This window comes from Bacillus sp. HNG (assembly GCF_003400205.1).
Lineage (GTDB): Bacteria > Bacillota > Bacilli > Bacillales > Bacillaceae_L > Ferdinandcohnia.
This window is the reverse complement of sequence record NZ_QUQV01000004.1, coordinates 115,343-173,013: the sequence shown is the minus strand read 5'-3', so window position 1 is coordinate 173,013 and position 57,671 is coordinate 115,343. Positions and strand designations below refer to the sequence as shown.

The following is a 57,671-nucleotide window of genomic DNA, read 5'->3' as shown; positions in this document are numbered from 1 at the left end:
GAAATATGAGGAAAAACCCTGATATAAAGCACTTTTATGACCACGCCTTTGGGACCTTCTGGAAAATACTATTATATAAATCTCCTTTTTGTACTGTCATTTGGAAATATCAAGAAAAGGCAGTAGCATAATAGCCTTTTCCGAAGCACTTTCAGGTTAAGCTGGTCTCCTTTTTAAAACCATCTATAACAATACCGCCCCATATACAAGCGACCCGACAATCACATACGCGGGGTGAACCTTCCATTTTTCAAGCAACAAAAAACTGAGCACCACTAAAATAATACTATGGACCAACCCGGCATCCTCATATGATTCCTGAAAAAAGCGATACGCCATTGCTCCCAAAAGAACAGCAATTGTTGGCCGGATATAGTTCGTCATCCGCTTTACTTTCGGAGAGTGCTTAAACTTTTTCAAAATGCTTAGCAAGCCGATCATTAAAATGAGTGATGGAGCAACTGTAGCAAATATGGCAACTGTCGCGCCCAACACACCTGCCTGTTGAAACCCGATATACCCGGCCATTTTCGTTGCAATCGGACCCGGTAACGCGTTCCCAATCGCAATCACTTCACTAAACTCATGAACTGACATCCAGTGATAACGATGGACTACTTCATTTTCAACAAGAGGAATGGAGGCAGGACCGCCTCCATAGCCGAGGATCCCAGGAATAAAAAAAGCAATAAAAAGCTGCACGTATATCATGTTTGTTTCTCCTCCTGCTTATCCTTTTTCACCAAAGCAAGTACAAGTAAGGCACCAACTAAAATACCGGGATGCACGCCGAACACATCCAACACCAGCACACTTACCACCCCTAATAGGATGACCATTGTCCAACCCAGTCCCTTTTTAGCATTGATGAAGAATTCCCAGGTTAATTGGGCTAGCATAACCCCAACTACAGCCAACACAGCCTTTGTCATCCCCTGTACCCAGGCAAGATTTTTAAAGGAGGTCAATGAAGTAAGTAAAATAATCATTAATACGATTGTCGGGACTGAGGTTGCCAAAACGGCATTGATCATCCCAAGCCAGCCGCCAACACGATAGCCAATATAGCCTGCCATTTTCGTTGCAATTGGGCCGGGCAACGTATTCCCAAGGGCAAGGATATCGCCAAAATCATCATCATTTAGCCATTTGTAACGCTCTACTGCTTCCTTATGGACAAGTGGAATGGAGGACGGACCGCCTCCATAGCCAAGTAAACCAACTTTAAAAAACGCAATAAAAATATGAAATTGCTTCATGTTATAAGTCCTTTCGTAAATAAAAAAGAGCAAGCCTCGAATTAGGCTCCCTCTTAGTGTTTTCAAATATTGGTCTTGTATTCAAACAGCTATTTGTGTAACAGCCGTTAATACAATTTTACTCCCCTAGCACCTCAATCATCGCACGAATCGAAGCAGTTAGATCCGCTAATGACCAGCTTGGGATGCCATTTTTCTTAAGTGCAAGTTCATGTGAAGCTGGAATATGAATAAAGCCCGCACGCATCTCAAGATTCTCCTGCTCGATTTTATGCAACACCGAGTACATCACATTGTTGCAAAGATAGGTCCCTGCTGTGTTTGAGATTGTGGCAGGGTATCCTTTTTCAACCGACGCATTGACAAACTCTCGAATTGGCAATGTCGAAAAATAACCCGCAGGGCCCTCCTCTTCAATCGGTGCATCCTGCAATTTCACGCCGCTGTTATCCGCAGCCCCATCACGACAGTTGATTGCAATTCGCTCAGGCGTGACTTTATTTCTTCCTGCAGCAAGCCCTAATGAAATCACAACATCCGGTTTTACCTCATTGATATGTTCGATACATTGTTTAGCTGATTCTGCAAAATCCACTGGTAAAATTCTTCCTATAATTTCATATCCACCGATGGTTTGCCCTTCCAAAGCTCTTACGATTTCCTCTGTTGGATTGATGGGATTATCTAAAAAAGGAACAAATCCTGTTAATAAAAGTTTCATTATTTACACCTCTTTATGCTAGAAAAAACGCGCCATATCCGAGTGCCCCAATGATGACATAGGCGGGGTGAACCTTCAGTTTTTCCATTAATACAAAACTTACCACTATGATGATAATGGTTTGTAGCCAGCCCGCATCCGCATACGATGTTGTAAAAAAGCTGATGGTTAAAGTACCTAGTAAAACTGCAATCGCTGGGCGAACATAGCTGGACATGCGTTTTACCTTTGGCGAATCTTTATGTTTGTATAAAAAGCCCAGTAAAACAATCATCAAAATGAGAGAAGGAGCTACAGTCGCAAAGACTGCAATAATTGAACCTGGTATTCCCGCTACTTCATACCCAATATAGCCTGCCATTTTTGTTGCGATTGGGCCGGGCAAGGAATTTCCGAGAGCGAGCACTTCACTGAATTCGGAAACGGTTAACCAACCATAACGTCCAACAACCTCATTTTCAACAAGAGGAATGGATGATGGTCCCCCACCATATCCAACAATGCCAGGTATAAAAAAGGCTAAGAAAATTTGCCAATAAATCACATGCCAACACCCTTTTCTATTGTTTGCTCGACTTCTTTTGCTTTGTCTCTCTTAACGATTGCAGCAACAAGAAGTACCCCAATGATGATGCCCGGGTGAATTCCCACAAACTCAATTAATATAAAGCTTACGACAACGATTCCTACAGCAACCTTCCAGCCTAAAGAATCCTTTGACTTTTTTAAAAAGTCCCAAGTTAATGTTGCCATCATGACACAGACGACAGGGATTACCGCCTTTACCATCCCGTGCACCCAAGGCTGATCCTTGATTGACGATAAAAAGGTTAATAGAAGAATCATGAGTATAATCGTCGGAACCATCGTTGCAAATAATGCTGTCAAGAGACCTAGGATTCCTGCTACACGATAGCCAATATAGCCTGCCATTTTCGTATTAATCGGTCCCGGTAATGTATTTGCAAGTGCGAGTACATCTGAAAATTCATCATCATTCATCCATTTGAAGGTTCCAACGACCTCTTTATGAACGAGAGGAATGGAAGACGGGCCGCCTCCATATCCCAATATCCCCGAACGAAAAAAGGCGATAAATAGATTAAGGTATTTCATACAATCATCTCATTTCTGTTTTGGTTACCAAGATGCAATACTACCATCTGTTCTCGCTTCCGTACCTCCTGCAAGGACGCCCGTTCTCGGGTCCCTCCAGATAATTTGACCGCGACCAAAGCTGCCGCCATCAAGAGCTACCTGAATTTGGTGACCTCGTCTCGCCAGTGCTTGCGCAACATGCGTTGGGAAGTTCGGTTCCACCACTATTTTTTTACCTTCAATCCATTGCCATCTTGGCGAGTCAAGTGCTGCCTGCGGATTCAAATGGAAATCAATCGTATTCATAATCACCTGCGCATGACCTTGTGGCTGCATGTATCCACCCATAACTCCAAATGGACCGACCGCTTCCCCATCCTTTGTTAAAAATCCAGGGATGATCGTGTGGTACGTCTTTTTGCCTGGTTCCAATGCATTTTCATGTGCAGGGTCTAATGAAAAATCATGGCCACGGTTTTGCAAGGCAATTCCTGTTCCCGGAATCACGATTCCAGAGCCAAAGCCCATGTAGTTACTTTGAATATAGGAAATCATGTTTCCTTCCGAGTCAGCAGCCGCTAAATAGACAGTGCCTCCACGTGGTGGTGTTCCTGGTTCTGGTGTTAGTGCCTCTTCACCAATCAGGCTTCGTCTTTGTGCAGCGAATTCTTCAGATAACAACTGCGCTGCCGTCACTGACATTTTTTCAGGGTCTGTCACATATTTTTTGCCGTCTGAAAATGCGAGTTTCATAGCTTCAATTTGTTTATGGTAGGTTTCAACCGATTCTTTTTCCTTTATGTCAAAACCGTTCAGGATATTAAGCGCCATTAACGCAACAATTCCTTGACCGTTTGGTGGAATCTCCCATACATCATAGCCACGGTAGTTTACCGAAATTGGCTGCACCCACTCAGGCTTATAGTCTGCTAGATCCTCTTTTGAAAGGAAGCCCCCATGTTCCTTGAAGAAAGCATCGATTTTATCTGCTAGCTCGCCTGTATAAAAGCTCTCCGCATTGGTTTCTGCAATGGAACGAAGAGTATTTGCATGGCCCTCCGATCTCCACACCTCTCCAATTTCAGGTGCACGACCTTCAGGTGCAAATGTATCAAACCAGCTTTTATATTCTGGTGTTGTAAATATTTCTTTGTATTTTTTATAGGCACCCTTCCAGTATTTCGCTAGAACAGGTGATAATGGATAGCCTTCCTCCGCATATTGAATTGCAGGCTTTAAAACTTCGGTTAAAGGAAGCTTTCCGAAACGTCGAGACAACTCTGCCCATGCGGAAGGAACACCAGGCACTGTTACTGGTAATAAGCCAAATGTTGGCACTTCTTCGTGACCTTTTGCTTTCACCGCATCAATTGAAATGCTTTTTGGCGCTGGTCCGCTTGCGTTTAGACCATGCAACTCACCCTTCACCCATACAAGTGCAAAGGCGTCCCCACCTATTCCATTCGAGGTCGGCTCAACAACAGTTAAGGTTGCAGCTGTTGCGATGGCTGCATCAATTGCATTTCCGCCCTTTTTTAGAATATCTAACCCTGCTTGGGCCGCTAATGGCTGGGACGTTGCCACCATCCCATTTTTCGCGAAAGTCGCCATTCGTTGTGAAGCATACGGGTAATTCAAATAATCTAAGTTCATTTTTAAAATCCCCCTTCTATGTACCCCATTTTGACAATTGTTAGTTATTTTTCGAAAATTGATTAACAAACGGAATTTTTTGTTTATAATTATGATTATAATTGAAATTTAAAATATATTCTATAATTTTAACGAAATAAGTAAAACTGCGAAGAAGTGGATTATCGACATACACCAAAACGTAAGCATGTCCAATTTGTTGCTGTGTGTTGTTTCAACCGATGGTAAAATAAATGTAAGCAAGTAAACCGTTGAAAAGTGGGGATTCAATGAAAATCGATGAAACGGATAAAAAAATTCTTGAGTTGTTAACCATAAATGGGAGAATGTCCTATGTGGATATTGGAAAAGAACTAGGTCTTTCAAGGGTGTCGATTCGCGAACGCGTCAATCAATTGATTGAAAAAGGCATCATTGAAAAATTTTCAGTCGTGATTAATTCTGAAAAAGTGGGTAAAGGAGTGTCTGCCTTTTTCGAAGTGGAGTGTGAACCCGCTTCACTTGTAAGGGTCGCGGAGACACTCGCGAACAACCCAAGTGTCGCAAGCTGTTATCAAATGACAGGACCAAGCACCCTGCATATGCACGTCCTTGTTGAGGATTTTGCCAAGCTTGAAAAATTTATTAATGAAGAGCTCTATAGTTTGGACGGAATCACAAGAGTGGAGAGTCATATTTTATTAAGAAGATTTAAGAGTCGAACAGGGTTGAAGCTATAAACAAAAATGGTGTCAAGGCAAATGAGCCTGACACCATTTTTCATCCTTATTTGTATAGGAAGTTTGTTCCCGCAAGGTCACTTTGACCCTTGTATGTTGCATAAGCATAGACGTTGTAATAGTTGCCTTTTGGTAATTTGAGTTTTTGACCATTTGCTGCAAGAGTGATTGTTCCATCCCAATCAAAATATTGATATCCTGCCGGAACGTTTTCATAAACAGCAATGTCACCCAAATAACCAAGTGCCTGACCAGCTGAATTTGATAAATACACAAAGAATTCTACTTCCTCTGCCCCACTAGGGAAAAAGCCTCCAACCTGAGTTAGGTTGCCGTTATCATCAATTGTAACAAATGCCGCTTCAGCACGAGGATAATCTGGCTCCTTTACAAATAGGATTGTCGGCACATCGAATGTTTGCTCTCCATCGCTAATTGTAATCGTTCCTTCATAGTATCCTTGGTCAAGCTTTCCAGCATCCACCTGAACATTTAGATTTACCTTTTGTGATTGACCTGCATTTACTTTTAGGTTGTTGCTTGTCGTCACCTTAATGCCTGTAGGGTTTCCAGCGAATGAAACGTCAAAGCTATATGATTTTCGTTCATTCGAAAGATTCTTCAGAGTAAAATGTTGCTTTTCAACTTGTTTTCCTTTGTCCTTATCGAACACACCAAATGAATAGCTACCTGGGGCTGCAAGTGTGTTTGTGTTGATTGCATCTAACGGACGGATACTTCCAGCACCTTGCGTGTTGTGTGGGTATACTTTTCCACTCGCATCTTTTAATTCAACTGCAGTATTCATTAACGCTGCTTTTACATCTTCTACATTCCAATCAGGATGTGCTTGTAAAATCAGTGCAGCTGCACCTGCAACATGCGGAGATGCCATACTTGTTCCTTGCTTCGCACCATAACCACCTGGGATGGTACTTGTAATGTTTACCCCAGGTGCTGATACATCAGGCTTTATCATCCATGTTTGGTTTACTGGACCACGTGAGGAGAAGTCAGCCATCGTTTCACCTACACCGTGTGAGAATTCGATATTAAAGCTTACTTTGTTATTTCCTTTTGCAAGCTCGTCTAATAGCTTGTTCCCGTCCTCTAACGTTGTTTTAATCGTCGGAACAGCCATGCCAGCAACATCAGGAGTTTCCCCGGCAACATTGTTATAAATAATCGCACCCACTGCACCCGCTTCCTTAGCAGCAGTTGCTTTGTCAACGAATGCAATTCCTGCTCCACGGCTAATTAACGCGATTTTACCATTTAAATCTTTTCCAGCAAACTCCTCTGGTGAACCAAATCCTACATGTACAAACTCAAATTCTTTTCCACTCAAAGCGAGTAACTCATCATCACTCGGGAATCCTTGCACCTTCGCAGACGGATATTCAACACCCGCCGTTGTTGAAATAGACGCATTATACACATTAAACGGAAGCTGTGTAGCCCCTACAGAAATGGCATCACGCGATGTACCTGGTGATCCAACTGTCCAATTTGCAGGTCCAGCGTTCCCATTTGAAGTAACCGCGACAACACCTTCTGCCATCGCCCAATCTAAGGCAATGCTTGTTGCATAATCAGGGTCGTTTAATGAGTTACCTAATGAAAGATTCATTACGTCTGCCCCATCTTGAACGGCTTTCTCGATTCCAGCGATAACATTCGCAGATGTCCCGCTACCACCAGGGCCTAATACACGGTAAGCTAAAAGTGCGGCTTCTGGAGCTACACCCTTAATACCACCATTTGCGGCTACTGTGCCAGATACGTGAGTACCATGATCTGTTTTTGCTCCACGTGGGTCGCCAGCTGGTGTTTCCTGTGGATCATCATCATTGTCTACGAAATCCCAGCCTTTGTAGTCTCCAAATGCGTGTTTTAAGTCAGGATGAGTATAATCAGCACCTGTATCAATTACTGCTACTGTAATGCCTTTCCCTGTAAAACCCGCATCCCAAGCGTCATTAGCGCCTATAAATGGAGCACTCGCAGCCATTTGAGGACTGAACGCCTCTTGCGAAATGGTTTCACCAGTATCCTCTGTAATCGTATATTCCACATCAGGATATACCGCTTTTACCCCAGGCACTGCAAGTAATGCCGGAACTTCATTTGCTTTTAATTCGACAGAGAACCCAGAGAATACATAATCGTACTCGCGGTTCACTTTACTAGATTTTGCCGCTTGTTTCACTGCGTCTTTTACCTTCTGACGCTCTTTTGCTAGATTTGCTTTTGTTTGAGATTTTCCAGTCTGTTTTGCTTCGACAATCGATGCTTCGGTAAGTTCCACTATTACGGTTGTAGAATTTGAGGATTTCAGATCTATGTTGCCATATAGTTCTGCTAGTTGTTTCGGAGCAGAGGATTTTTCGTTGTTTATTTGTGCGAATGCTCCCATTCCAAATGAAGAAAATGTTAATAAAAAGACTAATAGAATAAATAAAAATGTAAGTGTTCGTTTTTTACCCATGACCTAAGCTTCATCTCCCTAAACATACTATGGGCAAGTCCTTTCTCTTATAAAACCAATCCCTCCTCCTTTATTTTTTGCAGGACTTTTACCAATACTAAGAGATTCTACGGATTCCCTCCTTTGTCCTTGGGTAATTGTCCTCATTATTCTGACAATAAATCCGATACGATCAGACTTAATTCGAAAATAACTTCGTATTTACTCGAGGTTTGTAGATATGAGTCAATACTTGAAAATACATGACTATGGAAATACGTAAGATTGCATATGAATGGGTTAGATTGGAGCATTGTAGCGTTGTTTTTTCATATTAAGGATAACTTGTAGTGATAATATTTTATGACTTAGAAGAAGCTAATAGGAGAAAGGAGGGATGCAAATGTCTGCGATTAAGAGGTTAACAAGCTTGAGTGTTATACTTGCGTTGTTTTTAGTTGGCGCGATGGGTGTATTTGCCGAAACACAACCATTGGAGCCGATGGCAAAATTTGAGGTCGAAATAAACGATGATTACTTTAACCCGAAAGCCATCACATTACCTCAAGGAAAACCGTTCGTGTTGGTCTTGAAAAACAACGGAGTTAAGGAACACACCTTCACAGTAGAAAAGCTCGGAATTGACTATGAATTGAAACCAAAACAAATTAAAATTGTTACTGTGGGACCAAAAACGCCCGGTACATATGAACTGATATGTCGGTACCATTCCAAGGAAGGAATGACGGGACAAGTCATTGTAAAATAACAGGCATGGCCAATTGGCCATGCCCCGTTTCATTATGCTGCCCGTTCTTTTTTTGCGAAAAGATAGATTGAACTGATTAGCAGAATTACAATAAAAAGAATAGATATCGTTAATGACAGAGCAAAATGTTTGTCTGGGCTACCTGTTAATAGAAGCTTGCTTGCGTGTGTTGAAAGTCTTGCCGGGCTCCATGTCATCCATTTCGATAATAAGGATGTAACGGCTGACAGCCCAATCGCTACTAATAACGAGACAAAAGCTACAATTAAATTGCTTTTAAACAGTGAGCTTAATAGAAGTGTGACCGTCACAAGGAACACAAGCCAAGTTCCATAGACTAGTGAGCCCTTCATTAATTCCCCGAATCCAATATCGCCAATCAAAACTCCGGTATAATACCAAGACACTAAGATTCCTAATAAAAATGAACCTACTGTCATTAAAACGATACTGACCCATTTTGCTGTAATGTAATTGGCAAACGAAACGGGTTTTACGAGAATGATATCGGACACGCCGCTATTCTTTTCAGCCGCTACAATTCCCATGAACGCAAGCACTAACACAAGTATTCCGATTTGAGTGTACTGCCCAAAGGTTTGCACGATGACCTCTTGAGGCGATGGGATTGGAATTTCAAAAACCGACCCCTCTGGCAGTTCACCCGCTGCTTTTATAATTTCCGGCAAATAATACGAGGTGACCGGTTGCATGATTCCTAATAAAATAAACACGAGTGGAATCCACAGAATTTTAAAATTCCGCGTCATCTCAATCCATTCTTTTTTAAACAACACTACCCATTGCCTCATGACTTCACCACCTTCATAAATACATCCTCGAGCGACGATTGCCCAATTTTAAACGTGGAAACTGGTATATTTTTAATCAAGATATCTTGTAAAATAGCATTTCGCGCTGTATCAAGCTGTGTTACCACAATTGTGGCCGTCGTCCGCTCTACGCTCACTTCATGAACCGACTCAATCGCTGTTAAGCCGTTCGCCCAGTCCGAGATATCTATTTCGGCTTCGATAACGATCACATCATGCTGGTGCTTTTTTCGTAGACCTGCCAACGAATCGCTTAATGCCAATTCACCTTTACGAATAATGACAATATCATCACAAACCTCTTCTGCGTCATGCAATACGTGTGTAGAGAAGAGAATCGTTGTTTTCTTTTTCAATTCTCGCATCATTTCAATGACCTCACGGCGACCGACAGGGTCTAGCGCGGACACAGGTTCATCAAGCATGACAAGCTTTGGTTCATGAATCATCGCTTGTGCAATTCCTAAGCGCTGTTTCATTCCGCCCGAAAATCCACCAATTTTCTTTTTCTTTGCGTCAGAGAGTCCTACCAATTCTAGTAATTCTTCCGCTTTTTGCTGGGATTCTTTTTTTGATAAATGTGCAAGCTGTCCGACATATACTAAAAATTCACTTGCTGACATCCAGTTGTAAAAAACCGGGTGTTGTGGCAGATAGCCAATGTATTTTCGATTGTCGCCATTTTCCATACCATCAAATGAAACTTTTCCCGAGGTCGGGTGAAGGAGTCCTGCTAGCATCCTGAGTGTTGTTGTTTTTCCCGCTCCATTTGGCCCAAGCAATGCGGTGCAACTCCCTTTTTTAATCTCAAAAGAAAGATTATTCACCGCTGTCTCCTTCCCAAACCGCTTTACTATATTTTCGATTGAAACTAGAGTCTCCGTCATCCTATCTCTTCCTTCCAATTACAAAATAGAGAATAGGACCAATCATGCTGACTAAAATGATGACAAACACCCATAAAATCTTTGGCCCATTCGTTCCTTCACTTCTTGCAAGGTCAATTAAAGCTGTCACCATTAAAATTAATTGAATCACAATAATCGGTGCGATAAGCGCCCAGTTAATATCTTCAAACCCTGTCATGCTGGATCACGTTCCTTTCAAATGTTTTTCCGAAGATAATACGATTGAGGGTAAGAAAAAGTTCAGTGGAAAATAAAAAAATATTAGATTAATATCTTGGGTCACAGGGACAGGTACACCGTTCCACAAAAAAACAGCGCCTTCTCCTGGTCGCTGTTTTCAAATTTATTAGATGAAATTCTTATGATTTTTTACAAAATAAGATTCTAGTAGTTGCTGGAACTTGTCTTCTAGGTTGTAATATTCCTGGTCGGCTTTTTCAATCACCTGATAAAAAGGCTCCTCATTGCTCTCGCCATTTTCTAAAGTTATGAATGTCTGCCACATTTCTTCACCATATTTTTGTAAAATCACAGCGTAGTCCTGTGCGCCGATTTTTTCTAAAATATGGGTTAGGTCTTTTATGTACGTCACAATGCTGACTTTCTCAATATACGAATGCCACCAGTTTAGTAAAGCCTCATGTCCACCACTTTCTAGCTCTGAATAGTACTGAAAAACAAGATAGGCTTCATTAAGTGTTTGATTGTCGGATGGAAAATCGATTTTGCAAATCACTTGAATCACTTCATTCCAAATTTCATCATTATTTTTCATTTTGGATTGTCCTCTTTTTTACCTCATTATACCAAAAAAACCGACTACTCGGTTTGAGTAATCGGTTTGAATTTTAGCTAAAGTTGCCACCACAGCTAGACTACTGTTTCTCCTAGCTTAAGCTTTCGCCATTCCGATTGAAGCATCAGTTGAGTTTGCATTTTCCTCTTCATCTGAGTCTTCATCGTCAGCAGGAGTGCCTTCTTCATCTGCTGGCTTCTTACTGTCTTCTGGTTTCTCTTCTTCTTTAGGTTGCTTATCTTCTGCAGGTTGCTTGTCTTCTGCAGGTTGCTTGTCTTCTTCGTTACTTGCAGCCTCTTTGTCTTCTGTACCATGCTCACTCTTTTCAAGCTTCGTTACAGATTGTCCAAAGTACTCAAGTGGATTAACAGCTACTCCGTTGTTACGAATTTCAAAGTGTACGTGAATTGCTGCCTCTTTGTCAAATTGATTTTCGCCAGCCATTCCAAGGACTTCACCTTGTTCAACAACGTCACCTTTTGCCACTTTTAAGTCTGCAAGCGATTGATACATTGTGACCACACCGTCAGTGTGCTCGATTTCCACAACATTTCCGTGTAGTGGATCCTTTTCTGCACGTGTTACAGTTCCAGCTAATGATGCAACTACTTCAAATGTCTTACCGTCTTTAGCGACGATGTCAATTCCTTTATTAGGGGAATAAATATTGTTATAGACTACAAGAGCTGCTTCTTGCTTTTCTGCTGAAGCCTCTGCATCATAGAATTCCCTAAACACTTGAATGGCATCTTCGTCAATGACAGGCATCTTAAAGTTTTCTGCCGCTTGGTTTACTGGTAAGCTTGGCTCATCACCTGTAGCTGTTCCCGGTTGATTTTCACCATATTTCAAATCATCCTTCGCTACATCGTTTTGTCCTGTAAACCATAAAACCGCGGTTAGAATGAGTGCTGCACTTACCAAGTAGATTGCTGGAAACACCCAACGCTTTCTAAATAAGCGTTGTAAACTTGATTTTTGAGAAGTACGTTTCTTTTCTTCCTCTCTCATGTTTATCACCTCAGCAACCATTCTGAACACATTCGCGGAATTATATACATATTCAAAAAATTTTTTTCAATTATTTTTCGACAAACCTAAAAATATTATTCATAGAATCGAAAATTTTGTTAAAAAAGGGGGCCAAGGGGACGGTTCTGTTGGTCCCCAATGTTGTTGGCGCAAGGAGCCGCAGGGACGGTTCTTGTGGCTCCGGAGTTGATGAAGGACTTTTCACAACATCTGGGCACGCGTTCGGGACTTCATCAACTCGATGAAGACCATTCCCAAACTGTCTGACGCGCATTCAGGTTTTCATCACCCCGATGAAGACCATTTCCAAACTATCTGACGCGCATTCAGGTTTTCATCACCCCGATGAAGACCATTCCCTAACTGTCTGACGCGCATTCAGGTTTTCATCACCCCGATGAAGACCATTTCCAAACTATCTGACGCGCATTCAGGTCTTCATCATCCCGATGAAGACCTTTTCCAAACTGTCTGACGTGCATTTAGGTGTTCATAACTCTAATGATAACCTTTCCGCGCTAACCCTTAGCTCATTTGAGTCTTCATCACCCTGAATAAAAAGGAGTACCGTCGTTCTATTCCTTCCACGTTCCCCTTTCGCCTACAACTCCGACGAGGTTAAGTCCTCAACATCTTAATCGATACAATACATAAATAGCATCTCCCTCACACTCCCACAAAATGCTATACTATGTAAGTACATTTTAAAAAGGAGACTCATTCATGAAAGTTTTTTTGCGATTACTACTATTAATAGCACCTTTTTTATATATGGTTTTTATTTTCATTTTATCAAGCCTTCCATCTGACGCAATCGTGAATACGCCATTTTCGTGGGATCAGGCTTTTAAAGAATCACTCCATCTAATCGAATTCGGAATTCTTTACGGTCTATGGGTTATGTTTTTTCTCGTACAAGGAAAGTTTACGCCCAAAACAAGTATTCTGGCTGCGGTTCTCTCCATCGCTTATGGGTTCTCTGATGAGCTTCACCAGTACTTTGTCCCTTACCGGTCCGCAACCGTCATTGATCTTGTTAAAGACACAATTGGCGTGCTTGTGCTATTTACGATTGTTAAGGTAAGCTATTTTGGTGAAAAACTACCACGATTCAAAAACCTTCTTCAATGGATAGAAGGTTTGAACAGCAAAAAGGCAGAGGGGAACTAATCCCTCTGCCTTTATTTCTTGACCGTTAATTTATTTAAAAAGTTTTCAGTGGATGAAATTTCTACACCCTGATAGTAGTGCGACACAATCTCCTTGTAGCTCTTTCCATCCTTCGCCATTCCGTCCGCACCATATTGACTCATGCCAACCCCATGGCCGTAGCCTTTCGTCTTAATGACAATATTGTTGCCCTTGCGCTCCCATGAAAAATCTGTTGAGCGTAGTCCTAACGTTTCACGAACTTCCCTGCCTGTAAAACTCTTTCCGCCAATCTCAACCGTTGCAACACGATTGGACTGAGTTCTTGCTGTTACTTTTCCAACATCATTTCCACTGCCGAGCTTAATCCCGAGCTTTTGTTCAAAATCAGCAACTGAGATTTGTACTTGATCGTGAAATTTCTCTGTATTTACATCCCACGGACTTTCCACACTTTTTAAATAGGGGTACTCATTTTTATAGTAATCCTGGGAATTTTCCGTATAGCCATTACTCGTCGAGAAAAATTGGGCATCAATTGGCGCTCCGTCATAGGTAAGAATTTGACCTTGTGTTTCTTTCACGGCCTGCGTTATTTTTTTGATTTTCCAATCATAATCGCCTTTCCATTCCGCTTTTAGCTCCTCAATGCTTTTATATACTTGATGGTTCGTCGTATCAGACACATCAGCACCGTCTGGAACACCGATTTTTTCCTCACTGAGCATATGCCGCACCACATAGGTTCTTGCCGCCAATGCCTGAGCCTTTAATGCCTCTAGTTCAAATTTTGCAGGCATTTCCTTTGCTAGAACACCTACCACATAATCCTCAAGCGGAACATTTTCAATCTTTTGAGCACTGACGCGGTGCACAGCCACCTCCACTGTCGGGCCCGAAGCAATTTGAGGCGGTTCTGGATTCGATTGTCGTTCTTCTGCGAGTTTTACCGCTTCCTTACCGGAAAACGGAATAACAAGCATCGATGGAATCAATAGAATCAGGACAAAAAGGACAGAAACTAGTACAATGATGGGTTTAATCTGTTTCATGAATGCAAGCCTCCACATTAAAATTAATGCATTTCGTTCATGCACCTATATATCAATATTTATGGTGGTGGACAAGCGTTTATGACTCAAAAATATTAAAAAATTCTATATTCTATTTTTTTCCATGCATAGTATAATTTACCTAGTATGTCCCTTTTAAATAAAAGTGGAAACGCGCAAATGAGTAAAAAAGCAGATATGTCTTGCTCTTGCTTTGTTAATTACGGTTTATAATTTTTTATGATCAACCAGACTCTCGAGCAACAGGCGTCATATTAGTTCTCCTCATTATCGAAAACATCACGCCTCTTACAAAAAAGGATTAACTTTATATGTATAAAAATAAAAAAGCTAGAGATATTACCTTGTATGGGTAATGTCCCTAGCTTTTTGTGGTTAGTCAAAAGTTTACTTTAACTTCTTCCACGAGGCTTTCTGTTTCTTCATTTATACGTTCGATGTCAGCACCTAATGCCGCAAGCTTTTGATGGAAGTTCACATAACCACGGTCTAAGTGCTTCAGTTCTGTTACACGAGTGTAGCCATCTGCAACCAATCCGGATAAAATAAGTGCAGCAGCAGCGCGTAAATCAGTTGCGGCTACTTCAGCTCCTTGAAGCTGAGATTCTCCGTTAATAATAACAGAACGGCCTTCAATTTTTATATCACCGTTCATGCGTCGGAATTCTTCGACATGCATGAAGCGATTTTCAAATACAGTTTCTGTGATCATACTTGTGCCCTGTGCACGAAGTAATAATGCCATCATTTGCGATTGCATATCTGTCGGAAAACCAGGATGTGGCATCGTTTTAATATCGACAGCCTTTAATTTTTCTGGGCCAATGACACGTAAACCATCTTGTTCTTCAATGATAGTAACGCCCATTTCTTCCATTTTTGCAATTAGCGAACTAAGGTGTTCTGGTACTGCACCTTGAACAAGCACATTACCACCTGTTATTGCAGCAGCTACCATAAATGTGCCTGCTTCAATGCGATCAGGGATAATATTGTGTGTTGCTCCATGCAATTCTTTTACACCTTCAATGCGAATGGTTCCAGTGCCTGCACCTCTTACCTTTGCTCCCATTGCATTTAGGAAGTTGGCAAGGTCAACAATTTCTGGTTCTTTTGCACAGTTTTCAATGATGGAAACTCCATCAGCAAGTGTAGCAGCCATCATTATATTCTCAGTAGCTCCTACGCTTGGGAAATCCATATATACTTTTGCACCTCGAAGTCTTCCATTGACTTCGGCATCGATATATCCATTTCCAACTTTCACAACTGCACCCATTGCTTCAAATCCTTTTAAATGCTGATCAATCGGTCTTGAACCTATTGCACAGCCGCCAGGAAGAGCAACTCTCGCGTGGCCATTGCGGGCAAGCAATGACCCCATAACAAGTACAGATGCGCGCATTTTTCGAACATATTCAAAAGGTGCTTCTGTTTTTAGCTCTCTTGATGCATCGACAACGATTTGATTGTTTGCAAATGTAACCTCTGCGTTTAAATGGCGCAATACCTCATTAATCGTATACACATCTGAGAGCGTGGGTACTTCATTTATCACACTTTTACCATTACTAGCTAATAAGGATGCAGCGATAACTGGCAAAACGGCGTTTTTTGCGCCTTCTACTTTGACTGTGCCGTTTAACCTATGACCGCCGCGGACGATGATTTTTTCCAAGGTATTCCCCTCCGCGTCCCATTTTCTATATATTCATATTCATTCGTAACAATTGGTGTTCCATCTTGACCGCTGTTTATAGAACCCAATCTTTGCATATTCATTACTTGTAGTGGAAAATTTCGTTCGCACTGATGTAGTATATGCAACCCACCGGGCAAATGTCTCTGTTTTGGGTGTGAAAGCATTGTGTACATCAATCCATAAAAATTGAATGATCACCGCGCTAACACGGCATATTCATGTATAAATTTTACACAAAACCAATTTACATCATATCACTCAGAACCACATTGGCACAAGTGAAATTTGTGGGAATTTCGCAATAATTGTCGACAAATATTTGAATATTTGAAGGAATATTTTTAGGTGAAAACTTTTCATAGTTCACATAGTACAATTAATACGAAAGGAACTTCTTGTTTATGAGGGTTTGTCTTCTTATTTACTACATTTTAAATTATCCTAAAATAGAATTTGATGACATTCATAGGGGGCAAACTTATGCAGAATTATCGCCAATGGAATTAGTCCGTGAAAATCATCAAGTCTAAAAATGAAGTTCCTCGTATTATCACCTTTACCTTCTAAAGGGTCATCCCAATAATATCCATCGTATATTTTCGATGAGTGAAGCATACTAAGAAATGTTTTGATAAAAGCCATGCCCTTTTGGAGCATGAGTTCATGTTTTTTCTGATTTCCTCTCCTTACTTACATTTTTACCAGTGCCCTACTTGAGGATACGTGGAAAGTAGTGGAGAACGTATGCCATAGCTTTAGTTAGGATTACCTTCCATAAACTTCCTGCATAAGGAGCAGACCTTAATCAAGTATAGTTGGTAATTGTTGTGACCAGAGGAGATAATCTAAGAAGAAATTGCTGACCGTTGATCCAATAGCAATTGTCACAAGAACAAGAAGAACGCGCACCTGGAAAACATGATTTGGCTTCACCAAATGCTCATATCGAATGCTTTGCAGGGCCCACCACGTAACGGCTATAAATATCAAATGTGAAATAATACTGATAAGTGCTTGATACCCAAAACCAGATAACATTAAACCACTCCTTTACCTATACATCCGTAGTCCCACCTTCTAAAAGGGACGTTATAACATTCAGCACTGGGTTCAAACCCTGACTGAATATAGTTAAGATTTTTTAGGGATTCCAAAATCACACCACTCCATTTTACCATCTATTCTAATGAAAGTCCCCTAAAAACAAGCATGAAAAAAGGAAGAGGCATCCCCATACCTCTCCCTGTAAAATACACCCCTACTTGTTTGAAACGGACTAGTTATTCTCGAAAGCTACAGCCCTAGTCTTTAACCGATAAAGTCCCCGAAGCTTTCGAACTGTTGAATGAATTCGAAGGCTGCACCTGGGAAAATCCCGAATCCGATTGTTCCGACTACAGCAACAATCACAACAATCAACACACCTAAAGGCAGTTTAATTTTGCTATCATCTTCTGCTGGTCTAAAGAACATTTGTGTAAGGATTCCAAAGTAATAAAAATACGAAACGACGGTTGTTGCAATCATGATTGATGCCAGCACATAATGCGATGGACTTGTGACAAATGCTCCAATGAAAATCTCAAGTTTTCCGATGAAACCCGCTGTTCCCGGAATACCCGCTAACGAAAGAATGAACACACCAAGTCCCACAGCGAGTACAGGTGAGCGCTTATATAATCCTGCAAATTGACTAATGTCCTCTGAGTCCGATTTTTGCGTAATGACTTGAAGAACCGCAAAGAATCCTAGGCTCATGAACAGATAGGCCACCAAATAGAACCAAATCGCATCCATCATAAAATAAGAGAAAGCGACAAATGCTACTAATAAATATCCAGCATGGGCAATACTTGAATAGGCCATCATCCGCTTTACGTTTCGTTGTCTTAGAGCAACAGTGTTACCAATAATCATTGTTGCTCCCGCAATAATCGCTAACAGATCTTGTAAGTGGAACAGGATAAACTGCGTTTCTTCATTACTAGACGGAGCTTGAATGAAGGCTGTTACCACGATTCGCAAAATGATGACAAAGCCGGCTGTCTTTGAAACAACACTTAAAAAAGCTGTAACAGGTGTTGGTGCTCCTTGATACACATCTGGTGCCCACATATGGAATGGAGCAGCTGCGATTTTAAAAGATAAACCGACAACAATCATAAACAGTGCGAGGGCGACTAGATAAATATGCTGCGGATCCTGAAGCCTTGCGAACACCATCATGATTTCTTTTAAATTGGAGGTTCCAGTTAACCCGTATACATAACTGACACCGAATAAAAAGATTGCGGTTGAAACCGTTCCATTAATCACATATTTCATTGCGGATTCATTGGAAAGCTTATTGCGCTTTCGGATTCCAGCTAAAATATAAGATGAAATCGAGAGCAATTCCAATCCTACAAATAATGTGATCAAATCAGCACTAGATGTCATAATCATCGTACCCAAGAGTGCTGCTAGAAGTAGGTAGTAAAATTCACCGCGGTACCCACCGATGCCATCCTTCGGCTCATAGCTCATTGCAAGTAAGATGACAAGACCAGTTCCTACTAATAAAATCAATTTAAACGCAATCGCAAATGAATCAAGTCTAAATGTATCGTACAAAATGGACGTAACGTCATTTCCAATTAAGGAAATCGTAAACCCAATTGCAACAAGAATCCCAACAATCCCAATCCAACCGAGGGGGCGTCGGTCCTTGTCTTTCCCCATAAATAAATCAACTAACGATAGAAGGGTTGCAACACCGAGGATGATAAATTCTGGTGCCATAACTCCCCATTCAAAGCTTAACAAAGTTTCTGTATCCATCGGCTCACCCTCCTAACCCTAGCATGATTGTTTCAAGTGCGACCTGAAGTGGCTGTGTAAGCACGTTAGGATAAACACCAATTAATACGATAAACGCAAGTAGTACAAATACCGGAACTATCTCAATCGGACGTAAATCAACTGCGCCCTCATAGGAATGATTTGTTTTTCCGTATGTCACATTTAACACCGCACGTAATAAATACACAGCTGTCATGATGATACCAATTGCTCCAATTGCAGCAAGTACTGGCATCTCTTTGAACAGTCCAAGGAAGGCCATAAATTCACTAACAAATCCGGACATTCCTGGTAATCCAAGCGAGGCCATTGCCGCTGCTAATAAAAATCCAGCTGTTAGTGGCATCACCTTCGCAAGACCGCCAAGCTTGTCAATATACGATGTTCCAGTCCGCTCATACATGACCCCAATTAAGAAGAACAATAATGCTGAAATTAAACCGTGAGACACAACCTGGAAGACCGCGCCTTGCACTCCTGCCTCATTCGTAGCACCGAGACCAATCAACACTATCCCCATGTGAGAAATACTCGAGTAGGCAAGAACCATTTTGAAGTCCTTTTGGACAAATGCTGGAAAGGCACCATATAAAAGATTGATTACCCCAAGAACAGCAACAATTGGTGCTAGTCTGCTAAACTCATCCGGGAAGAATCCCATTCCGAAGCGGATGATTCCGTAGGCTCCAATTTTTAAAAGGATCCCAGAGTGAATCATAACTATCGACGGTGGTGCTTGTACGTGTACACGTAACATCCATGTGTGCAATGGGAAAATCGGTAATTTGATCCCAAATCCAATAAGGATGGCAATCAACAATCCAAGACGTAAACCTTTCGAAAATTGACCTGGAATTGGTAAACTATCTGCCGGGCTTGCAAAGATTGCGGTTAATGCCGCAATGTTCGTTGTTCCAGACTTTGCAAAAATGATCATAATGACAATCAGCAAAATGGCAGACCCAAGTCCGTTAAAGATTAAGAAGCTAAACGCTGCTTTTTCTTTTTCAAAATAACCCCATTTCCCAATCAGGAAGAACGTCGAAATGAGTGTCATTTCAAAGAAGATAAAGAATAAAATCAAGTTTCCTGCTGTAAACACACCAAGCATGCCAAGTTCGAGTAAAAGGAATAGCATGAAATACCCTTTCCATTCCTTTTTAATATGAACAGAGGCAATTGCCGCAAGAGTCGAAATTACGGTCGTTAACAGGACGAGCACTAAGGTTAGACCATTTAGTGCCATCTCATAATTGACTTCCCACGGATTTCCTTTCGGTAAAAAGCCAAACCAAGAGACCGTTTCCTTCAGCTTTTCAAGGTCGCCACCACCTGTATAAAACCCGTATGCATACAAGGCAAGAACAAGTGAAGGAATTGTTGCCAAGACCCCAACGAGCTTGATTATTTTTTCTTCAGTTTTTGGTACAAAGGCAAGAACGGCAATACCTAAAATCGGGAAGAATACTAAAAGCGAAAGAATTAATGAGCTCATCTTAAGTACCCCCCTGTCAGTGCTACAACAAGAAGTAAAATGGCTAATCCCACAAAGGCAACGGATGTGTACATTTGTACCTGGCCATTTTGAAGCTTAGCTCCAAGTTTCCCGATTCCTTGTGTGGCCTGAGCCACACCCTTTACAATGCCACCTACTAAAAATTCATCAATAAACGCGAGGAATAAACTGAATGCCTTTGTCACATAGACAACGGTCATGTTGTAAAACTCATCAATAAAATATTTGTTGTAAACGATGCTGTACATGATTGGTGCTCGAGAACTGAAAAAATCTCTTGAAATTGATTTTCTTTGATACATCGCATAGGCAAGCAAGATACCAAATAGAGATACGAAAGTTGCAACCGCCATAATCCAACCTGGTCCTTCTATATGACCCGGTCCGTATAGATTCGTCCCTTCCGTTAACCAATCCCCTAAAAACGTTCCAAACCAAGGTGTATTCACATAACCCGCTACAACCGCAAGGACACCTAGAACAATCATTGGAATCGTCATTGAACTTGGTGACTCTTTCACATTTGTTTGGTTTCCTCTTGCCTCACCAGTGAAGACCATGAAGAACAAACGGAACATATAAAATGCTGTAAAGAATGCTGCAAGTACGGCTAACCAGAACAATACGTAATTCCCTTGTACCCAGGTTGCAAGTAAGATTTCATCCTTACTGAAGAATCCTGAGAAAAGTGGAACACCGCTGATTGCTAAGGTTCCAATTAAGAACAACGGACCTGTTATGCGAAGCTTTTTCCATAATCCGCCCATTTCCTCGATGTTCTGAGTATGGACGGCATGAATCACGCTACCCGCCGCTAGGAACAGCAATGCTTTAAAGAAGGCATGTGTCATTAAGTGGAATACCCCTGCAACATAGCCGGCGGATCCTAACGCAAGCATCATGTAGCCTAGTTGACTCACGGTGGAGTATGCAAGAACACGTTTAATGTCCTTTTGCGCTAAGCCGATAGATGCTGCAAAAATTGCGGTAATACCACCAATAACAGCAACTGTCATCATCGCCGCCTGGCTTGCAGCGAATAATGGAAACGTTGTTGCCACCAAATAAACCCCTGCCGCAACCATCGTAGCCGCGTGAATTAAAGCCGAAACAGGTGTCGGACCTTCCATCGCGTCCGGCAACCAAGTGTGAAGTGGGAATTGACCAGATTTACCAACGGCACCCACAAAAATTAAAATCGCGGTTAAGGTAATCATGGTTGATGAAATTTCCCCTGCACCGACTGCGTCAAAAATTTTATCATATTCAAAGCTTCCAACTTGCCAGAATAACAGAATCATCCCGATTAATAGGCCAACATCCCCGATGCGCGTCATAATAAACGCTTTTTTCGCAGCAGCCTTTGCTTCTTCCTTATAAAAGTAGAAGCCAATTAATAAGAAGGAACCGAGTCCAACAAGCTCCCAGAAAATATACGTTTGCAGCAGGTTTGGTGAGATCACCAAGCCTAACATTGCGAAGGTAAATAACCCAAGGTACGCATAAAATACAGGAAAGCGTTCATCCCCATGCATATACCCTTTCGAATACATATGTACTAAAAAGCTAACAAGTGATACCACCACTAACATAAGTGCATTTAATTGATTGACTTCAAACCCCGCTGTTAAGTGAACATCCCCAATTGATAACCACGTGCTCTCATATTTGAATGTCGGATTCCCGAGTCTTGCCACGAGAACCAACACCGAGTAGACGAATGAGACAAACGTTAGCAGAATGCCGATATAGGCACTCGACTCTTTCATTCGTTTACCGAATATAAGAAGGAACAAAAAAGAGATAAGCGGGAAAAGCGGTATGATCCATGCATTTTCCATCATCGTATCACAATCCCCTTCTTTGACTTGCGTTAAAGGCAAGCAGAACCTCCTGAGCCCACCGCCTTTACGTTTTTAATGTTTCATCGAATTCATTTCATCAATGTTAACTGTGCGTTTATTGCGGTACAGTGCCATCAAGATCGCTAGACCTACAGCAAATTCAGCTGCTGCAATGGCGATTGTAAACAGTGCGAAAACTTGCCCAGTAATCCCTGGGGCCATTCCGTATTTACTAAAAGCCACAAAATTAATATTCACTGCATTCAGCATCAACTCAACGGAAATCAAGACAATCACTGTATTTCTTTTTGTGAACGCACCATATAGGCCGATACAAAATAAAATTAGCGCAAGGACTAGGTAGGCTGCTAATGGAATTGAACTCATTCCTCATTCGCCTCCTCTTCATTGTCTTTTTTCGCTAAGATGATGGCCCCTATTAACGCAACAAGCAATACAACAGAGGTTAATTCAAATGGAATGACATACTTTGCAAAAAGCTCAATTCCGATTTTTTCAGTATTGTTCACATGAAGTTCGGTTGCTTGCCCGCCAAAATCCAAGTCGTAAATGCCGAGATAGACAGCAACACCAAATGCAAGAATCCCGAAAACAACAAGCAGGGTTCGACCTCGACTAACCTTTGGCTCGCTTGTGTCATTATGCTTCGTGAGCATAATTCCAAAAAGCATTAAAATGGTAATGGCTCCTGAGTAAATTAAGACCTGCACAGCTGCAACAAATTCCGCATGAAGCATGACGTACAAACCTGCGATACTAATGAAGGTGAATACAAGTGCGATAACCATATGTATGACCTTTTGGAGGTTCAGCATTAATATACCGCCGCCAATCGCACTAATTGCTAGGACAATGAATGCTAAAAATTCTCCGGTCACGCTTTATTCTCCTTCCTTACGTTCGTATCGTTTTCATCTAACCACTCAAGGTTTTTAAACAAATCATCACGGCTATATTCTGCAAGTTCAAAGTTGTTTGTCATGACAATTGCTTCTGTCGGACAAACCTCTGTGCAAAGGTCACATAGAATACAAATTTCAAAGTTGATGTCATACGTATCAATGATTTTCCCTTTTTTGGTTGGATCAGGGTGCTTTTTCCCGGTTAACTGAATACAATCGGTTGGACAAATGTTGGCGCATTGATTACATACGATACATTTTTCCGGATAAAATTTTTGAATACCACGAAAACGATCTGGCAGTGGCAGTGGTTCATTCGGATAATCATATGTGACTTTTTTATAGGTTAATTGATTAAGGGTGTACTTCATCCCTTTTAGTAAGCCAAACATAGTTTGTCACCCCTTTATTAGGTAGTTACTCTAGAAAAACAATTCCTTAATTAAAGCCGATAAGAAAATGTTGGCTAGCGCGATTGGAAGTAAGACCTTCCAGCCGAATTCCATCAGTCTGTCCGCACGTAAACGCGGGAATGTGGAACGGAACCAGATTAAGACGAAGATAACCAAGCTAAATTTCAAGGAGAACCAAACGGCACCTGGTATAAAATCTAGGAATAAAACAGGTTTCCATCCCCCTAAGAATAGGACAGTCGTTAACGCAGCCATCGCAAACATATATACATATTCTGCTAGCATGAAGAAGGCCCATCTAAATCCTGAGTACTCAATATGGAAACCAGCGACAATCTCTGATTCTGCCTCAGGTAAGTCAAACGGTACACGGTTAAGCTCTGCAACAGACGCGATAAAAAAGACAACAAAAGCAATCGGCTGTGCAAAAATAAACCAGACCTTATCTTGGGCTTCGACAATATCAGATAGGTTTAAGCTACCAGATAATAAAATGACTCCAATTACCGACATGACAAGTGGAATCTCATAGGAAATCATTTGTGCAGCTGCACGCATTCCCCCCATAAGGGCATATTTATTATTCGATGCCCATCCACCTGCGGCAATTCCGATTGTGGTAAGCCCCGATACGGCAATGTAATAAAGTAAGCCCACACCAATATCTGCAAACTTATAACTATCCGTAAACGGAAGTACTGCGACAACCATGAAGGCTGGAGTAAATGCAAGAACTGGTGCGATAATAAATAATGGACGATCCGCAACCTTCGGGATGACATCTTCTTTTATAAGAAGTTTTAAGACATCAGCAACTGTTTGTAAAAGTCCCCAGCGACCACCAACCTGATTTGGACCCATACGTGCTTGCATAAATCCCATGACTTTCCGCTCCGCAAGGATTCCATATGTAACGAATCCTAAGATGACAAAAAGTAAGACCGTCGCAAGTAAAAAGAAAATACCAAAATTCAGCCAACTCGGAGGTGAATTTAATAGGTTTTCGATCATTAACCATCAACCTCCCCAAGGACAATGTCTATCGCACCTAAGATTGCAATCAAGTTCGCCATATTTTCACCCTTTAAAAGCTTCGGAAGGATTTGAAGATTATAAAAGGACGGTCGTCTAAATTTCAAACGATAGGGTTCCTTTTTTCCGTCACTTGAAATATAACAGCCAATTTCTCCACGTGGTGATTCAATCCGTACATATGCCTCGCCCTTTGGCGCTTTAATAATTTTCGGAACCTTAGCCATAATTTCTCCCTCTTCAGGGAATTGTTCTACTGCCTGCTCGATAATTTTTAAAGATTCCTCAATTTCTGCCATACGACAGTGATAGCGCGCCCATGCATCTCCGCCATCCCTTGTCGGAACGTCAAAATCGAAACGGTCATAGATGGAATAGGGCTCATCTTTACGGAGATCCCATTTCACTCCTGTACAGCGAAGATTCGTACCACTCAAGGAATAATTCAAAGCATCCTCCTTCGTGTACTTTCCAACGCCAATTACACGGTCACGGAAAATCTCATTACCCGTAACAAGCTGGTGATACCCTGGAAGCTGTGATCTCATATAAGGAACAAATTCTTTTACTTTTTCAATCCATCCTTCAGGCGCATCCCATTTCACTCCACCAACACGCATGTAGTTAAACGTAAGCCTTGCCCCAGACAGTTCATTTAGTAGATTAATAATCATTTCTCTTTCTCTAAACGCATAGAGAAATGGCGTTGTTGCTCCAATATCAAGCAAATATGTCCCCCACCATACAAGGTGACTTGCAACGCGACCCAATTCCATCGCAAGGATGCGTAAATACTCCGCCCGTTCTGGAACCTCAATGTCCATCATCGTTTCAACAGCGTGACAAAGTACATAGTTATTGGTCATCGCCGATAAATAATCCATTCGGTCTGTGTACGGAATAATTTGCGTGTATTGCAAATCCTCTGCAAGCTTTTCAGTACCACGGTGTAGATATCCAATTACAGGTGTAGCTTCCTTGATGATTTCTCCGTCAATTTTAACAACAAGACGGAATACCCCGTGTGTACTTGGATGCTGTGGCCCTACATTGAGGAGCATTTCTTCTGTACGAATCATATGCTACACCTCCACATCATACGGTTCATAATCTTTTCTAAGTGGATACCCCACCCAGTCATCCGGCAAAAGAATTCGTGTTAAATTCGGATGTCCAGTGAATGTGATACCGAGCAAATCATATGCCTCACGCTCCGGCCAATTTGCCCCTTCCCATAATGGTTGCAAGGAAGCAGTTGTTGGCTCATCACGATCAAGCTTTACTTTTAACGCAACGGATTGACGGTTTTTATAAGAGAATAAGTGAACATACACTTCCATATGTGTCTGGAAGTCTGTGCCATGCAGTTCTGATAGGTAATCGAACCCAAGCTGCTCATTAAACTTTAAAAACTGTGCAATCTTAAAATATGTATCTGGCTTTGCAACAAGTGTTGGTACGTCTTTTGATAGTGTATTAATATATGAATCTTCTAAAACGTCTGCCCCAAGGTGTTCCGTGATTACTTTCACGTACTTATCTAAATATTTTTGGTTTGGAGATGGCGCTGCCTCTTCGACTTCTTCTGGCTCTCCGCCTGCTGCGGCCTTTGCCCTCGCTGCTGCGGCTGCCTTCGCCTTTGCCGCCGCGATGGCTTTTGCCTTTTCCTTAGCAAGATCGTCTGCTCCACCGGTACCAGCTGCTACTTTCGCTTTCGCCGCGGCCGCGGCCTTTGCTTTGGCTGCCGCTACCGCCTTCGCTTTTGCTTTTGCCAGCTCGTCATCGTCCGAGCCTGCTCCTGCCTTTTCAGCCGCTTTCTGCTTCGCTAACGCTGCGGCCTTTGCCTTCGCCGCCGCAACTGCTTTCGCTTTTGCCGTTGCTAAGTCGTCATCTCCACCAGAACCGGCTTCTGCCGCTTTCTGCTTCGCTAGTGCTGCAGCCTTCGCTTTGGCCGTTGCTTTGTCATCTGCAACCGATGATTCTTCGGATGCTGCTTCTGCCTCTTTTTGTTTTGCTAGCGCTGCTGCCTTTGCCTTGGCTGCCGCAGCTGCTTTCGCTTTCGCCGTTGCTTTGTCATCTGCCTCCGACGAGTCTTCGGATGCCGCTTCTGCTGCTTTCTGCTTCGCTAGTGCTGCGGCCTTCGCTTTGGCTGCCGCCGCGGCTTTTTGCTTGGCAAGGTCCAAATCGCCCTCTTCTGATGATTCTGAATCTTTTTCGGCTGCTGCTTTTTCTTCGGCCTGCTGTTTCGCCTTTTGCTTGGCTAATGCCGCTGCCTTCGCCTTTGCCGCAGCAGCTGCTTTCGCCTTCGCAATATCTATATTCTCTTCCTTTGATTCATCTTCACTTTTCGCTTCAGCCGCCTGTTTTTCTGCTAGTCGCTTTTTTGCAGCTTCCTTCGCTTTTTCTGCAGCCTCACGCTTAAGTTGTTCAAGGTCTTTTTCTTCGCTCATGCTAAATCACCTTCTTCCCCGTTTTAGCCTCATAGCGAATCTTCTCTCTTAATTTATTAATCCCGTAAATGAGCGCAGCTGGATTTGGAGGACAACCCGGAATGTACACATCAACCGGTACAATTTGGTCAACCCCTTTTACAACCGAATACGATTTCACATAAGGTCCCCCCGCAGTTGCACAAGAACCCATCGCAATCACCCATTTTGGCTCAGGCATTTGATCATACAATCTCTTTAAAACTGGCGCCATTTTCTTCGTTACCGTCCCCGACACAATCATACAATCGGATTGACGTGGAGATGTACGGAAAAAGGAACCAAAACGATCTAAATCATAGTGAGAAGAACCTGTCCCCATCATTTCAATCGCACAACAAGCCAGACCAAATGTAAGTGGCCACAACGAATTACTTCGTGCCCAACCTTTCACCTGCTCCAGCGTCGTCAAAAATACACTTCTCTTTAACTCTTCCATCTCTAAATCTGAAATACCATCCATTTTTAAATCCATTTCAACACGCCCTTCTTCCAAGCATATACTAAGCCGATAACGAGCATAACAACGAAAATAAACATCTCAACTACTGCGAAAATTCCGAGTTTTTCGTAGGCAACAGCCCATGGATATAAAAATACAGTCTCAACATCAAAAATAACAAACAATAGCGCAAAAATATAATAACGTACATTAAACTGTACCCGAGAATCATGGAATGGCTCAATTCCACTCTCATATGTAGTAGCCTTCTCCTCACTCGGAGCATGTGGACGAAGCAACTTCCCCAGAAACAACGCCACAATCGGGAGTAGAATACCCAACAACAAGAAGACAAACACAATCATGTAACTATTCAAATACTGATTCAACAGATCCTCCATGCAGCCCCCTCCGATATCCCCAACATTTTATTAACAAAATATTATAAATGTAACCGAATTCATTATAGCACTTTTCCCAACCAAGTGTCGACCAAACCTGCCACTTATTCTACGAAATTACCATTTCTGACAAATGGGGAAAAAACAGGATAGGAAAGCTCGCTTTCCCTAGACTATTTTTCCCCATTTGCAGTTTCAGCCTTGGCTGAAATGATGAAACTTTAGTTTCATCAAAATGGTAATTTCACAATTTCATAGAACTAAGACCCAGATGGTCGACACTTGGTCCCCCCTTTTTAGCCAAAAAGGCCGCAGGCGTTTTTGGCGTATTCCCCATTTCTTCAACAAAACAAATAACCGTAACGAAGTTACGCCCACAAAAAAATGTTTTTATATTCTTATCATCCCTCATCCGACATATCTTCCCTGATGGTACATTTAGCCCTCTTTCATACCCTTACCCAATCGATTTCCACTCCTGATGGTACAATTAACCCTTTTTCGTACCCTCACCCGATCGATTTCCACTTCCTGAAGGCACGATTAACCCTTTTACATACCCTCACCCAATCGATTTCGATTAAGTCCATATAATTGTGTAAAAAGAAAATGAGTCAAATTATTTCCTCTTGTCTACAATGTTAACAGCGACGAAAACAATGAGGAGGAATTAATTTGACTCAACTTCAGTTTAACCTAAATATTGAAGATTTAAAAGATGCTGTAATAAATTCTGAAATAGACGCGGTTGTCAAAGCTTCAGTGGTCTTGGTATTAAATTCGGTTATGTAAAAAGAACGTGATGATTATCTGAACGCAGGCTCTTATGAACGTACATCTGAACGTCGAGACTATAGAAACGGTTACTATGAACGTGATCTTATTATAAGTATGGGTAAGATTACCCTTAGAGTACCACGTACACGTAATGGGGATTTCTCACCGTCTATTTTTGAAAAATATGCACGTTGCGATCAAGCATTTGTTCTTTCCATGCTTGAAATGGTAGTCAATGGAGTGTCCACCCGAAAAGTAACGAATATTGTAAAAGAGTTATGCGGCGAAGGGGTATCAAAGTCATTTGTTTCCTCATTAACAGAAAAACTGGATCCAATTGTTAATACATGGGCTAATAGGCCGCTAAACACAAAATATTATCCTTATATTTTTGCAGATGCTATGTATATCAAAGTAAGGGAGCATAATCGTGTCGTGTCTAAAGCAGTGTACATTACAACTGCGATTAACGAAAACAATTGCCGAGAAATTCTTGGCTTAAAAGTTGACCATGCTGAGGATTATGAGGCCTGGAAGGGCTTTTTTCAGTACCTAAAATCTCGTGGTCTGCAATCACCCAAATTAGTCATATCTGATGCCCATAAGGGCTTAAAGAAGGCAATTGCTAAGGAATTTGTAGGAACTGCTTGGCAACGCTGTACTGTACACTTCAAACGAAATATCTTTCAACAAATGCCTAAAAAAGGAATGGAAGAACAAAAACTCGGTTTAAAAAGAATCTTTGAAGCAGTAGAAGTTGATGATGCAAGGAAATTCAAAGATGAGTTTATGAATCGTTTTAGCGATAACCCTAAACTAGTAAAAGCTATTGAAGTGTTAGAAGAGGGATTCGAAGATGCTATTCAATACTTAAATGAAAAGAGTAAATATCATCAATATATTCATACAACTAATTCATTAGAGAGATTGAATCAAGAAGTTAGGCGAAGAGAAAGAGTCATTAGGATTTTTCCAAATACACAATCTGCCTTTAGATTAATAGGAGCTGTCTTAATGGACATTGCAGAAGCACAAGAAGGAAAAGTACTCCCAATCGGAAAAGGATAGGCGCGAAGCGCGAGAAATTTTTATGGTATTGAAGGGGGTACCCCCTTCAATACCATAAAAATTCATATAAGCTGTTAACAATGTAACATAAGGAAAAAGAATTTTACACAAAACTAAGGACTTGACTTCGATTTCCACTTCCCGAAGGCACGTTTAACCCTTTTTCATACCCTCACTTGCTCGACTCCAGCCACTCGACGGTAAGATTACACCTCTAGAACCCTAGTAAGCTAATGCATCCAAGCCCTACCCCAAAAACCTATCAGCCTATAATTACAAAATATCATCTATACTAATAACCTATTGTCCAATAACAAAAATTATCAGCCATAATTCAAAATTATTGTCCAAAAACGAAAAAAGGACTACATAAAAGTAGCCCTAACTCACATTTACTCACCCAACTCAATCGTCACCTCTAGCTCCTCCAAAAATTTCGGAGCCTTCTGTTTATAAGTTACAATACGAATGTCTTCCTCTGCCACATCGGCCGCAAACTGAACCTCATATTGATTTAAAGCATTCTCGACTCGCTTTGGTGTTTTTTCCTGATGAAAAGGTTCTCCATTTCTCTTCTCAATTAAAATGCTATTTGCCTGCCAAAATGCATCATCACCCTTTGTTTCCACTATGAGGGTCACTAAGTTATTTTCACTCTTAATGTCTAATACAGTTATTTCTCCTATTCCTCCTTGTGAAAGCGTCAACTTTTCACCCGTCCAGTCTGCTTTTACTTCTTCCACCTTCTCGTTTCCGACAATTAAATAAGGTTTAAACGTTAGTGACCTCGGTATAGTTTCCAGGGGCTCATAGTAATAATTGAAGGTTTGTAGTAACTGACCGTTCTTCATCGGTCCCCCACCGCCACCTCCGCTAAACGGCTGCAGTACATTCCCCTTGTCATCAACGATTTGATAATCTAACCAATCATACTTTTTACTCTCAAATACTTTTTCGTCCATAATCTGACGAAACATAATCTCCGTACTTGTTGGGAAAAATGTCACTTTATCCACATGCATCGTTAAATCCTCAGACTCTACCGTTTCATTGACAAGAAATGCTCTGTTTTCTCCTTGTTTTGTAATTGGCAACTCTACATGTAATGCTTTTTCTTTTTGAGAACGTATGCCAAGAGTAAACTGATCTGGTAATTCGTCATCCACATGAATACTCAATATCCCAGCGTAATCTCCATTTTCTAATACTTCGCCGCGTTCTCCCATCCCATAACTAACACCCTTGCCATCAATGGTTAACTGTAAGTTCGATAAAAAATCAGTAGGATAGGTTGTCTTCTCTTGGGTATAAGATTCAATCAGATACCCAATATGAATCTGTGATCCATCATAAAGACTTTCCGTAAAGGTAATCACTTGCCCATCTATTTCCACCTGTTGCCCTAATAAAGTGGTTAACCCCTCTTGTTCTCCCTTCTGGGTACCGATATCCCCTACCATCTTAAAAATAGACCCGATGACTGGTACAGACCTCAACGTCTCAGCTAAAGTTGGCGACATAAAGGATATCCCAAATAAAAGGAAGCCTACCAAAAACACTGCTGCGACTGGGTAATAGAAGCGTGGATATGTCTTCTTTTTTGGAAGGGAACGGAGTGTTTCGTTCATGCGCTGCTCCACACTTGCAGGAACCTGTGGGTTTACCCTCATCTTTATTTGATTTTCCCATTTATCCATGATGATCCCTCCTCTTTTGTATCCCATAGCTCACGCATTTTTTCACGCGCACGACGTAGTCTTGTTTTAATCGTATTTTCCGGTACCTCATAAATTTGCGCTAGCTCCAAAATTGACATTCCTTCTATATGAAAAAGCTTTAACAATTGAGATTGCTCTTCTGGTAGTTTACCGAGCATTTGTTCAACCTCCACTTCCTCATATCCTTGTTCCGTTATCTGAGGCTCAAACAAATCCTCAAAATTTATGACATTCTTTTTCTTCCTTAACAGTTGGTAACATTCATTTAAAACAATTCGACACAACCAACTTTTAAAATAAGCAGGCTCTTTCAACGTATCCATTTTTTGATAAGCTTTGATGATCGCCTCTTGAATCGCATCCGCACAATCTTCGTCATTCGATAAGATTGTTTTCGCCACACGATACATTAAAAGCTTATGTGCCATAATCAATTTTTCAAAGGAAGACTTACTCCCACGCCTTGCCTTTTTCACCTCTTTTGCGATATCCAAAGTATGCTCTCCTTTCCGAGTCAACCTAATCCTTAGATACAAGAAAAAGCCAAAAGGTTTCAACAAATATAAAAAAATCCCCTATCTAATGGCAAAATACTGTTAAAACCATTATATAAGGGATTAAATTATAGGGATAGCTAGTTTGAATTCTAATTCTATTTACTAATGTTCAGCCTTCCTTCAACGATAATCGGATTCTATCGTCGTTATTTTATTCCTATCAACTTTATTTTGATTCTATCAGTTATATTTTAGTTCTATCGACTTTAATCCGATTCTATCTATTTTAACAAAGTCTACACTCCTGTCAGTGAGTAGCCCCAAATACGAAAAAAACCCCCAGTTCCAAAAGCCTCTGGGGGTTCCCAATACTAAGATTAGTATTTATTTTGTATTACGTTTAATCGATTGATGGCACGTTTTAAAGCGAGCTCTGCTCGTTTAAAATCGACATGTTCTTGTTTCGCCTGCAAGCGTTGTTCAGCACGATGCTTTGCTTGTTGTGCACGGTGAACATCAATGTGCTCTGCTGTTTCAGCAGCTTGAGCAAGAATTGTTACTTGGTCAGGACGAACCTCGAGAAAGCCTCCACTTACAGCCACAAGTTCAGTGTTGCCTTCCTTCTTAAGTCTAACTGCCCCTACTTGAAGAGGAGCAACCATAGGAATATGTCCTGGTAAAATACCGAGCTCACCGCTTTGAGCTTTGGCACTTACCATTTCCACATCAGCTTCATAAACTGGGCCATCAGGAGTCACGACATTGACTTTTACTGTCTTCATTTTATACCCTCCTAGGTCCCGTTAATTATGCTTCAACACCCATGCGCTTTCCAGCTTCTACCGCTTCTTCAATTCGACCAACTAGACGGAACGCATCTTCAGGAAGATAGTCGTATTTACCTTCTAGGATTTCCTTGAATCCACGAACAGTTTCCTTAACTGGAACATATGAACCTGGTTGACCAGTGAACTGCTCCGCAACGTGGAAGTTTTGAGATAAGAAGAATTGGACACGACGCGCACGGTGTACGACTAACTTATCCTCATCACCTAACTCATCCATACCAAGGATCGCGATGATATCTTGTAGTTCACGGTAACGTTGTAATGTTTGTTGTACTTGACGTGCAACATTGTAGTGCTCTTCGCCAACAATCTCAGGAGATAAAGCACGAGAAGTAGATGCTAATGGATCCACCGCTGGGTAAATACCCATCTCAGAAAGCTTACGCTCAAGGTTTGTTGTTGCGTCTAAGTGAGCAAACGTTGTAGCTGGAGCCGGGTCAGTATAGTCATCGGCAGGAACGTAAATCGCTTGGATTGACGTAACAGATCCAACGTTTGTTGATGTAATACGTTCTTGTAATTTACCCATCTCAGTTGCTAGAGTTGGTTGGTAACCAACGGCAGATGGCATACGTCCAAGTAGGGCTGATACCTCAGAACCTGCTTGAGTGAATCGGAAAATGTTATCGATGAAGAATAACACGTCTTGGCCTTGCTCATCACGGAAGTATTCCGCCATTGTAAGACCAGTTAAAGCTACACGCATACGCGCACCTGGTGGTTCGTTCATTTGTCCGAATACCATCGCTGTTTTTGAAATAACTCCAGAGTCTTTCATTTCGTAGTATAAGTCGTTACCTTCACGAGTACGCTCACCTACACCAGCGAATACGGAAATACCACCGTGTTCTTGTGCGATGTTGTTGATAAGCTCTTGGATAAGAACTGTTTTACCAACACCCGCACCACCGAATAGACCGATTTTTCCACCTTTAATGTATGGAGCAAGAAGGTCTACTACCTTAATACCTGTTTCAAGAATTTCAACCTCAGTTGAAAGTTGTTCAAATGTTGGTGCTTCTCTGTGAATTGCATCACGACGTGCATCAGCAGGTACTGGAGCATCAAGGTCAATGTTTTCACCTAAAACGTTAAATACACGTCCAAGTGTTACATCACCAACTGGTACAGAAATTGGCTTACCAGTGTCAGTTACCTCTAATCCACGAACTACACCGTCAGTAGATGACATCGCAACTGTACGTACAGTATCATCACCTAGGTGAAGCGCAACTTCTAATGTTAAGTTGATGTCAACTTCATTTTCGTTACGCGCACTATGTTTAATAGTAAGGGCGTTATAAATCTCAGGAAGATGGCCGCTGTCAAACTGTACGTCTACAACAGGACCCATAACTTGGGTAACGCGTCCTTTTGTCATCGTTTTCCCTCCTAACTTACTTTTGGCGGTCATTCAATTCTTAACGTTCACTTGAATGCCTTTAAATCTATCTAATGTTGTTATATGTTCTATTCGAGTGCTGCTGCTCCACCGACAATTTCCGTAATTTCTTGCGTAATTGCCGCTTGACGAGCACGGTTGTATGAGAGAGTAAGTGAATCGATAAGCTCTTTCGCATTGTCTGTCGCATTTTTCATCGCAGTCATACGAGCAGAGTGTTCACTTGCCTTTCCATCTAAAAGTGCTCCGTAGATGAGACTTTCAGCATACTGAGGAAGCAATACCTCTAAGATCTCTTCTTGTGAAGGTTCGAATTCATAAGAAGTTTGTTTTTTGTTAGCAGCTAAATCCGATAACGGTAATAGCTTTTTCTCCGTTACATCGTGTTGAATCGCACTTACGAAATGGTTATACCACATGTAAAGCTCATCATACGTACCATCTGCAAACATATTTACAGTTGCATTTGCAATATCCTTAATTTCAGCGAAAGAAGGTTGATCAGATAAACCAGCGATTTCTAAGCTAACGGAAATCCCTCTTTTTACAAAGAAGTCACGGCCGACACGACCGATTGCAATAACTGTAAACTCATCAGTGCTCTTATGACGTTTTTGCATCGCCTGGTACGCACCACGAATCACGTTACTGTTATATGCACCAGCTAATCCACGGTCAGATGTGATGACAATATAAGCAGTCTTTTTAACAGGTCTGTGAAGTAGCATTGGATGACTTGCTTCCGAACTGCCCACTGCGATATTCGCAACGACCTCTTGAATTTTTTCCATATATGGAACAAACGATTTTGCATTTGCTTCAGCACGGCTAAATTTAGATGCTGAAACCATCTGCATCGCTTTAGTAATTTGACTTGTTTTCTTTGTTGAAGTGATTCTTGTTTTTATATCACGTAAGGATGCCAAAGGTTCTCACCACCTTTTCCTCGATTATTCGTAAACGCTTTGGAACCGAGTCTTCCTAGCTTTATTCAGATAAGCGACGCACGTATTGAACGTCGCTTACACATTTCGTTTTACTCAGAAACTGCAAATGTCTTTTTGAAATCATTGATTGCAGAAGTAAATACTTCATCTTCTGGAAGCTTACCAGTTGACTTAATGTGATCAAAGATTTCAGCTTTACGGTTATGCTCTAACCATACGAAGTATTCTTCTTCAAAACGAGAGATATCTTCTACTGGAATATCATCAAGGAATCCACGAGTTAATGCATATAGAATCGCAACTTGCTTTTCTACAGCTAGTGGCTTATTTAAACCTTGTTTTAATACTTCTACTGTACGTGCACCACGGTTAAGTTTCGCTTGAGTTGCTTTATCAAGGTCTGAACCGAACTGCGCGAACGCTTCTAGCTCACGGTAAGAAGCAAGGTCAAGACGTAATGTACCTGATACCTTCTTCATCGCACTGATTTGAGCAGATCCACCAACACGTGATACGGATAAACCTGCGTTAACAGCAGGACGTACACCTGAGAAGAATAGGTCAGATTGCAAGAAAATTTGTCCGTCTGTAATCGAGATAACGTTCGTTGGAATGTATGCAGATACGTCACCAGCTTGTGTTTCAATGAACGGTAAAGCTGTAATCGATCCGCCACCTTTTGCGTCAGAAAGCTTCGCAGCACGCTCAAGTAAACGAGAGTGTAGGTAGAAAACATCCCCTGGATATGCTTCACGACCTGGAGGACGACGTAGTAATAATGAAAGTTCACGGTATGCAGAAGCTTGTTTTGTTAAGTCATCATAAATAACTAAAACGTGCTTACCATTGTACATGAACTCTTCACCCATTGTTACACCCGCATATGGAGCTAAGAATAACATTGGAGCTGGTTGAGATGCAGAAGCAGTTACAACGATTGTGTAATCTAATGCACCATTTTTACGTAATGTTTCAACAACACCACGAACTGTTGATTCTTTTTGACCAATAGCAACGTAAATACAGATCATATTTTCGTTCTTTTGGTTAAGGATTGTGTCGATAGCAACAGATGTTTTACCTGTTTGACGGTCACCGATGATCAACTCACGCTGACCACGACCGATTGGAATTAATGCGTCAATCGCTTTGATACCAGTTTGAAGTGGTTCATGAACAGATTTACGGTCCATGATCCCAGGTGCTGGACTTTCGATTGGACGAGTTTTTGTAGTTTCGATTGGACCAAGACCATCAACTGGTTGTCCTAGAGAGTTAACAACACGGCCGATCAATGCTTCACCAACTGGAACCTCCATGATACGTCCTGTACGACGTACTTCGTCACCTTCACGAATATCTGTGAAAGGACCAAGGATGATAATACCAACGTTGTTTTCTTCAAGGTTTTGTGCCATACCCATGACACCGTTTGAAAATTCAACGAGTTCTCCAGCCATGACATTGTCGAGGCCATGAGCACGTGCGATACCGTCACCGACACTGATAACTGTACCAACTTCGCTCACTTGTATTTCAGACTGATAGTTTTCAATTTGCTTTTTTATCAGCGCACTAATTTCTTCAGCTTTGATGCTCATGAATTTCACCCCTATCTTTTCGCAATAAGTTGACGCTCTAAGCGGTCTAACTTACCTTTTACACTTCCATCAAATATACGATTTCCGATTCGAAGCTTCACGCCACCAATCAGACTTGGATCTACAATGTTTTGAATACGTAAAGAAGATTTTCCAACTTTTCTAGCAAATACGCTTGAGATTCCTGCTTCCTCTGAGTCTGTTAATGGACGGACAGAGTAGACAGTTGCATCCGCAATTCCGCGTTTGTCATTTGCAAGTGCAATAAATTCTTCCGCAACATCAGCGATAATATCTTCACGATGACGGTCAATTAATAAATACAACGTATTTAATGTCATCTGTGAAAAACCTTGAAAAGATTGTGTTACAATCGCTTTTTTCTTATCAGCTGTAAGCTTTGGATTTTTTAAGACTGATTGGAAATCACCGCTATTTGAAAACACTTGTTTCACTGTACGAATTTCTTCTTCATACTGATCAAGTGCATTTTGTTCACTTGCTAATTGAAAAAGAGCTACTGCATATCGCTTTGCTACGATTCCTTTGCTCATCGCCCTTCTCCTACCTCTTGAATATATTCGTTAATTAACTTCTCTTGATCTTCAAGGCTAAGTTCCTTTTCGATCACCTTAGAAGCAACTAACACTGAAAGTGATGCAACCTGTTCACGTAAAGCAGCAACGGCTTGTTCTTTTTCTTGAACGATTTCTTGCTTTGCAGCTTCTTTTAAACGGTTGGCTTCGTCACGAGCAGCTTGGATAATTCCTTCTTTCTGCTCTTCACCTAGCTTACGTGCATTTTCGATTAATTCAGCAGCTTCTGTACGTGACTTTTTAAGAAGTTCACGTTGTTCTTCTGCTAATTTTTTCGCTTCTTGGTGATTTTGCTCTGCAGAATCAATTTCATTTGCGATATGTTCTTCACGTTGTTTCATGATATTCATGATTGGACCGAACGCAAATTTACGAAGTAACGCTAATAAAATGATGAATACAACCAATTGGAAAATGATATCTCCAAGGTTAACAGGCAATTTACCAGCGGCAGCGCCTAAGACAAAAAGATCTAACACCTATATTCCCTCCTTTTTCGCGAGTTCCAGGTCGAATGGAAGTCCTTCATTTCATCATCACGTGCAATAATAAGCACGATTAAGTCATTTTTTGGGTAATACAAAGGAATGGCGAAGGTTCTCTTGGAATGATCTTCGCCATTTTGTTAACTAGCCTTCACTTTTTAAGGTTACGAAATAAGGAAAGACCTTAGATGCAACTTCAAGGAAAGCTTCGAAAAATCATCTTATGCGTTAGCGCCGAATACCATGAACGCGATAACTACTGCGATGATAGGAATCGCCTCAACTAACGCAACCCCGATGAACATAGTAGTTTGAAGTTTACCTTGTGCTTCTGGTTGACGAGCAATCCCCTCAACTGTACGAGATACGATAAGACCGTTACCGATACCAGCACCTAGTGCCGCTAAACCAATTGCAATTGCTGCTGCTAATAAACCCATTGAAAAAGTCCTCCTTTAATTGTATAAAAAGTTTTATAATAATTGATTTTGTTTGCCCAAAAAGTCTCATTTTGGACAAGGTTTATTTTTAATGGTCTGTACTTACTTTGTGTGAAATATAAACCATTGTTAACATTGTAAAAATGTATGCCTGGATGGCACCAACAAAGATACTAAATCCTTGCCATGCAATCATCGGAATAAAGGCTCCGATTGTACCTAAGATACCTCCGAGAATGCCACTTTCATAACCACTTACTGCCATACCAGCAATTAATCCAAGTAGGATTTCACCGGCATAAATGTTACCAAATAGACGCAGTCCGAGAGTTAATGTGTTTGCAAATTCTTCGATAATTTTTAACGGGAACATAAATGACATAGGTTTAAAGAAATCCTTACCGTATTCTTTTGCACCCTTCATCTTAATTCCATAGTAATGCGATAATCCAACAACCATAACTGCTAGAGTTAACGTAATCGTTGGATCAGCAGTTGGAGACTTCCACCATAATTCATGGCCCCAAATGATCGCAAACGGCAATCCTAGAAAGTTTGATACAAGGATATACATAATTAATGTAATCCCTAATATTTGGAAACGCCCGCCTGTTTGCCAGTCCATTGAACTTTTAATAATTCCTCGAACAAAGTCCATGACCCATTCCATAAAGTTCTGAGCACCTGTTGGCTTCATTGCAAGGGTACGAGTTCCGAGAACTGCGATAATGAATACAATTACACTCGCAATTGTGATCATCAGCATGTTAGATTTACTAAAATAAAGGCCAAATAATTCTATCGTAGGAGCTTCGTGACCCAACAGTATTCACCTCTCTTCCCATATTGTCCAGCGCACACCTAGGTTTTACGCTTTAGTCTATTTATGAAGTTTTTGAAAAAAGAAATCTATCATAATGACAAAGTAGGCTGTCATTAATCCAATAATCATACTACCTAAGTGAAACTTTTCTGGATATTCCATTACGACTAATACCGCTAAACCTGCAACCGCCATTCTAGACATTGTTCCAAGCGATCGGACTGTCCGACCTTCTTCAAAGGCTTTCGTAAATTGTTTGTTTTTCCTAGCCAATGTAAATAGAATCCACAGACTTCCTAGTGTTCCTAGAATTAATCCTAAGAAGACCGATTTATATGCAGTGAATCCCCAGCCTAGTACATAGATTGCGAGTAAGTAGAATATGTATTTACGATACCTCGTAAACGCTATGGATAGATCCTGCATATCAAGTTAATCTCCCGAGAAAAAATGATTGACTAGACGAAGTGTTGCGTAGACTCCTGTTGCTAGTCCTAATAGAAGGCCAAGAATTAAAAAAAGCGGTTCAGTGGCTAGCATCTGATCAATCCATCTACCGAGGAAAATACCTATTAGAATCGATCCTACTAACTGAGATAGAATACCAGACATTAGCGCATAAGCTCGTAAAGGATGCTTATCATTTTTAGACATTAGCAACCCCCACTTTACGCGTTAGAGGTAGGTTTTGAACGTGTCAGAAAATACTCAATTTTCCAAGTAATACTACGATGAAAACCTTCTCATTCATACCCTTTGTAAGCATACAATAGGCACCTATTAATGTCAATTGTTTGTAAGGAAAAAGTTCACCTTCTCACAAGCGATTTTATCGCATTCCACATCCGCTTACAAAAGCCATATAATCGTGATTTTTGTTAGTCCTATCATCGTAGTATTAATCCAAAAATTCGCTTATCGTTCACAAAAAGTTCATAATTAGACGTAGGCGACCAACGTTTTAGTGGCCGCCTATCATTGTATCCTCAAATGAGATTTCTGTTTCTAGTATATCCTCTTTGCCAGCTTTTCTAACAAAAATGATCGCCTTAAAAATACCACTTAAGTTTCGGTCTTTTCTGTTCACTTCTTTCTCTACTAATCCCCTTGCGACATTTCGGTCCCAATCTAAAAACGTCACAAACCTTAAACTGTCTGGATTATAGAGAACAATCCCATACTCATCCGCTCCACCAGGTAAGTACAATTCATATCGAAACACATCTTCCTTATCCCCTTTTCCAAATTGAAATCCCATAATGCGAGGATAATCGGGTTCTTCGATCACATACATATATGGAATATGATATCGATTTTTTCCTTCGTTTAAAAATAAATTCCCATAGTGGAGCCCAGCACCAATGGTACTTGGCGTAATATCAAGTCCGATTGTAATCTCCTTTTTTTGTTTCGGTTTTACAGTAAAGGGTATGGGCAAATCCCATTGAATTCCTTTTCTGTTTTTTGGAATCTCGAAAGAATATTTCTTTTCTTCTTCAGACTGATTATCTATCGTTATGTTTATCCTTTTTTCTGTGCGTTTATCTTGATGATGTAACAGTCCCGCCGAAAATGAACCAGGATAGATTAGCGTTTCTGAGTGAATTGCTTCATGGAGCTGAATTCTACCCGCTCCTTGTTCATATGGCTTGTACAAGGTTCCATCGTCTTTTTCTAATAGCCGTGCTGTATTCATGAGTGCGGCTTTAATTTGTTCTGGTGTCCAGCCGGGGTGTGCCTGTTTTAAAATCGCACTTGCTCCAGCTACATGCGGTGCAGCCATGCTTGTCCCCTGCATTTCCTCGTATCCATTTGGAATCGTGCTGTCAATTGCGACTCCTGGTGCCACTACATCCGGCTTAATCGCCCATGTGTGCGTAACAGGACCTCGAGAACTAAAGGAAGCAATCGTGTCTTTCACCTCTTGGAACGAGGTTTTCACAACAGCATTTTGAGTCTTCATTTGTTTCTTTAGCCACTCCCCATCTGCTTTCGAAAGGGATGCAACAGGTATTGGAAGTTCCTGTTCTAATGAACCTGAGAAGTTTCCATCTGTATTATTGTAAATTAGAACAGCAATCGCTTCGGCTTTGAGGGCGCGAACTGCTTTTTCGTTAAATGTAATTTGCCCTCTTTCCATTAATACAATTTTGTTTTTTGCCTTTGGGAATGTTTTTTCGGTGCCTATTCCCGCATCAATAATTTCATATTTCTTTATGAGTTTCCACGGTATTGACCCTTGGAGAGGTTGGAGCTCAATTTTTCGATCCGAAAATCCCACTGTAAGATATGGTACAGTCATTGGCGGTGTTGATGCACCAACTGATATCGCCTTTGATGATGTCCCTGGTGAACCAACCGTCCATACCTTTGGCCCTGAATTTCCACTCGAAGTTACCGCCACAATTCCTTTTTCTGTTGCTTTATCCAACGCAAGACTTGTTGGCCAGTCGGGTCCATTGATGGTATTACCAAGTGATAGATTAATGACATCGACTTTATCTTCTATTGCCTTATCTATCGCCGCAATAACTTGTTCAGAGGTTCCCATTCCCCCTGGACCAAGTGCGCGGTAGCCAATGATATCAGCCTCAGGCGCGACTCCTTTGATTTTCCCATTCGCTGCGATAATCCCAGCAACGTGGGTTCCATGTGAGGTGTTTCGCCCTTCAACTCCCCTGGTCTCCATCGGGTCATCATCACCATCAACGAGGTCATAGCCCCCTTTATAATTTCTTCTCAGGTCTGGGTGTGTGTAGTCAACACCGGTATCAATCACACCAACTTTGACGCCTTTTCCGGTTAAGCGATGATCCTTTTTATCAAAGTGACTTCGAATCTCGTCCCCCCCGATAAAAGGAACACTTTCTTTAACAGAAATCTGATAGGTTGTAACCGGAGAACTATGTTGAACGCCGGACTCCATTTTTAATTGTTGAATATCACGCCTTTTTCCCGTTACGGAAAAACCTGAAAATACATGCTTATATATGTGGTTAATTTTTATGGAGGAATAGCTTGTTTTTGTTTTCTCTATTATGGAATTAAATTGATTTTCATCCGTTATGATGATTTCGTGCACCACTTCATCCATATCCTCTTTAGGCAATGGGGGTCTGTCCGGAAAACGGTGCGCTTCGACAGGATTTGTTGAAAATAGGAGGATTATACTTATACAAATGCCCAGTAACATTTTCACAAAAAAACCACCTCTTTGAGATAGCATTTCTCAAAAGGTGGTCGAATATGTGAGTTCTAGTTGCAGCGCCTAGAACCTCGAGAAACTTCAACTCCTCTGCGCAGAGGCAAAATACGCCTCTTTGTCGGATATCGACGCACAGGATGTGCTAATGCCGACGGCGCCACAGGACGTGGCGAATTTAGTCGGCCAGTTTTCTCGTTTCTGTGCAAGGCGCTTCCACTTTTTTCGCTTATTTTGTTCCGAATAGACGGTCTCCAGCGTCCCCAAGACCTGGAACGATATATCCGTGGTCGTTCAACTGCTCATCAAGTGCCGCGATATAGATATCAACATCAGGATGAGTATTTTTCATTGCTTCCACACCCTCAGGTGCTGCAACTAGGCACATAAACTTAATATTTGTAGCGCCACGTTTCTTTAAAGCATTAATGGCTTCAACTGCTGAACCACCAGTTGCAAGCATTGGATCTACCACGATGAATTCACGTTCTTTGATATCAGAAGGCATTTTAAAATAATATTCAACCGGCTGTAAGGTTTCAGGATCTCGATAAAGACCAATATGCCCTACCTTTGCTGCTGGGATCAGACGTAAAATTCCGTCCACCATACCTAAACCAGCACGAAGAATTGGCACAATTCCAATCTTTTTCCCAGATAAAACTTTGGATTTTGCCTGACCAACAGGAGTTGTAACCTCTACTTCCTCAAGCGTCATATCACGCGTAATTTCAAACGCCATTAAGCTTGCTACTTCGTCTACTAATTCACGAAATTCCTTCGTACCAGTGTTTATATCACGTATGTATGTTAGCTTGTGTTGAATAAGTGGGTGATCAAAAACGTACACTTTCCCCATCGTTCATCTCTCCTTTTTTGAGTATGCTTCTTTTAGAATTTCCTTCAGTTGAAAAAATAACACTACGAACTGCGTTTTTTGCACTTCAATAAATTTTACAGAAAAAACAAAGCATGTTCAAGACGAAACTCAAAAATACACAGAATGAATAAATATTAAAATGTTCAGTAAACTAATTTACAATTTTATACAAAAGTGATATCATAATAATATAAAATAAATATCGAAATGAAATGAGGTCGATCCCATGAAAGAAACACAAGTATGGAAACTTAACGGTTTTTTAGGGGTTCTAGTCATTGCTGTATTCATCGCACTAGGAGTCATGATGCTTATCAACACAAAGGTTGTGTTTGGAATTCTATTTGTCGCTGTTGCGGTGATTTTGGCTTCTGGTATTACAATCATTCAACCTAACAAGGCTGGAGTAGTTATCTTTTTCGGAAAATATTTAGGAACTATTCGCGACAGCGGAATGTTTTTAACTGTTCCATTCTCTATTCGCCGAAGCGTGTCCTTACGCGTAAACAACTTTAATAGCAAAAAGTTAAAAGTAAACGATGTTGAGGGGAATCCAATTGAAATTGCGGCAGTTATTGTGTATAAGGTTGTTGATTCAGCAAAAGCCGTATTCGATGTAGACCATTACGAGGAATTCGTAGAAATTCAAAGCGAAACCGCGATTCGACATGTTGCTACTCGCTACCCTTATGACACATTTGAAAATGTTGAACTCACATTGCGTGGAAATTCCGAGGAAATCTCAAATGAATTGGCTGCGGAGCTCCAGGATCGTTTAAAAGTAGCAGGTGTCGAAGTTCTTGAAGCTCGCCTCACTCATCTTGCCTATTCAACTGAAATTGCCCAAGCGATGCTTCAACGTCAGCAAGCCACTGCCATTATTGCAGCTCGCCAAAAAATTGTCGAAGGTGCAGTCGGAATGGCACAAATGGCAATCAAGCAACTCGAGCAGGATAAGACCGTTGACCTTGACGATGAGCGTAAGGTGCAAATGGTGAACAACCTATTAGTCGCGATCGTCTCTGAAAAATCAACTCAACCTGTCATTAACGCAGGTACTCTCTATTGATGAGGGGCAAGCATGTCTAAAAAAAAGAGCTTTCCATTGCGGCTAGATCCTGACCTCTATGAAATTTTACAAAAATGGGCTGCCGATGACTTTCGAAGTGTCAACAGCCATATCGAGTTTCTTTTAAGAGAAGCGGCTAAAAAGGCAGGTAGAATTCCAAAAAATAAACAGTAATTTCAGATTGCGCTTGGACGATATCTAAGCGCTTTGTTTTTGGCGGGGGATGGTTGAGGTTTATCGGACAATGGCTTCGTTTATCGAAAAAAACTCGTTTACACGGAAGACTTTTCGGGGATTGCGCCCCAAGTTCCATAATAGTGCCCTAACCTAAGAGGATTGTTCCCTACCTATAAATTATCACGCCCTATCAAAAAAAGACAGGATCCCCCTAAAAGGATTCCTGCCTTCAACTATCTTAATACTCGTTATAAAGTACGAACTTGCTAGTTAATGCTTCTACACGCTCGCTTGCTTCAGCTAACTTCGCTTCGTCTTCTGAGTTTTTCAATGCAAATGCGATGATTGACGCAATTTCATCCATATCCTCCAAACCGAAGCCTCTGCTTGTTACTGCTGCAGTACCGATACGGATACCGCTTGTTACAAATGGGCTTTCTGGATCGAATGGAATCGTATTTTTGTTTACTGTGATGCCGATATCGTCAAGAACCTTTTCAGCCACTTTACCAGTTAGTCCTAATGAACGAACATCCAATAGTAATAAGTGATTGTCGGTTCCACCAGACACGAGGTCTAGACCTTCTTTTTGTAAAGACTCTGCTAATCTAGCTGCATTAGCCACGATATTTTTAGCATATTGTTTGAATTCGTCTGTTAAAGCTTCCCCGAATGCAACAGCTTTAGCCGCAATTACGTGCATTAAAGGACCACCTTGGATACCAGGGAAGATCGACTTATCGATTTTCTTTGCATATTCTTCTTTACATAGAATCATACCACCACGTGGACCACGTAATGTTTTATGAGTCGTTGTCGTAACGAAATCCGCATATGGAACTGGGTTTTCATGAAGACCAGTAGCAACTAATCCTGCGATATGAGCCATATCCACCATTAAATACGCGCCAACTTCGTCCGCAATTTCTCTGAACTTTTTAAAATCAATTGCACGTGGATATGCACTCGCACCTGCAACGATCAGCTTCGGCTTATGTTCTAGTGCTTTCGCACGTACATCGTCGTAGTTGATCTTATGTGTTTCAGGATCGACTCCGTACTCCACAAAATTATATTGAATTCCACTGAAGTTTACCGGACTACCATGTGTTAAATGTCCACCATGGGAAAGATTCATCCCAAGTACAGTGTCGCCCTGCTCTAGGATTGTAAAGTATACAGCCATATTTGCTTGTGCTCCAGAGTGTGGCTGCACATTCGCATGCTCAGCGCCGAAGATTTCCTTCGCACGGTCTCTTGCAATGTCCTCCACAACATCCACATGCTCACAACCACCATAATAACGACGGCCAGGGTACCCTTCTGCATATTTATTTGTTAATACAGAACCTTGAGCTTCCATAACTGCTTCACTTACAAAGTTTTCAGATGCAATCAGTTCAATTTTTGTACGTTGTCTTTGTAGTTCATCTTGAATCGCACTAAATACTTGTTGATCTTGCTCCGATAAATGTTTCATTTGGAATCCTCCTTTTAATCGATGTATGAATTATTCCGCTAATTTGAAAAATACCTTTCCATTGTAACACTTTTATTCGGTAGTAGGAAGATTAAGTTTTTTATTGATATCCCAACAAAATCGCTTTTAATGGGGTTTAAGAGCTGTTAAAACGTTGCTGTGATTGGTTTTCACGGCAACTTAAAAGACTTAAATTCTTTTTGCAAAACACGAACGTTCAAGTATATTTTTTAAAAATCGTTCACTTATTTGGAATCGCAGGGACGGTTCTATTGGTTCATTTAAAAGAGACAAGGCTCTCCACCCTGTCTCTCCTTCATTCCGTTGTCCAATTCCAATATTCGAATTCACCAACCCGGACATTCCTAAAGTCTGGTTCTTCTTTTAATTTTAAAAGTTCCTTGACTGGACCGCTAACGACGGCACCATACACTAGAAACCCGTTTTCACTTATATATTCGTAGCGCTCTTCCATGTACCAAAGCCCAAGCACGTTTTGGCGATACGTTTCACTCTCATCTTCAATAAGTTCCTTCATATTTTTAAGCATAATTTTCTGGTTTTCTTGAATGGTATTACTATCCAACATCAACATCGACCAACTCTTATAATCCTCATCCATTTCCACAGCTCTAGTTAATCCAAGAGTATCAACAGATACATTCTCCCCACCATCTGTTGAAGTCCAAGCTGGCTTAAATGCTTTTAATTCACCAGCATACAAAGGCATCCACTGAACATCCAAATCATATTTTTCTAATCTTTCAAGTAACTCTTCTGGTTTTAAAAAATTTGAAGTTGAAAATGCTAAATTGGCAACTGTCCCCTCATGCACCATCTCAAGCTTCTGCCACTCCTGTAAATCAGCCCTTTTCGTAACACCAGCTAATTTCTTACCTGTGCGGGGATCTTCCGGCAAGATAAATCCGAACTGTTGGTTACTTGAACGTTGAAAATAAATAGTCTCCTTGGACGATAGTGTATTCAAGAGTCGTTTAGTTACATCCCATTCCCCGACAATCTGCTCTTCCTTCCCAATCGTCCGCGAAATTGGTATCGTAATTGTTTGACTTAAAAAAGGCGTGATTTTTCCACTTAACGGCCTCGCATATTCTCCTTGAAGGCCAGGCTGTGTCCAATCAATAGCTAGATTCACATGATAGGCATTCTTATCATCAAGCTTGGTAGAATCGTATCCAATTGAGAGTAGAATCATATAAACCCCATACAAAAATAAGAGAATAAGGACAACTCTAATTATTCTCGCAGTCAACAAAAAACGATACTTCCATAAAACCCGCTTTTCTTTGTCTTTGCTCCACTCTGTCAAAATGCACTCACTCCTTAGTCCTTTAACTCTCTTTCCACTAATGTTTGCAGCCTTTTCCGCGCCCGATGCAATGTCACCTTTACCTGTGATTCGGTCATCTCCATCGCTTCCTGAATTTCCTCATATGAAAATTCCGCAAATTCCCGTAAATAAATAATCGTGCGATAGTTTTCTGGCAGTAGGTCGAGTAAATCCGTCAGTTCATCTAGATTTTCTTTACTGACCATCTCATCCTCAGGTATCCCGTATGGACTCTTCATATCGCCTTTATCGTAAAAAGGGACCCACTTCCACCGTTGTCTCTTTCTCCATTCATCAAGGTAGGTATTACGGGCCACCTTAAATAGCCATGGTTTGACGTCCTCGTATTTATAAAAGGACAGGGAAACCGTCGCCCGGAAGAACGTTTCCTGAACAAGTTCCTCCGCTAAAGTGGAGGAACCTGACATTCGTAACAAATAATAAAAGAGGGGTTCCGCATAACGACGATAAATATCATCTAACTTTTCATTTCGTTCTTTACTCATCTGTGCCCCCTCTCTCTCGTTACCATCATCATACCTCACCTACAAAACGAACTAACCCCTAAAATGTTACACATAATATCAAAAAGGAAAAAAAGAGCCACAGGAACCGACCCCTTGGTCCCTTGGCTCCTCGTAGCTCTTTTAGCATTTTTTATTTTCATTTTTATCGGGATAAACAGCACGCTCTCCTCCGATGAGTTTTGGTCTGGCTTTGGCCATTGTGACGTGGGCTCCACCAATTTCCTTTACGGAACTCCGAACGGGTACTGCAACATGCTTTAGATGCATCCCAATGAAGGTGTCGCCGATATCAATTCCCGCTTCAGCTTTAATAAACTCAACTACAACTGGATCGTTAAAATGTCCGTATGCGTAGGTTGCCATTGCGCCACCGGCTGTTCGAACTGGCACCACAGTTACTTGCTCAAAATTTTTGTGTAATGCTGTTTCACGCTCTACCACCAATGCGCGGTTTAAATGCTCACAACACTGAAACGCAAGTTCGACGCCAACATTTTTACTAAGAGAATTTAGCTCACTAAAAATCATTTCGGCCACTTCCTCAGACCCTGCCGTTCCAATACGTTCGCCAATAACCTCACTCGTACTGCAACCGACAACGAGTAGTTCTCCTTTTTTCAACGAAGCTTTTTCCGCAAACTCTGAAAGAATCGTCCGAAGCTGACCTCTCCATACTTCAATATCACCAACCATTACCGAACCCCCCAATCAAATACGCCTGATTCAACAAATTCTCAGGCGCAATATCTTCTATTCTTCTGTGCTGTTTTCGTATTCAGTAATTTTATTGATTCTGTTTTCATGGCGACCGCCCAAAAACTCAGTTGTAAGCCATGCTTTTGCAATTTCACGAGCAAGTCCTGGGCCAATCACACGCTCACCCATTGCCAGGATGTTGCTGTTATTATGTTCACGTGTTGCCTTTGCACTAAATACATCATGACAAAGTGCACAACGGATACCATGAACCTTATTCGCAGCAATGCTCATTCCAATTCCTGTTCCGCAAATTAAAATACCACGATCATATTCCCCGTCTGCTACTTTTTTCGCAACTGGTAAGGCATAATCCGGATAATCAACAGAAGTTGAGCATTCACAACCGAAGTCATCATATTCAATCTTAAGTTCGTCCATTAAATGCTTGATTTCTTCACGTAAATTTAGACCGCCATGGTCCGATGCAATTGCAACTTTCATTGTAAATCCCCCTAATATCAAATGCGCTTTTGGTTATTTCAGCACTAAAGACATAAACTTTACCCTTATTATACCTAAAAAAGAACTCCCGAACCAAAACGGGAGCTTTTTTTCAGAAGTTTTATAACGTAAATCGCTGAATGGTTTGCTTTAACTGACTAGCTTGACCAGCAAGCTCCTGGGCTAAACTGTCCACATCACAAATCACACTTGTTTGGTGCTGGGTTGCTGCACTTACTTCCTGTGCACCAGCAGATGTTTCTTCCGCAATCGCCGCAACCTCCTGTGATTGCAAGGATGTCGCTTGAATACGGTCCATTTGTTTTTCAACCAATGTAGCAATTTGCTTAACGGCATCAGCCACCTCATGGACAGACGTTGTCATTTCAGCAATTGCCTCATTTGTAATCGTTCCTTTTTTCGCTTCTTCGTTAGCAACCGCAACTTGTTCGGATATCTGGACAACTACATTTCGCACCTCTTGCTGAATATTTTTAATCAACTCGGAAATGCCTTGTACAGCCTTTGAACTTTCATCTGCTAGCTTTCTCACTTCTTCCGCTACAACCGCAAAACCTTTTCCATGTTCACCCGCGCGTGCCGCTTCGATCGAAGCATTCAAGGCGAGCAAGTTCGTTTGGCCAGCAATATCGCCAACAAGTGAAATGATATGTTCTACTTCCTTCGCATTCGTTTCTAGACGATTTACCGCCTCAAGCGAAGTTTGATTGTTTTCAACAAGCTTATTAATTCCGGAAACGAGCGAATGCACAACATCTTTACTGTCATTTAAGGTATCAACCATTTCAACAGATAATTTCTGTGACGTTTTCGCATTTTGCTGAACCTCTTCGGCAATTTGAATCACATCTTCCACGGATTCAGCCGTTTCTTGAATCGATACTGCCGAGCTGTCTGCACCTTTGGAAATCTCAGATATCGTACGATTAATATTTTCTGCCTGCTCAGAAGCAAGACTGGACGCCTTCGTAATCTCAATCACTTTTTCATTTGTATTTTCAAAGTTTTCCTCGATATTATGGACCATCTCACGTAGATTATGTAGCATTTTATTAAACGCAAGACTTAGGCTACGAATCTCGTCATCTGATTTTAAAACAGGTACATCCTCGCGAATATCACCGTTTGCAGCATGAATTGCCACCTGTTCTAGCTTCTGAAGTGGCTTTGTAATGAAGGATGCCGCAAAATAAGCAAGAATGCCAGACCAGATAATTCCTAAAGCCAGTGTGCTTATCACAAAGACTTGTTGACTCACCATCTCTTCAACAAATGGATACACAAAATAAATGAATAATGCCGATGTTGAATACGTCACAACCGCTAAAATAGTTGTAAATAGTACTAATTTTAATCTTAGACCAAATTTATAGCGCCTTTTTTCCACCCGATTTTCCCCCTGAATTTATCTATTTTAGTTTAGAAAGTACTTTTTCAATTAATGGTTCGAGTTCCGCATACGTTTCTCTATAAATGTCAACCGGTCCACCGAAAGGGTCTGAAACATCCCCATCGCTGTCCACATACTCTTTTAATGTAAACACCTTGTCCTGAGCCTCCGGGAAACTGTGAAGGATTGCCTGTTTATGATGACTGGTCATGGTTAAAATACAAGTCGCCCACTCTATAAGATCTTGCGTTAATAAAGAAGACGAATGCTGACACTCGATTCCCTTTTCCTGTAAAACATGGGCAGTATTCGTTGAAGCAGGACTTCCGTCACTAGCAAAAATCCCCGCCGATTTGACCTCAATGCTTTCGCCTGCCTTTTTTCGTAAAATGGCTTCAGCCATCGGACTTCTACATGTATTTCCTGTGCAAACAAATAAAACACGTTTCATTTCATCACCCTTTTCATCGTTGCCTTCATGCTACTTTCGACCCAAATATTTAGACAAAATTCGATATAATTCCATTATAATCGAGATTCACATGAAAGATATAGCCAATATTTAAAAAAAGAGCACGGATTTTCACCCGCACTCGCAGTTTTGTCATAATTTTACCCTTCTATAAAGGAAATAGTAATTTTACCCCAAAGACGAGGAGAATGCATCCACCTAAAACCTCACTATATGTACCAAGCCAGTTTTGGACCTTTCGACCTAATAGAAGTCCGATCCACGAAAGAACCATACTAACGATCCCAAACATGAGAATCACCATGACTGTTTTTGCACCATATATCCCTAGCGAAAGCCCGACGGAAAAACTATCTAAACTCACACTTAAAGCAAAAATAAATAAGCCGAATCCAACCGGTGTAATCATACGCTGGTGATCATCGTCCTTGAAGGAAGAAATAATCATTTGTAAGCCTAAAAATAAAAGCAATCCGCCGCCTACATAGGTTGCTATAGCTCCAAATGTATCTGATAAAAAATGTCCAATCATCATGCCCGCCAATGGCATCCACATATGAAACAGACCAATGGTGATCCCGATTGAAAAAATTTGCTTGAGCCTCAACCGGATTAATCCCATTCCAAGCCCAACGGAAAATGCGTCCATTCCTAAAGCAAATGCCATGATAAATAAGGTTATAATTTCTCCGAGAAATGCTGTAATATCCATCTTCTACCTCCTTGGACGTGCCTATTTCAACATATGCATGTACAAATCGAAATAGAAGAAGGATTTCCCAATTATTCTGTTATTATTTTATGTCCTGCAGCCTTGGTTAATCGATTCATGATTGCTTGTCCGATGCCTTCACTTGGAAAACTCTCACTAAAAATAACATCGACATCACTTTCATCAAATAAGCGCAACACGTCATAGAGTCTAGTAGCAACTGACTCCAAGTCCTCACGCGAACCACAAGCAATAACTTTATCTGCTTCATACGAATTTTCGCGCTCCTTCGTTGTCAGGACTCCAACCTTTAACCCCTCGTTCTGCTTTTCTTTTACAAGAGACTGGATAAATTCCACTTGGCCATTCACAATCGTAAGAGGTGCAGTTGGCGCATAATGTGTATATTTCATTCCAGGTGATTTCGGTGCTTCGCCTTCTGTTAAAATGGCCCTATCGACCTCGACGATACCACATACTGCCTCAAGCTGTTCCTTTGTCACTCCACCTGGTCGTAGAATCACAGGTACTTCACCCGTGCAATCCAGAACAGTTGACTCCAATCCAACACCCGTAGCTCCGCCATCAAGAATCCCCACAATTTTACCAGTCAAATCATCAGCTACATGCTTTGCCAGTGTCGGACTTGGCTTGCCAGAAGTATTTGCACTCGGCGCAGCAAGTGGTAGACCTGATGCGGAAATCAAAGCTAATGCAACCGGATGACTTGGCATTCGTACCGCTACAGTTTCAAGTCCTGCTGTCACCTTTTTCGAAACTGCATCTTCTTTTCTTTTTAAAACAAGTGTTAGGGGACCTGGCCAAAATTTCGCAATTATCCGCTCCGCCTGCTCAGGAATCTCCTGGACAATTTTATGTAGCTGCCCGATTGTGGAGATGTGGACAATCAGTGGATTATCACTAGGACGACCCTTCGCCTCGTAAATTTTCGAAACAGCTTCATCTGATAAGGCATTTGCCCCAAGCCCATACACTGTTTCTGTCGGGAAAGCCACCACTTCATTTTTCTGTAGAAGACTTGCCGCTTCTATTATTTGTGGATAAGTTTCTAAATTTTGTTGGTTTTTATCCACAACCCATTGCTTTGTTTCCATGTAACGCAACTCCTATGTAAAAATCCTTTAGTAATGTCACTTTTTAATTATTGTAATATAAAAAAGTATAGGTTTATAAGTGGTGGAAAACAAGCGTTATCCACATTTTGTGGATAACAAACTCTAAAATGTGGATAATTATGTGGATATAACCAGTTTTGCCACAACCCACACAAAGAGGAAATATTTCATCCACAGCCCATATTTTTCATCATGTCACATAGATTATCACATTTTTTTGCATTTTAACAACCTATGTTTATCCACATTATCCACAATCTGATGACAAAACCAAAATAAAAACCCCCACTTGCGCACATTCAATCCACATTTGGGAGTTTAAAAATACTATTATTTTTCAATTTGCGAAACCATGAACATCGGATCAGTCTTTTTAAGGAGCTGTGAGATATGATTCGAGCTTTCAATATGGCCAGGAAGCCCATCGATCTCTACTTGCTCGAAGCCAAGCATTGCAAAAAATTGAATCGACGCTTGTTTATTTGTCGCTAAAAACAGACGATTTAACTCCTTATGCTTTGCAAGTGAAATCGCACTTTTAAATAGAGTTAATAAATTCGTTTGATCTACACCCGGAGAAATGACAAGCGATCGAAGCAATCCATCTTGCTCAATTCTTTCAATCCCTAACGTTGCAAGAATTTTTTGCTCATCATCCTCCAATAAAATAAAGTGATCAATAATCGAACCAATACCTTCTGAACTAACTTCAGCTTGTCCTAAAAAGGCAGAGACCATTTCAATATCCTGCTCATTTGCCGTTCTAATTTGCTTCATTTTCGCCACCCCATCTTTCATTATCCTAGTAACTACTCTATGAGGTATCTTAAAAAATAGAACTAAATGCTAGATTTTTAGCTAAATAAAGATGTAAAAAACTCAACTAAGAAAAATTTGACCTCGACTTCTTCCTCGTCATTTTCATCTTTATCTACTTTGTCTTCTTTGTCCTTCTTTTCTTTCTTATCTTCCTTTTCAGTCTTTTGCTCAAGCGCCACATCTTTTCCTTCCTCATCAGAAGCTTCAATAGCATCACCTGTTGAGAAGTCTAAGAAACATAAAGGCGGGAACAACACACACCACCAATTTGCACCTTCAGCTTCACCTAATGAAATCAGAATTGCCTCATACTCACCGGCCGGATATAGGAATTGCCCATAAAGCTTTGTTGGAAACTGAACATTACGTCCGTAATCGACTGTATAGGATTGATTGCTATTTTCTTCTTCTAGTACACTAGCTACGATTTTTTCAATTTCTGGTAGTCCTTCTTGAATTAAATCTCTAGCCGCATCAATCGAAGTTAACTCTGCCACCCACTCCGTAATCTCTGCATTTACCGCGTCACGTACCTTGCGCTTTAAAGCCTGATCTTCATCGGAATCACTATTGGCTAAAATCCGAAGCCGAATTGCTTCATCCGGAATTACCTGTGGCTCCTGTGCACTTGTTTCTTTTATCAATAAATGGCTATTCGCCCCAATTAACAGTAAAAATATAAATGATACAATCGTAATTTGTTTACTCACTTTCTAGCACCATCCCTTCACAACCCATTCTTGCCAAGAATATAGATTCCTAAACTACCAAATTTGAAAAATCTATTAAACTATTTTTTTGCGTATTTTTCATGCTGTTTTCGTATACTTTGTTGTTTCTGAATAAGTTTGTGCAAAGGAAATGGTAATTATTGGCCTTATGTGATTTCCAGCGGATGGTACGAGACTCCTGCGGGAATAGCGAGCCAAGCGAGACCCCGCAGTGAAGCGAGGAGGCTTGCGGATCGCCCGCGGAAGCGAGTACCAGGGCGGAAATCATACTATTTCAAAATCAAAAATCCTTTGGAAATGAGCATTTTCATACTTTTAAAAATAAAATGTCAAGTTGACTTTACAAAATGTATAGTTTACTTTACAATGGGTGTAGAAACAATTGGAGGATATTGTAAATGGAGATTAAAAACCGCGTGAAGGAACTCCGCGCAAAGCACAGTTTGACACAAGGCGCACTAGCTGAAAAGGTCAATGTAACACGGCAAACAATCGTCGCAATGGAAAAAGGAAGCTATATCCCTTCCCTACTACTCGCAATGAACATCGCACAAACGTTTAACTTGCCAATTGAAGAAATATTTTATTTGGAGGATGAGGAAAAATGAGTATTTTTCGTAATGTGGTGTATTCAATTATTTCGATCGCACTTTTGGGTTGGGCATTTTCAACGATGTATTACGCACATTTAGCCTTTGCTGAGATTGTAAAAACCAATCAAGAACCACCTTGGACCGTTGAAATTAACATGTTACCCACGTTCATTGCAATCGTAGTAGGAATTATTTTTTCAGCCATTATGGTTCCACAACTGAAGAAGAAACGCAAATCATGGAAAAGTGCATTTCTTTTACCAGTCGAATTTGAAGAAGGAGATGAGCGTGAAAAGGAACTCACCGGAAAAGCATGTCGGGCTTCTTATATTAGTATGTGGTACACATTTCCAATCATCACTGCCCTATTTTTTGTCTATCCGTTCATCTCAGATTCTGTACCATATTATCCAATTATCTTACTACTGCTATTTCCGTTGATTCAGATGATCGTTTATTTTATTTCGTGGAAGCGGAACTACTAAACCGCTGATGATTCATCTTGGGATCACGTCCTAAGGGGTTCCGTTTTGAGGTGTTTTCTTAAAATAAATGTCGTAGATTCGCGGTCCAGCAATTGGTGAGTTGTCTTGCCATAAATGGGGAAATGCTGAAAAAGCGGAGGATTTCCGGTAATCCAAAGCAAAAACCCTTCTATACCATATTTTTAAAGTCATAAGCGGAATCTCTCCGTCTATTATGGCTATTTTCGGTGATTTTTACAGATTAGGCGAAATTTTTCCGTCTATTCAACTACCTGGGTTCGTAACCTGGTAAAGGTAGATGCTTAGAAGTTTTGACCCATTTTTTTCATTGTTCATTGTTAGGCGTTAATTGTATGTAAGGTTAAAAACAGGAAAATGACGTGTGACAATTCACACGTCATTTATTTAATCAGATCCAAGCCTTTTCTAAAAACCTATTTCCGCAAACACCATTCGGTCTTTGCCGTTGATATCGTTAACGACCTCTACCGTTGCCCTAGGAAAAGTATCTCGCAACATGCTTGCAACAGACTCACCTTGCCCAATCCCGACTTCAAAGGCTACAATTCCTTTTTCTTTCAATACAAGTGGAATTTCCTTCATAAATCTACGATAAAAATCTAGGCCATCCTGACCACCAACTAAAGCACGGAGTGGTTCATGGTCCTTCACTACAATCGACAAAGTCGGAATATCTTCTTCTGGAATATATGGTGGATTCGAAACGACTATATCAACCTTCAATCCTTTATCCATTAACGGTCCTAATAAATCTCCTTCAAAAAACGTTACTTCCGCACCTAATCGGTTCGCATTTTCCTTCGCCACATCTATAGAAGCCTTCGCTATATCAACTGTCATTACGTTAAGGTGCTCATTTTCAAGAGCAAGCGTAATCGAAATCGCGCCACTTCCTGTTCCCACATCCACGACCTTAATTCCTTCGGTTGTACCGAATAAACGCTTAATTTTCGCAAGCAACCCTTGAACCAGCTCTTCAGTCTCAGGTCTCGGAATTAAAACTTCCTCATTTACCGTAAATCTACGCCCGTAAAACTCCTCATAGCCAATAATGTGTTGAACCGGAACCCCACTCACAACCTTATCAACAGCTGCCACAAACTTTTCTTTCACAGCACCATCTAGTTCCTCACGTAGTTCTCCGAGTAGCTTTGCTCTACTCATCCCCAGATAATGACACAACAGCATTTCTGCAATATTTTCGTCCCGACCATTTTCCCGTAAAAAAGAAGAAGCCCATTTGAGGGCTTCGAATATTTTTTGAAATTCCGCCATTATTCAGCTTGCTCCATTTTTCTAGCTTGGTCTTCCATGATTAGTGCATCGATCACTTCATCAAGCTTCCCAGTTAGAATTTGATCAAGCTTTTGAATGGTCAACCCAATGCGGTGGTCAGTTACACGGTTTTGTGGGAAATTGTACGTACGGATACGCTCAGAACGGTCACCTGTTCCTACGGCTTGCTTACGGTTTTGGTCGTATTCTGCTTGTGCTTCTTGTTGAAACTTATCATAAACACGTGCACGCAATACTTTCATTGCTTTTTCCTTATTTTTAATTTGGGATTTCTCATCCTGACAGGAAACCACAGTTCCAGTTGGCAAATGCGTTAAACGAACCGCCGACATTGTGGTGTTAACACTTTGTCCCCCTGGTCCACTGGATGCAAATGTATCCACACGAATATCTTTTTCGTGAATTTCAACTTCAACCTCTTCTGCTTCAGGTAATACCGCTACAGTTGCGGTTGATGTGTGGATACGTCCGCCTGACTCCGTTTCAGGAACACGTTGTACACGATGTGCCCCATTTTCAAATTTCAATTTCGAATAAGCACCTTTTCCGGAAATCATAAAAATGATCTCTTTATATCCACCAACACCTGTTGTGTTGGCATCCATAACTTCAGTCTTCCAACCTTGGTGCTCAGCAAAGCGGCTGTACATGCGATAAAGGTCCCCAGCAAATAACGCAGCCTCATCTCCACCTGCAGCACCGCGTATTTCCATGATAACGTTTTTGTCATCGTTTGGATCCTTCGGCAATAAGAGTACATGAAGACGCTCCTCAAGCTCCTCCATTTGGTCCTCAAGTTCATTAATTTCTTCCTTCACCATTTCACG

Annotated in this window: 60 protein-coding genes and 1 pseudogene (1 of these 61 cut by a window edge); 8 read left to right on the top strand and 53 right to left on the bottom strand. The window is 41.1% G+C overall.

All coding sequences use genetic code 11. From position 1 onward, the window contains the following. Nucleotides 1–183: 183 nt before the first annotated feature. The 6 genes from DZB84_RS09645 to ggt all read right to left on the bottom strand — a co-directional run bounded on the left by DZB84_RS09645 (nucleotide 184) and on the right by ggt (nucleotide 4,731). Nucleotides 184–711 carry a chromate transporter gene (locus DZB84_RS09645; RefSeq protein ID WP_116352044.1) on the bottom strand — a complete coding sequence of 176 codons (528 nt, stop codon included), beginning with the start codon at nucleotides 709–711 and terminating at the stop codon, nucleotides 184–186. Continuing rightward, nucleotides 708–1,259: a chromate transporter gene (locus DZB84_RS09640; RefSeq protein WP_116352043.1), complete on the bottom strand. Its 552-nt coding sequence runs from the start codon at nucleotides 1,257–1,259 to the stop codon at nucleotides 708–710. Before DZB84_RS09640 ends, DZB84_RS09645 begins: the two co-directional genes overlap by 4 nt. Nucleotides 1,260–1,377: 118 nt before the next feature. Then, nucleotides 1,378–1,983, bottom strand: coding sequence for a pyroglutamyl-peptidase I (gene pcp / locus DZB84_RS09635; protein ID WP_116352042.1), 606 nt, complete (start codon nucleotides 1,981–1,983; stop codon nucleotides 1,378–1,380). 10 nt (nucleotides 1,984–1,993) lie between these two features. Then, entirely contained in the window at nucleotides 1,994–2,524 is a 531-nt protein-coding gene (locus DZB84_RS09630) for a chromate transporter (RefSeq protein WP_116352041.1), read from the bottom strand. Beyond that, on the bottom strand, nucleotides 2,521–3,096 hold the full coding sequence (locus DZB84_RS09625; protein WP_116352040.1) for a chromate transporter: 576 nt from the start codon (nucleotides 3,094–3,096) through the stop codon (nucleotides 2,521–2,523). Before DZB84_RS09625 ends, DZB84_RS09630 begins: the two co-directional genes overlap by 4 nt. A gap of 24 nt (nucleotides 3,097–3,120) precedes the next feature. Then, nucleotides 3,121–4,731: a gamma-glutamyltransferase gene (gene ggt / locus DZB84_RS09620; RefSeq protein WP_116352039.1), complete on the bottom strand. Its 1,611-nt coding sequence runs from the start codon at nucleotides 4,729–4,731 to the stop codon at nucleotides 3,121–3,123. 269 nt (nucleotides 4,732–5,000) lie between these two features. Here ggt and DZB84_RS09615 point away from each other — a divergent pair, with 269 nt between their 5' ends. Then, the gene (locus DZB84_RS09615) at nucleotides 5,001–5,450 is read left to right on the top strand and encodes an Lrp/AsnC family transcriptional regulator (protein ID WP_116352038.1); all 450 of its coding nucleotides are present in this window, start codon (nucleotides 5,001–5,003) and stop codon (nucleotides 5,448–5,450) included. 46 nt (nucleotides 5,451–5,496) lie between these two features. Here DZB84_RS09615 and DZB84_RS09610 read toward each other — a convergent pair whose 3' ends face one another. After that, nucleotides 5,497–7,938: a S8 family serine peptidase gene (locus DZB84_RS09610; RefSeq protein ID WP_116352037.1), complete on the bottom strand. Its 2,442-nt coding sequence runs from the start codon at nucleotides 7,936–7,938 to the stop codon at nucleotides 5,497–5,499. Nucleotides 7,939–8,320: 382 nt separating this feature from the next. Between DZB84_RS09610 and DZB84_RS09605 the strand changes: the two genes are divergently transcribed. Further along, nucleotides 8,321–8,686, top strand: a complete 366-nt coding sequence (locus DZB84_RS09605; RefSeq protein WP_116352036.1) for a cupredoxin domain-containing protein — start codon at nucleotides 8,321–8,323, stop codon at nucleotides 8,684–8,686. A 32-nt stretch (nucleotides 8,687–8,718) separates the two neighbouring features. Here the strand turns inward: DZB84_RS09605 and DZB84_RS09600 are convergent, their stop codons facing one another. From DZB84_RS09600 to spoIIQ, 5 genes are all read right to left on the bottom strand, one after another. Next, nucleotides 8,719–9,498: an ABC transporter permease gene (locus tag DZB84_RS09600; RefSeq protein WP_116352035.1), complete on the bottom strand. Its 780-nt coding sequence runs from the start codon at nucleotides 9,496–9,498 to the stop codon at nucleotides 8,719–8,721. Continuing rightward, complete coding sequence (locus tag DZB84_RS09595) at nucleotides 9,495–10,406, bottom strand: ABC transporter ATP-binding protein (RefSeq protein ID WP_116352034.1); 912 nt, start codon at nucleotides 10,404–10,406, stop codon at nucleotides 9,495–9,497. The genes DZB84_RS09600 and DZB84_RS09595 overlap by 4 nt, the downstream gene beginning before the upstream one ends. Nucleotide 10,407: 1 nt before the next feature. After that, nucleotides 10,408–10,605 (bottom strand): PLD nuclease N-terminal domain-containing protein, encoded by a 198-nt coding sequence (locus tag DZB84_RS09590; RefSeq protein WP_116352033.1) that lies wholly within the window; start codon nucleotides 10,603–10,605, stop codon nucleotides 10,408–10,410. A gap of 168 nt (nucleotides 10,606–10,773) precedes the next feature. Further along, complete coding sequence (locus DZB84_RS09585; RefSeq protein WP_116352032.1) at nucleotides 10,774–11,202, bottom strand: DMP19 family protein; 429 nt, start codon at nucleotides 11,200–11,202, stop codon at nucleotides 10,774–10,776. Between the two features lie 117 nt (nucleotides 11,203–11,319). Further along, entirely contained in the window at nucleotides 11,320–12,234 is a 915-nt protein-coding gene (gene spoIIQ / locus DZB84_RS09580; protein WP_116352031.1) for a stage II sporulation protein SpoIIQ, read from the bottom strand. A gap of 744 nt (nucleotides 12,235–12,978) precedes the next feature. Here spoIIQ and DZB84_RS09575 point away from each other — a divergent pair. Continuing rightward, on the top strand, nucleotides 12,979–13,425 hold the full coding sequence (locus tag DZB84_RS09575) for a VanZ family protein (RefSeq protein ID WP_116352030.1): 447 nt from the start codon (nucleotides 12,979–12,981) through the stop codon (nucleotides 13,423–13,425). Nucleotides 13,426–13,436: 11 nt separating this feature from the next. Here the strand turns inward: DZB84_RS09575 and spoIID are convergent, their stop codons facing one another. The 14 genes from spoIID to DZB84_RS09500 all read right to left on the bottom strand — a co-directional run bounded on the left by spoIID (nucleotide 13,437) and on the right by DZB84_RS09500 (nucleotide 28,080). Continuing rightward, nucleotides 13,437–14,456: a stage II sporulation protein D gene (spoIID, locus tag DZB84_RS09570; RefSeq protein WP_116352029.1), complete on the bottom strand. Its 1,020-nt coding sequence runs from the start codon at nucleotides 14,454–14,456 to the stop codon at nucleotides 13,437–13,439. A 400-nt stretch (nucleotides 14,457–14,856) separates the two neighbouring features. Next, nucleotides 14,857–16,155, bottom strand: coding sequence for a UDP-N-acetylglucosamine 1-carboxyvinyltransferase (gene murA, locus DZB84_RS09565; protein ID WP_116352028.1), 1,299 nt, complete (start codon nucleotides 16,153–16,155; stop codon nucleotides 14,857–14,859). Nucleotides 16,156–16,980: 825 nt separating this feature from the next. After that, entirely contained in the window at nucleotides 16,981–17,217 is a 237-nt protein-coding gene (locus DZB84_RS09555; protein WP_116352026.1) for a DUF1146 family protein, read from the bottom strand. A gap of 270 nt (nucleotides 17,218–17,487) precedes the next feature. After that, nucleotides 17,488–18,999, bottom strand: coding sequence for an NADH-quinone oxidoreductase subunit NuoN (nuoN, locus tag DZB84_RS09550; protein WP_116352025.1), 1,512 nt, complete (start codon nucleotides 18,997–18,999; stop codon nucleotides 17,488–17,490). Between the two features lie 4 nt (nucleotides 19,000–19,003). Next, on the bottom strand, nucleotides 19,004–20,515 hold the full coding sequence (locus DZB84_RS09545) for an NADH-quinone oxidoreductase subunit M (protein WP_116352024.1): 1,512 nt from the start codon (nucleotides 20,513–20,515) through the stop codon (nucleotides 19,004–19,006). After that, on the bottom strand, nucleotides 20,512–22,380 hold the full coding sequence (nuoL, locus tag DZB84_RS09540) for an NADH-quinone oxidoreductase subunit L (RefSeq protein ID WP_116352203.1): 1,869 nt from the start codon (nucleotides 22,378–22,380) through the stop codon (nucleotides 20,512–20,514). The genes DZB84_RS09545 and nuoL overlap by 4 nt, the downstream gene beginning before the upstream one ends. Nucleotides 22,381–22,452: 72 nt before the next feature. Then, nucleotides 22,453–22,767, bottom strand: coding sequence for an NADH-quinone oxidoreductase subunit NuoK (gene nuoK, locus DZB84_RS09535; RefSeq protein ID WP_116352023.1), 315 nt, complete (start codon nucleotides 22,765–22,767; stop codon nucleotides 22,453–22,455). Continuing rightward, nucleotides 22,764–23,279 carry an NADH-quinone oxidoreductase subunit J gene (locus DZB84_RS09530; protein WP_116352022.1) on the bottom strand — a complete coding sequence of 172 codons (516 nt, stop codon included), beginning with the start codon at nucleotides 23,277–23,279 and terminating at the stop codon, nucleotides 22,764–22,766. Before DZB84_RS09530 ends, nuoK begins: the two co-directional genes overlap by 4 nt. Beyond that, nucleotides 23,276–23,695 carry an NADH-quinone oxidoreductase subunit NuoI gene (nuoI, locus tag DZB84_RS09525; protein WP_010677182.1) on the bottom strand — a complete coding sequence of 140 codons (420 nt, stop codon included), beginning with the start codon at nucleotides 23,693–23,695 and terminating at the stop codon, nucleotides 23,276–23,278. The genes DZB84_RS09530 and nuoI overlap by 4 nt, the downstream gene beginning before the upstream one ends. A gap of 30 nt (nucleotides 23,696–23,725) precedes the next feature. Beyond that, nucleotides 23,726–24,727 (bottom strand): NADH-quinone oxidoreductase subunit NuoH, encoded by a 1,002-nt coding sequence (gene nuoH, locus DZB84_RS09520; protein ID WP_116352021.1) that lies wholly within the window; start codon nucleotides 24,725–24,727, stop codon nucleotides 23,726–23,728. Continuing rightward, nucleotides 24,727–25,827 carry an NADH-quinone oxidoreductase subunit D gene (locus DZB84_RS09515; protein WP_116352020.1) on the bottom strand — a complete coding sequence of 367 codons (1,101 nt, stop codon included), beginning with the start codon at nucleotides 25,825–25,827 and terminating at the stop codon, nucleotides 24,727–24,729. The genes nuoH and DZB84_RS09515 overlap by 1 nt, the downstream gene beginning before the upstream one ends. A 3-nt stretch (nucleotides 25,828–25,830) precedes the next feature. Next, entirely contained in the window at nucleotides 25,831–27,198 is a 1,368-nt protein-coding gene (locus DZB84_RS09510) for an NADH-quinone oxidoreductase subunit C (RefSeq protein WP_116352019.1), read from the bottom strand. 1 nt (nucleotide 27,199) lies between these two features. After that, the gene (locus tag DZB84_RS09505) at nucleotides 27,200–27,712 is read right to left on the bottom strand and encodes a NuoB/complex I 20 kDa subunit family protein (RefSeq protein ID WP_116352018.1); all 513 of its coding nucleotides are present in this window, start codon (nucleotides 27,710–27,712) and stop codon (nucleotides 27,200–27,202) included. After that, nucleotides 27,703–28,080, bottom strand: a complete 378-nt coding sequence (locus DZB84_RS09500) for an NADH-quinone oxidoreductase subunit A (protein ID WP_116352017.1) — start codon at nucleotides 28,078–28,080, stop codon at nucleotides 27,703–27,705. Before DZB84_RS09500 ends, DZB84_RS09505 begins: the two co-directional genes overlap by 10 nt. 675 nt (nucleotides 28,081–28,755) lie before the next feature. Here DZB84_RS09500 and DZB84_RS09495 point away from each other — a divergent pair. Beyond that, a pseudogene (locus tag DZB84_RS09495) lies at nucleotides 28,756–29,925 on the top strand (IS256 family transposase). Between the two features lie 392 nt (nucleotides 29,926–30,317). Here the strand turns inward: DZB84_RS09495 and DZB84_RS09490 are convergent. From DZB84_RS09490 to upp, 14 genes are all read right to left on the bottom strand, one after another. Next, nucleotides 30,318–31,622, bottom strand: coding sequence for a DUF4179 domain-containing protein (locus DZB84_RS09490; protein WP_189655202.1), 1,305 nt, complete (start codon nucleotides 31,620–31,622; stop codon nucleotides 30,318–30,320). Then, nucleotides 31,598–32,137 (bottom strand): RNA polymerase sigma factor, encoded by a 540-nt coding sequence (locus tag DZB84_RS09485; protein WP_116352202.1) that lies wholly within the window; start codon nucleotides 32,135–32,137, stop codon nucleotides 31,598–31,600. Before DZB84_RS09485 ends, DZB84_RS09490 begins: the two co-directional genes overlap by 25 nt. 380 nt (nucleotides 32,138–32,517) lie before the next feature. Continuing rightward, entirely contained in the window at nucleotides 32,518–32,922 is a 405-nt protein-coding gene (locus DZB84_RS09480) for a F0F1 ATP synthase subunit epsilon (RefSeq protein WP_116352015.1), read from the bottom strand. A gap of 25 nt (nucleotides 32,923–32,947) precedes the next feature. Further along, entirely contained in the window at nucleotides 32,948–34,369 is a 1,422-nt protein-coding gene (gene atpD, locus DZB84_RS09475; protein ID WP_116352014.1) for a F0F1 ATP synthase subunit beta, read from the bottom strand. 89 nt (nucleotides 34,370–34,458) lie between these two features. Next, nucleotides 34,459–35,316, bottom strand: coding sequence for a F0F1 ATP synthase subunit gamma (locus DZB84_RS09470; protein ID WP_116352013.1), 858 nt, complete (start codon nucleotides 35,314–35,316; stop codon nucleotides 34,459–34,461). A 110-nt stretch (nucleotides 35,317–35,426) separates the two neighbouring features. After that, a complete protein-coding gene (gene atpA / locus DZB84_RS09465; protein WP_116352012.1) occupies nucleotides 35,427–36,938 on the bottom strand; it encodes a F0F1 ATP synthase subunit alpha in 1,512 nt (503 codons plus the stop codon). Between the two features lie 11 nt (nucleotides 36,939–36,949). Next, entirely contained in the window at nucleotides 36,950–37,492 is a 543-nt protein-coding gene (locus DZB84_RS09460; protein ID WP_116352011.1) for a F0F1 ATP synthase subunit delta, read from the bottom strand. After that, nucleotides 37,489–38,013, bottom strand: coding sequence for a F0F1 ATP synthase subunit B (gene atpF, locus DZB84_RS09455; RefSeq protein ID WP_116352010.1), 525 nt, complete (start codon nucleotides 38,011–38,013; stop codon nucleotides 37,489–37,491). The genes DZB84_RS09460 and atpF overlap by 4 nt, the downstream gene beginning before the upstream one ends. A 227-nt stretch (nucleotides 38,014–38,240) precedes the next feature. Next, entirely contained in the window at nucleotides 38,241–38,459 is a 219-nt protein-coding gene (atpE, locus tag DZB84_RS09450; RefSeq protein ID WP_116352009.1) for a F0F1 ATP synthase subunit C, read from the bottom strand. A gap of 88 nt (nucleotides 38,460–38,547) precedes the next feature. After that, nucleotides 38,548–39,282: a F0F1 ATP synthase subunit A gene (atpB, locus tag DZB84_RS09445; protein ID WP_116352008.1), complete on the bottom strand. Its 735-nt coding sequence runs from the start codon at nucleotides 39,280–39,282 to the stop codon at nucleotides 38,548–38,550. A 57-nt stretch (nucleotides 39,283–39,339) separates the two neighbouring features. After that, nucleotides 39,340–39,708 (bottom strand): ATP synthase subunit I, encoded by a 369-nt coding sequence (locus tag DZB84_RS09440; protein ID WP_116352007.1) that lies wholly within the window; start codon nucleotides 39,706–39,708, stop codon nucleotides 39,340–39,342. Between the two features lie 6 nt (nucleotides 39,709–39,714). Further along, entirely contained in the window at nucleotides 39,715–39,936 is a 222-nt protein-coding gene (locus tag DZB84_RS09435) for an AtpZ/AtpI family protein (RefSeq protein WP_116352006.1), read from the bottom strand. Nucleotides 39,937–40,243: 307 nt separating this feature from the next. Beyond that, nucleotides 40,244–42,475: a S8 family serine peptidase gene (locus DZB84_RS09430; protein WP_223254420.1), complete on the bottom strand. Its 2,232-nt coding sequence runs from the start codon at nucleotides 42,473–42,475 to the stop codon at nucleotides 40,244–40,246. A 238-nt stretch (nucleotides 42,476–42,713) separates the two neighbouring features. Continuing rightward, complete coding sequence (gene upp, locus DZB84_RS09425) at nucleotides 42,714–43,343, bottom strand: uracil phosphoribosyltransferase (protein WP_116352005.1); 630 nt, start codon at nucleotides 43,341–43,343, stop codon at nucleotides 42,714–42,716. A 247-nt stretch (nucleotides 43,344–43,590) separates the two neighbouring features. On the opposite strand from upp, the gene DZB84_RS09420 reads away from it, so the two are divergent. After that, nucleotides 43,591–44,433: an SPFH domain-containing protein gene (locus DZB84_RS09420; protein WP_116352004.1), complete on the top strand. Its 843-nt coding sequence runs from the start codon at nucleotides 43,591–43,593 to the stop codon at nucleotides 44,431–44,433. 12 nt (nucleotides 44,434–44,445) lie between these two features. After that, complete coding sequence (locus DZB84_RS09415; protein ID WP_083497317.1) at nucleotides 44,446–44,607, top strand: type II toxin-antitoxin system antitoxin; 162 nt, start codon at nucleotides 44,446–44,448, stop codon at nucleotides 44,605–44,607. Nucleotides 44,608–44,848: 241 nt separating this feature from the next. Here the strand turns inward: DZB84_RS09415 and DZB84_RS09410 are convergent, their stop codons facing one another. The 11 genes from DZB84_RS09410 to spoIIR form a co-directional block, all read right to left on the bottom strand. Beyond that, nucleotides 44,849–46,090, bottom strand: a complete 1,242-nt coding sequence (locus DZB84_RS09410; protein ID WP_116352003.1) for a serine hydroxymethyltransferase — start codon at nucleotides 46,088–46,090, stop codon at nucleotides 44,849–44,851. 316 nt (nucleotides 46,091–46,406) lie between these two features. After that, a complete protein-coding gene (locus tag DZB84_RS09405; protein WP_116352002.1) occupies nucleotides 46,407–47,420 on the bottom strand; it encodes an anti sigma factor C-terminal domain-containing protein in 1,014 nt (337 codons plus the stop codon). Between the two features lie 14 nt (nucleotides 47,421–47,434). Then, a complete protein-coding gene (locus tag DZB84_RS09400) occupies nucleotides 47,435–47,947 on the bottom strand; it encodes a sigma-70 family RNA polymerase sigma factor (RefSeq protein ID WP_116352001.1) in 513 nt (170 codons plus the stop codon). 141 nt (nucleotides 47,948–48,088) lie between these two features. Further along, a complete protein-coding gene (locus tag DZB84_RS09395; RefSeq protein ID WP_116352000.1) occupies nucleotides 48,089–48,661 on the bottom strand; it encodes a TIGR01440 family protein in 573 nt (190 codons plus the stop codon). Nucleotides 48,662–48,718: 57 nt separating this feature from the next. Then, complete coding sequence (gene rpiB / locus DZB84_RS09390; RefSeq protein WP_116351999.1) at nucleotides 48,719–49,168, bottom strand: ribose 5-phosphate isomerase B; 450 nt, start codon at nucleotides 49,166–49,168, stop codon at nucleotides 48,719–48,721. A 121-nt stretch (nucleotides 49,169–49,289) separates the two neighbouring features. After that, entirely contained in the window at nucleotides 49,290–50,576 is a 1,287-nt protein-coding gene (locus DZB84_RS09385) for a methyl-accepting chemotaxis protein (protein WP_116351998.1), read from the bottom strand. A gap of 22 nt (nucleotides 50,577–50,598) precedes the next feature. Next, nucleotides 50,599–51,030, bottom strand: a complete 432-nt coding sequence (locus DZB84_RS09380) for a low molecular weight protein arginine phosphatase (protein ID WP_116351997.1) — start codon at nucleotides 51,028–51,030, stop codon at nucleotides 50,599–50,601. A 169-nt stretch (nucleotides 51,031–51,199) separates the two neighbouring features. Then, nucleotides 51,200–51,763, bottom strand: coding sequence for a manganese efflux pump MntP (locus DZB84_RS09375; protein ID WP_116351996.1), 564 nt, complete (start codon nucleotides 51,761–51,763; stop codon nucleotides 51,200–51,202). 71 nt (nucleotides 51,764–51,834) lie between these two features. Then, on the bottom strand, nucleotides 51,835–52,878 hold the full coding sequence (locus DZB84_RS09370) for an L-threonylcarbamoyladenylate synthase (protein WP_116351995.1): 1,044 nt from the start codon (nucleotides 52,876–52,878) through the stop codon (nucleotides 51,835–51,837). A gap of 351 nt (nucleotides 52,879–53,229) precedes the next feature. After that, nucleotides 53,230–53,676: a GNAT family N-acetyltransferase gene (locus tag DZB84_RS09365; protein WP_116351994.1), complete on the bottom strand. Its 447-nt coding sequence runs from the start codon at nucleotides 53,674–53,676 to the stop codon at nucleotides 53,230–53,232. A gap of 77 nt (nucleotides 53,677–53,753) precedes the next feature. Continuing rightward, nucleotides 53,754–54,428 carry a stage II sporulation protein R gene (gene spoIIR / locus DZB84_RS09360; protein ID WP_116351993.1) on the bottom strand — a complete coding sequence of 225 codons (675 nt, stop codon included), beginning with the start codon at nucleotides 54,426–54,428 and terminating at the stop codon, nucleotides 53,754–53,756. Between the two features lie 419 nt (nucleotides 54,429–54,847). Between spoIIR and DZB84_RS09350 the strand changes: the two genes are divergently transcribed. Continuing rightward, nucleotides 54,848–55,057: a helix-turn-helix transcriptional regulator gene (locus tag DZB84_RS09350; RefSeq protein WP_116351991.1), complete on the top strand. Its 210-nt coding sequence runs from the start codon at nucleotides 54,848–54,850 to the stop codon at nucleotides 55,055–55,057. Next, nucleotides 55,054–55,527, top strand: a complete 474-nt coding sequence (locus DZB84_RS09345) for a hypothetical protein (RefSeq protein ID WP_116351990.1) — start codon at nucleotides 55,054–55,056, stop codon at nucleotides 55,525–55,527. Before DZB84_RS09350 ends, DZB84_RS09345 begins: the two co-directional genes overlap by 4 nt. A gap of 426 nt (nucleotides 55,528–55,953) precedes the next feature. Here DZB84_RS09345 and prmC read toward each other — a convergent pair whose 3' ends face one another. After that, complete coding sequence (gene prmC / locus DZB84_RS09340) at nucleotides 55,954–56,823, bottom strand: peptide chain release factor N(5)-glutamine methyltransferase (protein ID WP_116351989.1); 870 nt, start codon at nucleotides 56,821–56,823, stop codon at nucleotides 55,954–55,956. Further along, a protein-coding gene (prfA, locus tag DZB84_RS09335) for a peptide chain release factor 1 (RefSeq protein WP_189655201.1) crosses the window boundary here: on the bottom strand, nucleotides 56,823–57,671 show its 3' portion. 219 nt of this gene lie beyond the right edge of the window; 849 of the gene's 1,068 nt are visible here — the last part of the coding sequence; its start codon lies beyond the right edge, outside the window — the gene reads right to left on this strand; it ends in the stop codon at nucleotides 56,823–56,825. The genes prmC and prfA overlap by 1 nt, the downstream gene beginning before the upstream one ends.

Bases quoted from the DNA above. Each gene is read 5' to 3' on its own strand.
- atpD (WP_116352014.1), bottom strand. From the start codon at position 34,369: ATGACAAAAGGACGCGTTACCCAAGTTATGGGTCCTGTTGTAGACGTA.
- DZB84_RS09440 (WP_116352007.1), bottom strand. From the start codon at position 39,708: ATGCAGGATCTATCCATAGCGTTTACGAGGTATCGTAAATACATATTC.
- spoIID (WP_116352029.1), bottom strand. From the start codon at position 14,456: ATGAAACAGATTAAACCCATCATTGTACTAGTTTCTGTCCTTTTTGTC.
- prmC (WP_116351989.1), bottom strand. From the start codon at position 56,823: ATGGCGGAATTTCAAAAAATATTCGAAGCCCTCAAATGGGCTTCTTCT.
- DZB84_RS09410 (WP_116352003.1), bottom strand. From the start codon at position 46,090: ATGAAACATTTATCGGAGCAAGATCAACAAGTATTTAGTGCGATTCAA.
- nuoN (WP_116352025.1), bottom strand. From the start codon at position 18,999: ATGGATACAGAAACTTTGTTAAGCTTTGAATGGGGAGTTATGGCACCA.
- atpA (WP_116352012.1), bottom strand. From the start codon at position 36,938: ATGAGCATCAAAGCTGAAGAAATTAGTGCGCTGATAAAAAAGCAAATT.
- DZB84_RS09415 (WP_083497317.1), top strand. From the start codon at position 44,446: ATGTCTAAAAAAAAGAGCTTTCCATTGCGGCTAGATCCTGACCTCTAT.
- DZB84_RS09555 (WP_116352026.1), bottom strand. From the start codon at position 17,217: ATGTTATCTGGTTTTGGGTATCAAGCACTTATCAGTATTATTTCACAT.
- DZB84_RS09420 (WP_116352004.1), top strand. From the start codon at position 43,591: ATGAAAGAAACACAAGTATGGAAACTTAACGGTTTTTTAGGGGTTCTA.
- DZB84_RS09585 (WP_116352032.1), bottom strand. From the start codon at position 11,202: ATGAAAAATAATGATGAAATTTGGAATGAAGTGATTCAAGTGATTTGC.
- DZB84_RS09400 (WP_116352001.1), bottom strand. From the start codon at position 47,947: ATGAGTAAAGAACGAAATGAAAAGTTAGATGATATTTATCGTCGTTAT.
- DZB84_RS09510 (WP_116352019.1), bottom strand. From the start codon at position 27,198: ATGAGCGAAGAAAAAGACCTTGAACAACTTAAGCGTGAGGCTGCAGAA.
- upp (WP_116352005.1), bottom strand. From the start codon at position 43,343: ATGGGGAAAGTGTACGTTTTTGATCACCCACTTATTCAACACAAGCTA.
- DZB84_RS09480 (WP_116352015.1), bottom strand. From the start codon at position 32,922: ATGAAGACAGTAAAAGTCAATGTCGTGACTCCTGATGGCCCAGTTTAT.
- DZB84_RS09365 (WP_116351994.1), bottom strand. From the start codon at position 53,676: ATGAAGCAAATTAGAACGGCAAATGAGCAGGATATTGAAATGGTCTCT.
- DZB84_RS09625 (WP_116352040.1), bottom strand. From the start codon at position 3,096: ATGAAATACCTTAATCTATTTATCGCCTTTTTTCGTTCGGGGATATTG.
- DZB84_RS09370 (WP_116351995.1), bottom strand. From the start codon at position 52,878: ATGGAAACAAAGCAATGGGTTGTGGATAAAAACCAACAAAATTTAGAA.
- DZB84_RS09345 (WP_116351990.1), top strand. From the start codon at position 55,054: ATGAGTATTTTTCGTAATGTGGTGTATTCAATTATTTCGATCGCACTT.
- rpiB (WP_116351999.1), bottom strand. From the start codon at position 49,168: ATGAAAGTTGCAATTGCATCGGACCATGGCGGTCTAAATTTACGTGAA.
- DZB84_RS09615 (WP_116352038.1), top strand. From the start codon at position 5,001: ATGAAAATCGATGAAACGGATAAAAAAATTCTTGAGTTGTTAACCATA.
- DZB84_RS09490 (WP_189655202.1), bottom strand. From the start codon at position 31,622: ATGGATAAATGGGAAAATCAAATAAAGATGAGGGTAAACCCACAGGTT.
- DZB84_RS09610 (WP_116352037.1), bottom strand. From the start codon at position 7,938: ATGGGTAAAAAACGAACACTTACATTTTTATTTATTCTATTAGTCTTT.
- nuoK (WP_116352023.1), bottom strand. From the start codon at position 22,767: ATGAGTTCAATTCCATTAGCAGCCTACCTAGTCCTTGCGCTAATTTTA.
- DZB84_RS09500 (WP_116352017.1), bottom strand. From the start codon at position 28,080: ATGGAGGATCTGTTGAATCAGTATTTGAATAGTTACATGATTGTGTTT.
- DZB84_RS09545 (WP_116352024.1), bottom strand. From the start codon at position 20,515: ATGAGCTCATTAATTCTTTCGCTTTTAGTATTCTTCCCGATTTTAGGT.
- ggt (WP_116352039.1), bottom strand. From the start codon at position 4,731: ATGAACTTAGATTATTTGAATTACCCGTATGCTTCACAACGAATGGCG.
- DZB84_RS09430 (WP_223254420.1), bottom strand. From the start codon at position 42,475: ATGTTACTGGGCATTTGTATAAGTATAATCCTCCTATTTTCAACAAAT.
- DZB84_RS09460 (WP_116352011.1), bottom strand. From the start codon at position 37,492: ATGAGCAAAGGAATCGTAGCAAAGCGATATGCAGTAGCTCTTTTTCAA.
- DZB84_RS09575 (WP_116352030.1), top strand. From the start codon at position 12,979: ATGAAAGTTTTTTTGCGATTACTACTATTAATAGCACCTTTTTTATAT.
- DZB84_RS09605 (WP_116352036.1), top strand. From the start codon at position 8,321: ATGTCTGCGATTAAGAGGTTAACAAGCTTGAGTGTTATACTTGCGTTG.
- DZB84_RS09395 (WP_116352000.1), bottom strand. From the start codon at position 48,661: ATGGTTGGTGATATTGAAGTATGGAGAGGTCAGCTTCGGACGATTCTT.
- DZB84_RS09590 (WP_116352033.1), bottom strand. From the start codon at position 10,605: ATGACAGGGTTTGAAGATATTAACTGGGCGCTTATCGCACCGATTATT.
- nuoL (WP_116352203.1), bottom strand. From the start codon at position 22,380: ATGATGGAAAATGCATGGATCATACCGCTTTTCCCGCTTATCTCTTTT.
- DZB84_RS09645 (WP_116352044.1), bottom strand. From the start codon at position 711: ATGATATACGTGCAGCTTTTTATTGCTTTTTTTATTCCTGGGATCCTC.
- DZB84_RS09435 (WP_116352006.1), bottom strand. From the start codon at position 39,936: ATGTCTAAAAATGATAAGCATCCTTTACGAGCTTATGCGCTAATGTCT.
- DZB84_RS09595 (WP_116352034.1), bottom strand. From the start codon at position 10,406: ATGACGGAGACTCTAGTTTCAATCGAAAATATAGTAAAGCGGTTTGGG.
- DZB84_RS09640 (WP_116352043.1), bottom strand. From the start codon at position 1,259: ATGAAGCAATTTCATATTTTTATTGCGTTTTTTAAAGTTGGTTTACTT.
- DZB84_RS09375 (WP_116351996.1), bottom strand. From the start codon at position 51,763: ATGGATATTACAGCATTTCTCGGAGAAATTATAACCTTATTTATCATG.
- DZB84_RS09600 (WP_116352035.1), bottom strand. From the start codon at position 9,498: ATGAGGCAATGGGTAGTGTTGTTTAAAAAAGAATGGATTGAGATGACG.
- DZB84_RS09380 (WP_116351997.1), bottom strand. From the start codon at position 51,030: ATGAAACGTGTTTTATTTGTTTGCACAGGAAATACATGTAGAAGTCCG.
- DZB84_RS09515 (WP_116352020.1), bottom strand. From the start codon at position 25,827: ATGATTCGTACAGAAGAAATGCTCCTCAATGTAGGGCCACAGCATCCA.
- nuoI (WP_010677182.1), bottom strand. From the start codon at position 23,695: ATGTTTGGCTTACTAAAAGGGATGAAGTACACCCTTAATCAATTAACC.
- DZB84_RS09350 (WP_116351991.1), top strand. From the start codon at position 54,848: ATGGAGATTAAAAACCGCGTGAAGGAACTCCGCGCAAAGCACAGTTTG.
- nuoH (WP_116352021.1), bottom strand. From the start codon at position 24,727: ATGATCGAAAACCTATTAAATTCACCTCCGAGTTGGCTGAATTTTGGT.
- atpE (WP_116352009.1), bottom strand. From the start codon at position 38,459: ATGGGTTTATTAGCAGCAGCAATTGCAATTGGTTTAGCGGCACTAGGT.
- spoIIQ (WP_116352031.1), bottom strand. From the start codon at position 12,234: ATGAGAGAGGAAGAAAAGAAACGTACTTCTCAAAAATCAAGTTTACAA.
- DZB84_RS09505 (WP_116352018.1), bottom strand. From the start codon at position 27,712: ATGGATTTAAAAATGGATGGTATTTCAGATTTAGAGATGGAAGAGTTA.